Origin of the sequence: Gordonia oryzae (assembly GCF_003797185.1) — a bacterium.
GTDB lineage: Bacteria > Actinomycetota > Actinomycetes > Mycobacteriales > Mycobacteriaceae > Gordonia > Gordonia oryzae.
In genome coordinates this window covers 57,672-115,342 of sequence record NZ_RKMH01000013.1, presented here as the reverse complement: position 1 = coordinate 115,342, position 57,671 = coordinate 57,672, and the positions used below count along the sequence as shown (strand labels likewise).

General features: G+C 65.9%; 52 protein-coding genes and 1 other RNA gene (2 of these 53 cut by a window edge). 38 read left to right on the top strand and 15 right to left on the bottom strand.

The annotated features are described in order from the left end of the window. Positions 1-588 carry the start of an acyl-CoA dehydrogenase family protein gene (locus EF294_RS16825; RefSeq protein WP_123932130.1) on the bottom strand. The gene continues 633 nt to the left of window position 1, outside the view, so 588 of the gene's 1,221 nt are visible here — the first part of the coding sequence; the start codon lies at positions 586-588; its stop codon lies beyond the left edge, outside the window. 27 nt (positions 589-615) lie between these two features. Beyond that, the gene (locus EF294_RS16820) at positions 616-1,986 is read right to left on the bottom strand and encodes an acyl-CoA dehydrogenase family protein (RefSeq protein WP_123932129.1); all 1,371 of its coding nucleotides are present in this window, start codon (positions 1,984-1,986) and stop codon (positions 616-618) included. A 209-nt stretch (positions 1,987-2,195) separates the two neighbouring features. Here EF294_RS16820 and EF294_RS16815 point away from each other — a divergent pair, with 209 nt between their 5' ends. Continuing rightward, positions 2,196-2,855: an MBL fold metallo-hydrolase gene (locus EF294_RS16815; RefSeq protein WP_123932128.1), complete on the top strand. Its 660-nt coding sequence runs from the start codon at positions 2,196-2,198 to the stop codon at positions 2,853-2,855. Positions 2,856-2,884: 29 nt separating this feature from the next. Here the strand turns inward: EF294_RS16815 and hisN are convergent, their stop codons facing one another. Further along, positions 2,885-3,688, bottom strand: coding sequence for a histidinol-phosphatase (gene hisN / locus EF294_RS16810; RefSeq protein ID WP_123932127.1), 804 nt, complete (start codon positions 3,686-3,688; stop codon positions 2,885-2,887). A 45-nt stretch (positions 3,689-3,733) separates the two neighbouring features. Between hisN and EF294_RS16805 the strand changes: the two genes are divergently transcribed. The 9 genes from EF294_RS16805 to ssrA all read left to right on the top strand — a co-directional run bounded on the left by EF294_RS16805 (position 3,734) and on the right by ssrA (position 11,088). Next, the gene (locus tag EF294_RS16805) at positions 3,734-4,132 is read left to right on the top strand and encodes a hypothetical protein (RefSeq protein WP_123932126.1); all 399 of its coding nucleotides are present in this window, start codon (positions 3,734-3,736) and stop codon (positions 4,130-4,132) included. Between the two features lie 31 nt (positions 4,133-4,163). Further along, a complete protein-coding gene (prfB, locus tag EF294_RS16800; RefSeq protein ID WP_123932125.1) occupies positions 4,164-5,279 on the top strand; it encodes a peptide chain release factor 2 in 1,116 nt (371 codons plus the stop codon). After that, the gene (locus tag EF294_RS16795) at positions 5,266-6,276 is read left to right on the top strand and encodes a mechanosensitive ion channel family protein (RefSeq protein WP_123932124.1); all 1,011 of its coding nucleotides are present in this window, start codon (positions 5,266-5,268) and stop codon (positions 6,274-6,276) included. Before prfB ends, EF294_RS16795 begins: the two co-directional genes overlap by 14 nt. Further along, positions 6,276-6,989, top strand: a complete 714-nt coding sequence (locus tag EF294_RS16790; RefSeq protein ID WP_123932123.1) for a hypothetical protein — start codon at positions 6,276-6,278, stop codon at positions 6,987-6,989. The genes EF294_RS16795 and EF294_RS16790 overlap by 1 nt, the downstream gene beginning before the upstream one ends. Positions 6,990-7,080: 91 nt before the next feature. Continuing rightward, entirely contained in the window at positions 7,081-7,767 is a 687-nt protein-coding gene (gene ftsE / locus EF294_RS16785) for a cell division ATP-binding protein FtsE (protein WP_123932122.1), read from the top strand. A gap of 96 nt (positions 7,768-7,863) precedes the next feature. After that, a complete protein-coding gene (gene ftsX, locus EF294_RS16780; protein WP_123932121.1) occupies positions 7,864-8,778 on the top strand; it encodes a permease-like cell division protein FtsX in 915 nt (304 codons plus the stop codon). An 18-nt stretch (positions 8,779-8,796) separates the two neighbouring features. Beyond that, positions 8,797-9,270: an SsrA-binding protein SmpB gene (smpB, locus tag EF294_RS16775; RefSeq protein WP_123932120.1), complete on the top strand. Its 474-nt coding sequence runs from the start codon at positions 8,797-8,799 to the stop codon at positions 9,268-9,270. A 37-nt stretch (positions 9,271-9,307) separates the two neighbouring features. Further along, on the top strand, positions 9,308-10,585 hold the full coding sequence (locus tag EF294_RS16770; protein WP_123932136.1) for a glycoside hydrolase family 27 protein: 1,278 nt from the start codon (positions 9,308-9,310) through the stop codon (positions 10,583-10,585). A gap of 128 nt (positions 10,586-10,713) precedes the next feature. Further along, positions 10,714-11,088: a transfer-messenger RNA gene (gene ssrA, locus EF294_RS16765) on the top strand. A gap of 70 nt (positions 11,089-11,158) precedes the next feature. Here the strand turns inward: ssrA and eccA are convergent. Next, on the bottom strand, positions 11,159-13,018 hold the full coding sequence (gene eccA / locus EF294_RS16760) for a type VII secretion AAA-ATPase EccA (RefSeq protein WP_123932119.1): 1,860 nt from the start codon (positions 13,016-13,018) through the stop codon (positions 11,159-11,161). Continuing rightward, on the bottom strand, positions 13,015-15,603 hold the full coding sequence (locus tag EF294_RS16755; RefSeq protein WP_123932117.1) for a MinD/ParA family ATP-binding protein: 2,589 nt from the start codon (positions 15,601-15,603) through the stop codon (positions 13,015-13,017). The genes eccA and EF294_RS16755 overlap by 4 nt, the downstream gene beginning before the upstream one ends. A gap of 115 nt (positions 15,604-15,718) precedes the next feature. Between EF294_RS16755 and EF294_RS16750 the strand changes: the two genes are divergently transcribed. The 9 genes from EF294_RS16750 to EF294_RS16710 all read left to right on the top strand — a co-directional run bounded on the left by EF294_RS16750 (position 15,719) and on the right by EF294_RS16710 (position 21,425). After that, positions 15,719-16,057: a DUF2694 family protein gene (locus EF294_RS16750; RefSeq protein WP_123932115.1), complete on the top strand. Its 339-nt coding sequence runs from the start codon at positions 15,719-15,721 to the stop codon at positions 16,055-16,057. Beyond that, positions 16,039-16,470, top strand: a complete 432-nt coding sequence (locus EF294_RS16745) for a YbaB/EbfC family nucleoid-associated protein (RefSeq protein ID WP_246007919.1) — start codon at positions 16,039-16,041, stop codon at positions 16,468-16,470. The genes EF294_RS16750 and EF294_RS16745 overlap by 19 nt, the downstream gene beginning before the upstream one ends. A 169-nt stretch (positions 16,471-16,639) precedes the next feature. Next, positions 16,640-16,933, top strand: a complete 294-nt coding sequence (locus EF294_RS16740) for a hypothetical protein (RefSeq protein ID WP_123932113.1) — start codon at positions 16,640-16,642, stop codon at positions 16,931-16,933. A 4-nt stretch (positions 16,934-16,937) separates the two neighbouring features. Continuing rightward, entirely contained in the window at positions 16,938-18,362 is a 1,425-nt protein-coding gene (locus tag EF294_RS16735) for a hypothetical protein (protein ID WP_123932111.1), read from the top strand. A 50-nt stretch (positions 18,363-18,412) separates the two neighbouring features. Then, positions 18,413-18,709, top strand: a complete 297-nt coding sequence (locus tag EF294_RS16730; protein WP_123932109.1) for a PE family protein — start codon at positions 18,413-18,415, stop codon at positions 18,707-18,709. Positions 18,710-18,803: 94 nt separating this feature from the next. Further along, entirely contained in the window at positions 18,804-19,880 is a 1,077-nt protein-coding gene (locus tag EF294_RS16725) for a PPE domain-containing protein (RefSeq protein WP_123932107.1), read from the top strand. After that, positions 19,877-20,680 carry an ESX secretion-associated protein EspG gene (locus tag EF294_RS16720; RefSeq protein ID WP_246007918.1) on the top strand — a complete coding sequence of 268 codons (804 nt, stop codon included), beginning with the start codon at positions 19,877-19,879 and terminating at the stop codon, positions 20,678-20,680. The genes EF294_RS16725 and EF294_RS16720 overlap by 4 nt, the downstream gene beginning before the upstream one ends. Positions 20,681-20,816: 136 nt before the next feature. Next, positions 20,817-21,086 (top strand): hypothetical protein, encoded by a 270-nt coding sequence (locus EF294_RS16715; protein ID WP_123932105.1) that lies wholly within the window; start codon positions 20,817-20,819, stop codon positions 21,084-21,086. A gap of 48 nt (positions 21,087-21,134) precedes the next feature. Beyond that, complete coding sequence (locus EF294_RS16710) at positions 21,135-21,425, top strand: hypothetical protein (protein WP_006372859.1); 291 nt, start codon at positions 21,135-21,137, stop codon at positions 21,423-21,425. A gap of 94 nt (positions 21,426-21,519) precedes the next feature. On the opposite strand, the gene eccE is transcribed toward EF294_RS16710, so the two are convergent. Further along, positions 21,520-23,235: a type VII secretion protein EccE gene (eccE, locus tag EF294_RS16705; RefSeq protein ID WP_246007917.1), complete on the bottom strand. Its 1,716-nt coding sequence runs from the start codon at positions 23,233-23,235 to the stop codon at positions 21,520-21,522. Positions 23,236-23,365: 130 nt separating this feature from the next. Here eccE and eccB point away from each other — a divergent pair, with 130 nt between their 5' ends. Further along, entirely contained in the window at positions 23,366-24,871 is a 1,506-nt protein-coding gene (gene eccB, locus EF294_RS16700; protein ID WP_123932101.1) for a type VII secretion protein EccB, read from the top strand. Between the two features lie 4 nt (positions 24,872-24,875). On the opposite strand, the gene eccD (EF294_RS16695) is transcribed toward eccB, so the two are convergent. Continuing rightward, positions 24,876-26,387: a type VII secretion integral membrane protein EccD gene (eccD, locus tag EF294_RS16695; RefSeq protein WP_123932099.1), complete on the bottom strand. Its 1,512-nt coding sequence runs from the start codon at positions 26,385-26,387 to the stop codon at positions 24,876-24,878. A 123-nt stretch (positions 26,388-26,510) separates the two neighbouring features. Between eccD (EF294_RS16695) and eccCa the strand changes: the two genes are divergently transcribed. From eccCa to EF294_RS16670, 4 genes are read left to right on the top strand one after another with little or no spacing between them, the layout of a single operon-like run. Further along, positions 26,511-30,563: a type VII secretion protein EccCa gene (eccCa, locus tag EF294_RS16690; RefSeq protein ID WP_123932097.1), complete on the top strand. Its 4,053-nt coding sequence runs from the start codon at positions 26,511-26,513 to the stop codon at positions 30,561-30,563. Between the two features lie 18 nt (positions 30,564-30,581). Beyond that, positions 30,582-30,914 carry a hypothetical protein gene (locus EF294_RS16685; protein WP_123932095.1) on the top strand — a complete coding sequence of 111 codons (333 nt, stop codon included), beginning with the start codon at positions 30,582-30,584 and terminating at the stop codon, positions 30,912-30,914. After that, positions 30,907-32,499, top strand: coding sequence for a hypothetical protein (locus EF294_RS21535; RefSeq protein WP_185091129.1), 1,593 nt, complete (start codon positions 30,907-30,909; stop codon positions 32,497-32,499). The genes EF294_RS16685 and EF294_RS21535 overlap by 8 nt, the downstream gene beginning before the upstream one ends. A 20-nt stretch (positions 32,500-32,519) precedes the next feature. After that, positions 32,520-33,221 (top strand): ESX secretion-associated protein EspG, encoded by a 702-nt coding sequence (locus EF294_RS16670; protein WP_246007916.1) that lies wholly within the window; start codon positions 32,520-32,522, stop codon positions 33,219-33,221. A 6-nt stretch (positions 33,222-33,227) separates the two neighbouring features. On the opposite strand, the gene EF294_RS16665 is transcribed toward EF294_RS16670, so the two are convergent. The 6 genes from EF294_RS16665 to EF294_RS16640 form a co-directional block, all read right to left on the bottom strand. Next, positions 33,228-33,557 carry a DUF4333 domain-containing protein gene (locus EF294_RS16665; RefSeq protein WP_246007915.1) on the bottom strand — a complete coding sequence of 110 codons (330 nt, stop codon included), beginning with the start codon at positions 33,555-33,557 and terminating at the stop codon, positions 33,228-33,230. Between the two features lie 316 nt (positions 33,558-33,873). Then, on the bottom strand, positions 33,874-34,917 hold the full coding sequence (locus EF294_RS16660; RefSeq protein WP_123932085.1) for a hypothetical protein: 1,044 nt from the start codon (positions 34,915-34,917) through the stop codon (positions 33,874-33,876). Further along, positions 34,914-35,348 carry a hypothetical protein gene (locus EF294_RS16655; RefSeq protein WP_246007914.1) on the bottom strand — a complete coding sequence of 145 codons (435 nt, stop codon included), beginning with the start codon at positions 35,346-35,348 and terminating at the stop codon, positions 34,914-34,916. Before EF294_RS16655 ends, EF294_RS16660 begins: the two co-directional genes overlap by 4 nt. An 11-nt stretch (positions 35,349-35,359) precedes the next feature. Further along, complete coding sequence (locus EF294_RS16650) at positions 35,360-36,574, bottom strand: hypothetical protein (RefSeq protein ID WP_123932081.1); 1,215 nt, start codon at positions 36,572-36,574, stop codon at positions 35,360-35,362. Further along, the gene (locus tag EF294_RS16645; RefSeq protein WP_123932079.1) at positions 36,571-37,011 is read right to left on the bottom strand and encodes a hypothetical protein; all 441 of its coding nucleotides are present in this window, start codon (positions 37,009-37,011) and stop codon (positions 36,571-36,573) included. Before EF294_RS16645 ends, EF294_RS16650 begins: the two co-directional genes overlap by 4 nt. Positions 37,012-37,053: 42 nt before the next feature. Further along, positions 37,054-38,241 (bottom strand): hypothetical protein, encoded by a 1,188-nt coding sequence (locus tag EF294_RS16640; protein ID WP_123932077.1) that lies wholly within the window; start codon positions 38,239-38,241, stop codon positions 37,054-37,056. Positions 38,242-38,378: 137 nt separating this feature from the next. Here EF294_RS16640 and EF294_RS16635 point away from each other — a divergent pair, with 137 nt between their 5' ends. The 6 genes from EF294_RS16635 (at position 38,379) to mycP (ending at position 47,849) form a co-directional block, all read left to right on the top strand. Further along, entirely contained in the window at positions 38,379-38,840 is a 462-nt protein-coding gene (locus tag EF294_RS16635; RefSeq protein WP_123932075.1) for a YbaB/EbfC family nucleoid-associated protein, read from the top strand. A gap of 78 nt (positions 38,841-38,918) precedes the next feature. Further along, a complete protein-coding gene (locus tag EF294_RS16630) occupies positions 38,919-39,224 on the top strand; it encodes a hypothetical protein (protein WP_006372844.1) in 306 nt (101 codons plus the stop codon). Between the two features lie 55 nt (positions 39,225-39,279). Then, a complete protein-coding gene (locus tag EF294_RS16625; protein WP_246007913.1) occupies positions 39,280-43,914 on the top strand; it encodes a WXG100-like domain-containing protein in 4,635 nt (1,544 codons plus the stop codon). 36 nt (positions 43,915-43,950) lie between these two features. Continuing rightward, a complete protein-coding gene (locus EF294_RS16620) occupies positions 43,951-44,844 on the top strand; it encodes an immunity 49 family protein (protein ID WP_123932073.1) in 894 nt (297 codons plus the stop codon). A 78-nt stretch (positions 44,845-44,922) separates the two neighbouring features. Then, positions 44,923-46,446, top strand: a complete 1,524-nt coding sequence (gene eccD, locus EF294_RS16615) for a type VII secretion integral membrane protein EccD (protein ID WP_246007912.1) — start codon at positions 44,923-44,925, stop codon at positions 46,444-46,446. Then, positions 46,443-47,849, top strand: a complete 1,407-nt coding sequence (mycP, locus tag EF294_RS16610; protein ID WP_123932071.1) for a type VII secretion-associated serine protease mycosin — start codon at positions 46,443-46,445, stop codon at positions 47,847-47,849. Before eccD (EF294_RS16615) ends, mycP begins: the two co-directional genes overlap by 4 nt. Positions 47,850-47,898: 49 nt before the next feature. On the opposite strand, the gene EF294_RS16605 is transcribed toward mycP, so the two are convergent. Both EF294_RS16605 and EF294_RS16600 read right to left on the bottom strand, forming a co-directional pair. Continuing rightward, a complete protein-coding gene (locus EF294_RS16605; protein ID WP_123932070.1) occupies positions 47,899-48,804 on the bottom strand; it encodes a hydroxymethylglutaryl-CoA lyase in 906 nt (301 codons plus the stop codon). Continuing rightward, positions 48,804-50,048, bottom strand: coding sequence for a CaiB/BaiF CoA transferase family protein (locus EF294_RS16600; RefSeq protein WP_123932068.1), 1,245 nt, complete (start codon positions 50,046-50,048; stop codon positions 48,804-48,806). Before EF294_RS16600 ends, EF294_RS16605 begins: the two co-directional genes overlap by 1 nt. Before the next feature lie 163 nt (positions 50,049-50,211). Here EF294_RS16600 and EF294_RS16595 point away from each other — a divergent pair, with 163 nt between their 5' ends. The 8 genes in view from EF294_RS16595 to EF294_RS16560 are tightly spaced (at most 35 nt apart) and all read left to right on the top strand, a layout consistent with a single transcriptional unit that may run on beyond the window. After that, positions 50,212-51,075, top strand: a complete 864-nt coding sequence (locus tag EF294_RS16595) for an ABC transporter permease (protein ID WP_123932066.1) — start codon at positions 50,212-50,214, stop codon at positions 51,073-51,075. 6 nt (positions 51,076-51,081) lie between these two features. Continuing rightward, positions 51,082-51,948: an MlaE family ABC transporter permease gene (locus tag EF294_RS16590; protein WP_123932064.1), complete on the top strand. Its 867-nt coding sequence runs from the start codon at positions 51,082-51,084 to the stop codon at positions 51,946-51,948. Beyond that, on the top strand, positions 51,945-52,997 hold the full coding sequence (locus EF294_RS16585; protein ID WP_123932062.1) for an MlaD family protein: 1,053 nt from the start codon (positions 51,945-51,947) through the stop codon (positions 52,995-52,997). The genes EF294_RS16590 and EF294_RS16585 overlap by 4 nt, the downstream gene beginning before the upstream one ends. Next, the gene (locus EF294_RS16580; protein ID WP_123932060.1) at positions 52,994-54,028 is read left to right on the top strand and encodes an MlaD family protein; all 1,035 of its coding nucleotides are present in this window, start codon (positions 52,994-52,996) and stop codon (positions 54,026-54,028) included. Before EF294_RS16585 ends, EF294_RS16580 begins: the two co-directional genes overlap by 4 nt. After that, positions 54,025-55,059, top strand: coding sequence for an MlaD family protein (locus EF294_RS16575; protein ID WP_123932058.1), 1,035 nt, complete (start codon positions 54,025-54,027; stop codon positions 55,057-55,059). Before EF294_RS16580 ends, EF294_RS16575 begins: the two co-directional genes overlap by 4 nt. A gap of 1 nt (position 55,060) precedes the next feature. Further along, positions 55,061-56,167, top strand: a complete 1,107-nt coding sequence (locus EF294_RS16570; RefSeq protein ID WP_123932056.1) for an MlaD family protein — start codon at positions 55,061-55,063, stop codon at positions 56,165-56,167. Positions 56,168-56,202: 35 nt separating this feature from the next. Continuing rightward, the gene (locus EF294_RS16565; RefSeq protein WP_246007911.1) at positions 56,203-57,219 is read left to right on the top strand and encodes an MlaD family protein; all 1,017 of its coding nucleotides are present in this window, start codon (positions 56,203-56,205) and stop codon (positions 57,217-57,219) included. Continuing rightward, positions 57,216-57,671, top strand: the start of a protein-coding gene (locus EF294_RS16560; RefSeq protein ID WP_123932052.1) for an MlaD family protein. 504 nt of this gene lie beyond the right edge of the window; only the first 456 of its 960 coding nucleotides appear in the window; the start codon lies at positions 57,216-57,218; the stop codon falls past the right edge of the window. Before EF294_RS16565 ends, EF294_RS16560 begins: the two co-directional genes overlap by 4 nt.

Genomic DNA, 57,671 nt, shown 5'->3' with positions numbered 1-57,671 from the left:
GCTTTTGATCGCGGCCCGGCCGAGGCTCCTGTCGACGGTCGCCCACACCACGATGTGGCTCGCGCGTGAGCCCGCGGTGACGAAGATCTTCTCGCCGTTGATGACGTACTCGTCGCCGTCGAGGGTGGCGGTGGTGGTGACTGCGGCCGAGTCCGAGCCGAAGCTGGGTTCGGTGATGGCCATCGCCGCCCACACCTTGCCGAAGCGCTCAAGCTGCTCGTCGGTCGCGACCGCGGCGATCGCCGAATTGCCCAGTCCCTGATAGGGGATCGACAACATGAGCCCCACATCGCCCCAGGAGGTCTCCATCACGTTGACCACCGACTGCATGTTGCCCCCGTTGACCACGACGCCCTCGGGACGCTCCTTGCCCTTGTCCTTACTCCGCCCGGCATCGGCGCCGGCGCCTGCCTGACCGGTCTCGGCCAGACCGTCGTACAGGCTCGCCAGGGTATCGAGCTCGACCGGGTAATCGTGTTCGCGCAGATCGTATTTGCGTGAGATGGGACGGAAGATCTCCGCCGCGGCCTGGTGGGCCTGATCGATGGTGACGCCGAGTTTCTTCGGTAGTTCCAGATTGATGCTCATGACTGTGTCCTCGATTCCCGGGTCGCCTTACAGGACGACGATGCCCTCGCCGATACCTGCGCCACGCAGATCGCGGTACCAACGCTCGACCGGATGTTCCTTGGTGAAGCCGTGGCCGCCGAGTAGCTGGATACCGTCGAGACCGATCTGCAGGCCCTTGTCGATGGTGAGTTTGCGTGCCAGGGCAGCCTCGCGGGCGAACGACAGGCCCTGCTCGGCGCGCGAGGCGCCGCGCAGGGTGACCAGACGGATGCCATCGAGCTCGGTGGCCATGGTGGCGACCATGAAGGCCACCGCCTGACGGTTGGAGATCGGCTCGCCGAACGCCTCACGTTCGTTGACGTAGGGGATGACATAGTCGAGTACGGCCCGACCGGTTCCGGCGGCCAGCGCCGACCAGCCCAGACGCGACAACCGCACCACATCGCGATACGCCGCGAAGGCGGCATCGGGTGAACCTTCGCCGAGTAGCGCCGACTCCGGCACCGCGACGTCCTGCAGTAGTAGTCGACCCATGCCTGCGGCGCGCACGCCCATACCGGGGTCGGCCTCGACGATTAGACCCTTGGAATCGGATTCGACGATGAACAGTGCGGGCCGGCCGTCGAGTTGCGCACCGACGACGAACAGTTCGGACGACCCCGCCGCCGGTACGAACGACTTCACACCGTTGAGCCGGTACCCGCTGGGCACGCGGGTTGCCTTGGTCTGTAACGAGAATGCGTCGAACAGCGGGCGTGGCTCGGCGATCACGACCGCTGACTGCGGGACGTTCTCCCCGGCGAAGTCGGGCAGGTAGGTCTTCTGCTGGCTGTCGCTGCCGAAGTTCGTCAGGGTGGTGGCCACACCGCTCGGGGCGAGCAGCGGCAGCGCGAGACCCATGTCGCCGTAGGCCATCGCCTCGGCGACCAACGCGTTGGTCACGACCCCGCGCTCGGTGGCCGCGCCGTCGAGTTCCTCGGGGACGTTGATCATGGTGATGCCGAGTTCCGCGGAGCGCTTGACGATGCCCTCCGGCGCGGTGGCCGCGGCGTCGGCGTCGTAGGCGGCCGGACGCAGGATTTCGGTGGCGAACTCCTTGACCGTCTCGGCGATCATCTGTTGTTCGTCGTCGGGCGTGAGATCAAAGTAGCCCTTAGGCGTGGTCGTGAGGCGCTTGGCCGGGCCTGACCCGCCCTGCACCTTAGCGAAGGCGCGGTTGGCGGCGCCGAGGGTCTGGAACCCGGTCTTGGTTGCCTGGTACGCGATCCGGTTGAGGGGTTCCCGGATCTGGTACTTCTCGGCGAACTCCGAGCCCGTGACCGTGGTCAGCACGCGCATCGCGGTGCCGATGAAGTTGCGGGGATGACGGGTCTTCCCGACGGCGGAGGTGTCGCGGGGTTCGGTGTGAGTAGACATATTCACCATTTCTCGCAGTGGTTGACTGGGTGGGGCGGTACGGCTCCGGGATACCTTACCCGGCGGTAAGGAATGATCTTACTCATGGGTAAGAAGATTGTCACGTGTTGGTTCGCCGGGGCTCGTCGTCCCGGCCGTGTGTGCTGGGGCGAACAGCGGTTATGACGCGGTTCGCTGACATGTGAGGCCGCCGGGAGCACAGTGGAGGCATGCAACTCACCCACTTCGGTCATTCGTGCCTGCTGGTTGAACTCGATGGGGCGAAGATTCTGTTCGATCCGGGAAATCTTTCGCATGGTTTCGAGGGCATCACCGGACTCGACGCGATTCTGATCACCCACCAACATCCCGATCACTGTGACCCTGCGCGGCTGCCGGATCTCGTCGCGGCCAATCCGCGGGCGTTCCGATACGCCGATCCGCAGACTGCCCGGCAACTTAATGACGCCGACGTGGCGGGGGAGTGGACCCCGGCGCTCCCCGGGCAGCAGGTGGACTTCGGAGCGGTCACCGCCCGGATGACCGGCGGCCGGCACGCGGTGATCCATCCGGAAATCCCGGTCGTCGACAACGTCTCCTATGTCCTCGACTCGTCGCAGGGCGCCGGGCGGTTCATGCATCCGGGCGACTCGTTCTACATCCCGTTCGAGAAGGTCGACGTCCTCGCGTTGCCGGCGGCGGCGCCGTGGATGAAACTCAGCGAGGCGGTGGATTATCTGCGTGCCATGGCGCCACGCGTCGCGGTGCCTATCCATCAAGCCATCCTGTCCGACGCGGGCACTGGTATCCACTACTCACGATTGCGCGAGATGAAGGACGCGGCAACCGAATTCGCCGTACTCGATCAGGAGTCCGCAGCCGAGTTCTGACATGTGCGGCCGAAACGCCCGGGTGTGGCTCAGTCCGCCGCGAGCGCGGTGAGTACCTGTTCGTGCAGCAGTCCGTTAGTGGCCACGGCGTTGCCACCCCGCGGACCGGGCGTCCCGTCGAGGGCGGTGAATCGCCCACCCGCTTCCCGGACGATGATGTCGGGGGCCGCGAGATCCCACAGCGAGACCTCGGGCTCTGCGGCGATGTCGACCGCTCCCTCGGCGACGAGGCAGTAGTTGAAGAAGTCGCCGTATCCGCGCACCCGCCACACCTCGTCGGTGAGTGCGATGAACCTCTCACGGATGCCGGCCTGCGCCCACCCGGACAGACTGGAGAACGCCAGGCTTGCCGAGGCCACGTCGGCGACGCCTGAGACGGACAACGACCGGGTGCGGCCGTCGAACTCCGCGAACGCCCCCTGGCCTTGCGCTGCCCACCACCGCCGACGCAGTGCGGGTGCTGAGACCACCCCGACTGTCGCAACGCCGTCGACGAGCAGCGAGATCAACGTTGCCCACACAGGTACACCGCGCACGAAGTTCTTGGTTCCGTCGATCGGGTCGATCACCCATTGGCGCCCCGATCTCGTCGGCTCGCCGCCGAACTCCTCGCCGAGCACGACGTCGCCTGGCCGTCGGCGCGACAGGTACTCGCGGATCATCTCCTCGCACGCCAGATCGGCATCGGAGACCGGGGTGAGGTCCGGCTTCTGCGACACCTGTAGGTCGAGCGCCCCGAAACGCGCCATGGTGAGGTCGTCGGCGGCGATCGCCAGCTGAAGCGCGATACCGAGGTCGGAATCGTCGGATTCGGGAACGGGGTGAGACGTCACGCGCGAAAGCCTAACGCGGAGGCCGGGCCCGGTAGGGTGGCCGTCATGTGGATCACCGTGTCGATCGCTATCCTCCTGGCAGTCATGGCCGTCGCGATGATCAAGCAGATGCGTGGCCGCCGGGTCGGCGGCATCGGAGGCGGCGCCCGCGGCGCCGCCGGCTTGGTGCAGGGAACGATGACCCTCACCGGGGTCAGCGAGCGTCCCCAGGCCGACAGCGTGGGTGAGGCGTTCTGCACCGTCTCGGGCACCATCGTCGGTCCCGGCACCCGACCGGCCGAGGTGTACGGGACGATGGTGCTCGGTCAGGGCCAACCGTGGCCGCAGATCGGCTCCGAGCTCCCGGTGGTCTACAAGCCGGGGAAGGCTGAGACCAGTTGGCATTTCGGTGAACTCCCGCCGCCGCCGCAGGTCCCGGGCCAGATGCCGCCGTCGACGTCCTGACCGTGCGTCCCAGCCGGTACCCTGAATAATCGTGCATCCCGACGTGACCGCAGATCTCGAATCCCTCGACACCACCCTCACCACCGTGGAGAAGGTGCTCGACGTCGACGAACTGCGCCGTCGGATCGATGAACTCGAGATGCAGGCTTCTGATCCCGAGTTGTGGAACGACCAGGAGCACGCGCAGAAGGTCACCAGCGAGCTCTCCCACGCTCAGTCGGAGTTGCGACGGGTCACCGAATTGCGTCAGCGGCTCGAGGACATGCCGGTGCTCTACGAGCTCGCCGAGTCCGAGGCCGGTGACGAGCGGACCAGCGCGCTGGCCGATGCCGACGCCGAACGGGCCTCGCTACGGACCGACATCGCCGCGATGGAGGTCAAGACCATGCTCGCCGGCGAGTACGACGCGCGTGACGCGCTGGTCAACATCCGATCCGGTGCCGGTGGCGTGGACGCCGCGGACTGGGCCCAGATGTTGATGCGGATGTATGTGCGCTGGGCAGAGCAGCACGGCTACGGCGTCGAGGTCTACGACACGTCCTACGCTGAGGAAGCGGGCCTGAAGTCGGCGACCTTCGCCGTCAAGGCCCCGTACATGTACGGAACCCTCTCGGTTGAGCAGGGCACCCATCGCCTGGTCCGGATCAGCCCCTTCGACAACCAGGGCCGCAGGCAGACCTCCTTCGCCGAGGTCGAGGTGCTGCCCGTGGTGGAGACCACCGACCACATCGACATCGACGAGAACGAACTGAAGGTCGACGTCTACCGCTCCTCGGGCCCAGGCGGCCAGTCGGTCAACACCACCGACTCCGCAGTGCGTCTGACGCACCTGCCCACCGGCATTGTCGTCACCTGCCAGAACGAGAAGAGTCAGCTGCAGAACAAGGCGTCGGCGATGCGGGTGCTGCAGGCCAAACTCCTCGAACGCAAGCGTCAGGAGGAGCGCGCCGAACTCGATGCGCTCAAGGGTGACGGCGGTTCGAGCTGGGGCAACCAGATGCGTTCCTACGTCCTGCACCCGTACCAGATGGTGAAGGACCTGCGGACCAACGTCGAGAGCAACAACCCGACCGCCATTCTGGACGGCGACATCGACCAGTTCATCGAGGCGGGCATCCGCTGGCGAATGGCCGATGTCGAGGGCTGAGTTGCTCGCGGCGGCGAGTCCGCATCACGTCCTTGCTGCGACCAGTCCGCAGAACGTGACCGAGCAGATCATCGGGTCCATCTATGTTTGGCTGGTTACCGACGGGCTGCAGATGGTCACGTGGGTCCTCGGCGGTCTCATCGTTATCCGATTCATCCGATGGTCGGCGGCCAAGTACGCCGCGCGCGTCGACAGCAGCTTCCACAACAGCGACCTGATCGTCCAGACCGAGGACACCAAACATCGTCGGGCCCTGGTCGATGTGGTCGCGTGGGTGCTGATCGTCGTGGTCATCGCGATCGTACTGATCCGCTTTCTGGTGATCCTCGACGTGCCCATCACCGGCTTGACCGGACCGAGTGCGGTGATCGGCGCGGCCCTCGGCTTCGGTGCGCAGCGTGTGGTGCAGGACATCCTGGCGGGGTTCTTCGTGGTCGCCGAGAAGCAGTACGGGTACGGCGACGTGGTCAGTTTGATGGTCACCGGCGGCCAGAACGCCGACGGCACCGTCGAGGACGTCACCCTGCGCGTGACCAAACTGCGCACCAGCGAGGGCGAGGTCATCACCGTGCCCAACGGCCAGATCATCAAGGCCACCAATCTATCCAAGGACTGGGCGCGGGCGGTAGTGGACGTCCCGGTGCCGGCCAAGGCCGACATCGGACTCGTCAACGAAACGCTCGACCGGGTGGGCCGCGAGTTCTACGCAACCGCGCGTTGGCACGACCTGCTCCTCGACACGCCGTCGTCGCTTGGGGTCACCGACCTCGAACTGGACTCGATCACCGTCCGCATCGTCGCGCGGACGCTGCCCGGCAAACAGTTCGAGGTGAGCCGGGCGCTGCGCGTGTCGATCGTGCGCGCGCTCGCCGCCGAGGGCATCACCGTCGCCGCCGGGCACGACGCCCAGTCCGGTGCCGCCCCGCCGGCGACACTCGCTGACACCGTGAGCGCACCCGGCACCGACGGCCGTGCCGACCGGGACAGGGGAGCCTGATGGCCGATCGAGAACTGCCCGGTGACAAGAGCCCCGGTACCCCGATACCCGGTACCCCGACGCCGGGCCAGACGCCTGATGACACGACGGCCGCCCGCGAGGGCGAACTCCGCCACCCATTGCCGCACGACGCGCCGCCCACCGCGACACCGACCACCGCGACACCGACCACAGCGACACCGACCGCGCCGGCTGCGCTCAGAAGCACCCATGCTCGCCTAGACCCCATCGTCGACACCGACCAGATCCCGATCGTCACCGACGACGTCGAGTCCGATACCGGTGCCCGCCCGGCCACCGATCCCACACCCGCGACCGCGCATCGCCGTGGGTGGCGCGACCGGAACTGGAAGCACATCAAGGGCACTCGCGTGCGCACCGGCACGGCGATCCTGGTGGTCCTGTTTGTGGCGTGTTGGGCGATGTACTTCTACACCTCGCAGCGATACGCGCCGCCGGAGCAGCCGTCCACCGACCGGCAGGTGATCCGCACGAGCGAGCCCACCTATCGGGAGCCGACGACCACCTATTCGTCAACGACCTCGTCGTCTGTGTTCTCGTCGGAGTCGGGCGAGTCGTCGGTGCAGTCCGGTGCGTCCGGTGCCCGGGAGGAGCCTTCGACAGGACGATCCTCGGCGCCGAGCGGTGGTCTCATCCCCGGTTTCCGGCTGCCCTCCGAGACGACGACCACCACACCCGTCCCCACGCGCTGAGACGTGCGATCGAGGGCCGCAGGAGCGAGGTCAACGCGCCGCACGTCCGCCTGAACGGGACTCTCAGGCGTCGTCGTTACACTGGGTCCCTGTGATCACGCTGGACAACGTCACGATGAAGTACAAGGCCTCCTCCCGGCCGGCTCTGTCCGAGCTGTCCCTCGAAGTGGACAAGGGTGAGTTCGCGTTCCTCATCGGGCCCTCCGGATCGGGGAAGTCGACCTTCTTCCGGTTGTTACTCAAAGAGGACAAGCCAACCTCCGGTCAGATCTATGTCGGCGACTTCCACGTCAACAACCTCAAGGGCCGTCTGGTACCCAAACTGCGCCAGTCGATCGGCTGCGTGTTCCAGGATTTCCGGCTGCTGCAGCAGAAGTCGGTAGCCGACAATGTCGCCTTCGCCCTGGAGGTGATCGGCAAACCGCCGTCGATGATCCGCAAGGTGGTGCCCGAGGTCCTCGACTACGTGGGTCTGGAGGGCAAACTCGACCGCATGCCCTACGAGCTCTCGGGCGGTGAGATGCAGCGTGTGGCCATCGCCCGAGCGATCGCCAACCGACCGCTGGTGCTGCTGGCCGACGAGCCGACCGGAAACCTCGACCCGGAGACCAGCGAGGAGATCGTTGACGTGCTCGATCGGGTGAACCGGCGCGGCACGACGGTGGTGATGGCCACCCACGACCGGCACATCGTCGACGCGATGCGCCGTCGGGTCCTCGAATTCGACAACGGGCGGCTGGTCCGCAACGACGAGCAAGGCGTCTACGGCATCGGCTGAGCGACAAGTGCCGATCCGGCTCGCGTGCAGGTGATGCCAAGAACCGTCGGCCCATCCGCGCGAGCCCCCACGAACCAGAAGGACATCCGAGCAGCCATGCGAGCTCAATTCATCTTCAGCGAGGTCTTCAACGGCTTCCGCCGCAACCTGACCATGACGGTCGCGATGATCATCACCACCGCGATTACCTTGGGCATGTTCGGCGGGGGGTTGTTGGTGATCCAGATGGCCGACAAGAGCCAGAAGATCTTCCTCGACCGGGTAGAGATGCAGTTCTTCCTCAACGGGGACGTCTCCAAAGCCGACGCCAACTGCCGCAACACCCCGTGCACCACGCTGCGCGCCGAACTCGAAAAGCAGCCCGGTGTCGGATCGGTCACCTACGTCAGCCCCGAAGAGGGGTTTCAGCAGGCCAAGGAGATGTTCGAGGAGACCTCGCCCGAGATCGCCGACCAGATCACCCAGGACACCTTCTCGCAAGCGTCGTTCAAGGTCCGGATGTCGGATCCGGATCGTTTCGACGACGTCTATAACGCCTTCTCGGGACGTCAGGACCTCGGCGTCGAGGGCGCCCTGGATCAACGTGAACTGGTCAAACGGATCTTCGGGGTGCTCGACGGTGTGCGCAACGCTGCGTTCTCGGTGGCTGCGATCCTCGCCGTGGCCGCGATCCTGCTTATCGTCAATACGGTGCAAATCGCGGCGTTCACCCGACGGACCGAGGTGTCGATCATGAGATTGGTCGGCGCGACCCGGTGGTACACCCAGCTGCCTTTCCTCATCGAGGCGATGCTGGCTGCGTTCATTGGCTCGGTGCTCGCGATCGGTGGACTGTTCCTGGCCAAGATCTTCTTCTTCGATAGAGCCCTGGCCGGTTTGTACGGGGTCAACATCGTGCCTCGGGTGACGATCGGCGACGTGTTGTTCGTCTCGCCCTGGCTCGTCATCGGAGGAATTGTGTTGGCAGCGGTGACCGGATATGTCACGCTGCGTGTCTACGTTCGCGAGTGAGGAGGTGAGACGACCGACATGGTCAAGGAGAAGGGGCGCAATCTGATCGCGTCCAATCGCAAGGCGCGACACAATTACACGATCCTCGATACCTACGAGGCCGGCGTCGCCCTGCTCGGCACCGAGGTCAAAAGCCTGCGGGAGGGCAAAGCCTCGTTGGTCGACGCGTTCGCGACCATTGACGACGGCGAGGTCTGGCTGCGCGGACTCCACATCGCCGAGTACGGCAGCGGGTCCTGGACCAATCACGCGCCGCGACGGAATCGCAAGCTGCTGATGCATCGGCGTGAGATCGACAATCTCGTCGGCAAGATCCGCGACGGCAACCTTACCTTGGTGCCGCTGTCGATGTACTTCAGCGATGGGCGGGCCAAGGTCGAACTCGCACTGGCCCGCGGTAAGCAGGCACACGACAAGCGCCAGGACATCGCGCGGCGCACCGCACAACGCGAGGTCGCCCGCGAGATTGGCCGCCGCGTCAAGGGCATGTGATTGCGTGAGGCCGACCCCCACGCGCTCGCGCCGGTGGATGCCGCACCGCTGGCGTCGCGCAGCGGTTGTGCTTGTGACCCTGGTTGTGCTGGCGCTCGGTTGCACGCCTGAGGGAGACGACACCGTGCGCATCGGCGGCGACGGTCCGGCGATCGGCGGATTGCCGGCCACCGCGCCGATGGGGTGGAACAGTTGGAACACCTTCGGCTGCACCATCACCGAGCACACTGTGCGTGCGCAGGCCGATGCCCTGGTGTCCTCGGGCCTGGCGGCCAAGGGATATCGCTACGTCGTCGTCGACGACTGCTGGATGGCGCCCGATCGCAATGGCCGCGGGCAACTCGTCGCCGACCCCGTGCGCTTTCCGTCCGGGATTGCTGCCCTCGCCGACTACGTGCACGCCCGCGGGTTGAAGTTCGGGATCTATACCGGTGCACGCGAGAAGACGTGCGCGCAGTTCGGCGGAACCTATCCGGGGGCCGCAGGCAGTGGGGGTCACGAGTTCACCGACGCGCGCACCTTCGCCTCGTGGGGCGTTGATTTTGTCAAAGACGATTGGTGTTCCGGTGACTCGGCGCACGACGACCAGATCGCCTCGTTCACCGCGATGCGTGACGCGATCCGATCCGCCGGACGCCCCATGGTGTACAGCATCAACCCCAACAGCGGAATCGCCGGATCTGTCCCCGGAGCTCAATTCGATTGGGGCGGTGTGGCAACCATGACACGTGCCACCAACGACGTCTCGCCGGTGTGGACCACTCGGCCGGCCGGTGCCGATGCGACACCGGCATCGGGGGATCAGGGGATCCTCGACATCGTCGACGCCGTGGCCCCGATCGGCGCACGGGTCGGCGGCGGCAGCTTTGTCGACATGGACATGCTCGTCGTCGGTGTCGGCAATGCGTTGACCCCCGCGATGCAGCGCACGCAGATGTCGATGTGGGCAATGATGGCCGCCCCACTGATGGCCGGCAACGACCTCGCCACGATGAATACCCGCACCCGCGACATTCTCGCCAACGAGGCCATCATCGGCATCGATCAGGACGAGCGCGTGCACGCCGGGGCCATGGTCGCCGACAACCCGGAGATATGGAGCCGCGCTCTGGGTTCCAAGGGCCTCGTCGTCTCGTTGACCAACCGCGCCGACCACCCCCGCACACTGAAGGTGAGCTTGTCGAGCCTCGGGCTGGCCGGTGACTCGTCGGTGTCGGGCGTCGACGCATGGACCGGGCGCCGGTATCAGGCGAACGGCGGGGAGTTGTCTGTGCCCGTGGGCGTCGATGACACCGCTGTGCTGTCGATCCAGTGACGGGTTCCCGCGAGGACAATGTGCGGGCGAGTAACTGCCGGGCGAGCGCCGACGGAAATGGGAATGACCCGCGTGCGTCCGGTTGCTACAATGAACTGCTCGCCGAGCAATCGGAGGGCACCTGTCTCGGGGCTGATCGGTTTCGACTCTGTACGCCGAGGCGGGGGAAGCGTGTCGGTGCAGGCCAGAGACCACCGTATAAGCGTCGCGGCAACCAATTAAGCGCCGATAAGAATCAGCGCGACTACGCCCTCGCTGCCTGACAGCGGGCCCGTAGTCTGTCGGCCCGGACTCTGCTCCCCAGTCCGGTGCCGGCATCATCTTGGGGAGCTCACCGTTAGCACCGGTCGCGGGTGCGAAGGGGACAATCAACAGCGACTGGGATCGTCATCCTGGCTTGTTCACGTGACCGGGAGATCCGAGTAGAGACTCAGTGAACTGCACACGGAGAAGCCCCGCCAACCCGACGGAGGACCCGGGTTCAATTCCCGGCAGCTCCACCGGTAGCACAGCGCCCCACCTGCTCGCAGGTGGGGCGCTGCCGTTACTCGACGGTGTTGTCGCCGGGGCGGTTCAGACCTGGGAGCCGGTGTCGACGCGCCCCAGGCCCACGTTGCCCAGCCCCAGGTTGCCCAACACAGTGTTGATGGCCGCACGCATGTCGGTGACCTCCACCCGCATCAGGTGTTCGGTGTCGAGGTCATCGAAGTCGATGCCGGGGTCGGCGGACAGTCGATACTCGCGTTCTTCCTCGGCGGCTTCGACGATGTTGCGTACGAATCTGCCGTTGCCCGCCCGGTCGATAGTGCGGCGGGGTAACCCACTCTGATCGAGAGACTCCGAGTTGAATAGCGGCTCGCATGCGGCGACCAGGTCGTCGAGTGCCTCGTCGGTGATCACCGAGTCCCGATTCTTGGCGATGACCCGGGCGATCTGGCCGAGTTCGGACGGGGTGTAGGACGGGAAGCGAATCCTTTTTGCGAACCGCGATGCGAGGCCGTCGTTTGCTGCGAGAAAGCGATCGATCTCGCCGTCATATCCGGCGATGATGACAACGAGGCGGTCCCTGTCGTTCTCCATCCGTGCCAGCAACGTGTCCACGGCCTCCCGGCCGAACGCGTCGCCGCCGGACAGCCCGCTCTGGATGAGGGTGTACGCCTCATCGATGAACAACACCCCGTCCATCGCGGTGTCGATCAGTGCCGACGTCTTCAGTGCCGTGCTGCCCAGATGCTGACCGACGAAGTCCTCCCGTTTGGCTTCGATGACGGTGGGCGTCCTGAGAATGCCGAGCCCGCAATAGATCTTGGCGACCACACGTGCGATGGTTGTCTTGCCGGTACCGGGTGGACCGGTGAAGGCAAGGTGATTGCTGCGCGAGGTGGCTGCCAAACCCTTCTCTGCGCGAACCTTGGCGATCTTGGCAGAAGACTGCAGCTTGGCGACCTGGACCTTGACCTCATCGAGCCCGATCTGGGCGGCGAGCTCCTCCTGGGCCTCGGCGAGAAGCTTCGCGCCGCGCTCGGCCTGTTCGGCCGACACCCGTAGATTTGGATCGGGCGCGGAGTTGGGGTCCCAACGGTCCGTGCGGGACTCGATCGTTGCGCGGTCGGTGATCACCAGCCGGTACTTGGGGTCGTTGAGCGCAGCGGCATTGGCTTCAAAGTCGGGCTTCTCGGAGTAGATGCGTTCGAAGATGGCGCGGGCGTCCTCTTCGCGACCCATCTCGCGCAACGTCAATCCGCGGCAGAACTCGGCGTCGGTCACGGCGGCGGGGATCGGGCCCTCCGCAGCGGACTCCAGTCGGCGGATACCCTCGCCGAAGAGACCAAGCTGGGCGCAAGCAGAACCAACCATCAGGTCGGCTCCGCATTTGATGTACTCGTCGGCGAAGGAGGCCGACTTATCGAGCGCGGCAAGCACATCGGGCCATCGCTGGGTGGTGAAGTGCAGGATGCCGCGCAGGTAGGCGCAAACTTCGTCAGAATACCGGTCGCGTTCGGGCATGTTCGGCCGGTACCGGGCCAGGGTGTCCAGAGTGCTCTCGGCCTCGCCGTACTCCCCGTCGTCGATCAGCCCGGCGGCGTAGGCCAGCCAGATCTCGGTGAAACCCGCGAGCGGATAGTCGATGTAGAGCCCGGTCTGGAAGCGTCCGCCCAGTTCCCGTGGTGCCAGACCGAGTCGGCGCTGTTCACGGAAAAGCGTGGTGGTGGAGGTCCGATAGAGGTTGTAGCGCACCTCCGATGTGACCTCGCCGCATGCGGCCCGCCCCAGCCATGCATCGCACATGTCGGGGTCCCGTTCGGTGGCGCGGGTGAAGGCCCGAAGGGCGTAGGTCACGTCCCGTTCGGTCTGCAGCCCGTCGATAGGTATCCCCAGGGACAGCACCCCGGCGTCGAAGACCCGCTGCGCATCGCGTGTGTTCTGGCTCATACTTCCATCCGTCGGTATCGGATCTCGGGGTGGCGACGCACCATCCCGAAGCTGTTGGACACATTGGCGGCCAGCTCGAGGAAGGCCTGCTGGGTGGGTGCCCGCAGGTGTGTGAAGTCGATCGCCGCACCCTCGGCGAGGTGCTGGTCGAAGGGGATCATGTGAATCGAATCACAGCGTGCGGCAAAGTGATCGACGATCTTGTCGACCTTGACCTGGCCGGTTTGCGGGCGGGACGAGCTGAGGACGACGTGCGCCTCACGCACCAGGCGCCCGTACCCGTGGGAATTGAGCCAGTCGAGGGTGGCCGAGGCACTGCGCGCGGCGTCCATTGCCGGGGTGGTCACGAGGACGATGGCATGGGCGAGGTCGAGGACCCCGCCCATCACCGAATGCATGATCCCGGTGCCGCAGTCGGTCAGGATGATGTTGTAGTAACGCTGCAGCATGTCGATAGTGCGCCGGTAGTCGGCCTCGTCGTAGGCGGTGGCGGCAGCCGGGTCTTGTTCGGAAGCAAGGACTTCCAGACGACTTGGGGATGTCGAGGTGAGGTTGGACACCGCGGCGTAATGGTCGATGGGGCCCATGTTCAGCAGGTCGCGGACGTTGGCCGAGGTCCGGCCCGGAATCCGGTCTGCGAGTGTGCCGCGGTCGGGGTTGGCGTCCACCGCGATCACCCGATCTCCGCGCACCGCGGCCAACGCCGAGCCGAGACCCACCGTGGTGGTGGTCTTGCCCACCCCACCTTTCATCGACAGCATGGCGATCCGGAAGTCGCCATTGATCGGTCGGCGGATCTGATCGAGTAGCTGTTGACGCCGCCGGGCCGCCCGTGACTCGCCGGGATTGACGTGTCCCGAGGACACCGTGAACACGGCACGGCGCCAACCGGCTTGGGGAGCTTCGCTTCTGCGATCAGGCTGATGCGCCTCGTCCAACGACGGTACCGCGGTCGGCGGGCGCAGCGGATTCGATGGATGCGCAGGTGCAGGCCCCGGGGCAAATGGTGGCGCAGGGGCGTACGGTGACGCCGGGGCATACTGGGGCGCCGGGTCTTGCCCCGAAAAGTGTTGTGCGGGTGGCGGTGCGGGGGCTTGATGAGCGGGTGGACGGTGTCCGGGCCACGGCGATGACGGTGGTTGGTGGGCGGGAGCTGGCGGCGCAGACGGTGCCTGCGGAGTGGGCTCGGAGTGGCGCGGATGAGGCGCGAGGGGATCGGTGATCGGCGGCGCGGGGTGCGGCGCCGAGTGCTGCGGTGCGGAGTGCTGCGGTGGGAATGGTTGTGCGGTAGCGGTTTGTGGCGCAGAGGTTTGTGGCGCTGCGGGATACGGCACCGGGGTGACGGGCATCTGCTCGGCCCGCGGTTCAACCGCCGGAGCACGTGGTGGCGCGGCTGATGTCGGACGCTGGTCCACGGGCTCAGGGTTTGTCGGCCCATTGTTCGCAGGCCCGTACTCCATGGGCACGTGCTGTATCGGCACCTGTGCCTTGAGGCCCGTTGGTATCGAGCCCGAAGCTGTTGGGTCCGAAGGCGGTGCGGCCATTCCCACATGGGGGACTTGCTGCCACGGCGGTCGCGCGGGCCGACGACGACGCCGCGGTTCGGTCGTCGGTGCAGGTACGGGCGTGGGCTGCGGGTGCCGTGACATGGTCGGATGACGCACCGTTATCGCATCGGCGGCATGCGGATCGGTGTCATTTGAATCCTCCGACGAGGCGCCACCCCGCGTGTCCGCGGGCAGTGTCGGCGGCCCGGTGTTGATCGGGGTCGGGCTGTCGGCGGTGGCGGGTATCTCGTCGTCCGTGAGATATGCACTGTCTGTGGAGGCTTCGTCGTACTCGGGGATCGCGCCGTCTCTGATGTCGTTGTCTGTGGGGAACGGCGGGTCGTCGGCGACGATCGGGACATCGTGTGACAACTCGTCGATCGGCTCGTGGGACAGCGTCGGGATGGTGAACTCCGGGTGGGGTGCCGGCTCGGGCTGGGTACGTCCGAGTCGTGAGAGGAGTTGTGCTGCACGGGCTTCGATCTCGTCGAGATCATCCGAATCGGCCGCGGCCTCACCTGGGCCGCCCGCCGCATCATGCGGGCCGTCGGTGTGGGCATCGGTTTGCGGCTCATCGGGCTCTGTAGTTTCGCCTTCGGGCGAGGCCAACGGCATCCACATAGCACCCAAGCCGAGGTCGTCCTCGGACGGCAGTAGGGTCTGGCGCGGCGAACTCTTGGAGGGTGCGGTCTCCTCGGTGACCGCAGTGACACCCGAGCGGGCACCGAACGCCGCCAGCAGCGGGTTGTCGTCGTCGACGTCGCCGGTGTAACCCAGACCTGTCGACCTCAGCGGGCTCGCGCCACCGAGAATGCCCGCGAAGGGATTGAAGTCGGCGCTGGCGGGGTTGTCTCGGGGGCTGGCGGCGGCGGCCGTCGGACTAGCGTTCGCGCCGGGCGTGGAATCGGTCTCGGACGCCGCGTCCCCGGTGGCCGATTTTGTGTGGTATCGCTTGTTGCCAACAGTATTTGCGTCGTCTTCCGGGGACCCCGACAGCCACGCAGGGGTCTGTGACTCCTCGTGATCGTCTGCAAACATCTGTACCCCGTTCGACGCATCGCACCCTCGGAGGCGCGTGTGCTGACCTCAGCCGACTGTATCGTGAGCCGTGCGCAAGAGTGTCGTTGCGTCATACTAGTGAATGGGAGGATTAATGGCTCTTCCACCGCCGATGATGTCGGCAGCACAATCCCGATCGGGTGCCGTGGCGGTACGGACGACTCAGGTGGGACTGCCGGTCGCGCTCCGCATCGATCCGCGTAGGCTCCAGGGCGACCCGCAGGCACTCGCCGATGAGATCTTGCGCCTGAGCAGGCTAGCGGCGATGCGCGCGCAGGTTGACATTAGGCGGCAACTCGTCGAGCAGGGGACTGATCCACAGGTGATCCGGTATGCGCAGTTGCCCACCGAGGACGATTTGCGAGATTTCGAAGAACTTAACGAGCGTGCCCAGGATGAGCAGTCCGGTGACGGATGGCTGAGGTCGGTATGAGAACGCTGGCGAATTCGGTGCTTGCGCGGATCGAGAAACAACGTGACCTGATGGAGTCGCTCCAGGCACAGACCACTGGCATCCGCGTCAGGGTGTCGAGCCCGGACAAGGTGGTTACCGTCGAGGTCGACGGCGTCGGCGCGATGACGGGGCTGTGGCTGGGGCCCGGCATCACACGTCACACCGATTCGTCGCTTTCTATGTTGATCGTCGAGACCGCACAGCACGCCGCGCGCGCTTCACTACATCGTCGTAACAATCTGATAAAAGAGTTCACCGATCAATTCGGTCGCCAGCAAAACGAGGCACTCGAGCGATGGGACGGGACTGTGACGACCCCTCGGCGCCCTTTGTCGGAATTGTCCGAACATCAATCACGTGACTATCCCGAACGCTTGCGCGACAACGGCTAAGGATGCATTCTCATCGGCGGCGAACTCGCAGTAGTATGCGATAAGGGATGAGCCGGTGTCATCTATGGCGATGACATAGCCGCGTAGGGGTTGCACGTGCGGTGATCCACTGATTGACTTGGTTCAAGGTGCTAACAATCGGGTTTACAGGGGTGGGGGTCCACGAAACATGTCTAATGGAATTCTGGCGGTGACGCCGGGAGTGATCGAGTCCTTCGCGGCTGCCAACATGTCGGCGAGTGAGCTGATCGCGCTGGCCTCGAGTGCGGACGCCGAGGCCATGGTCGCCGCAGTCGCGCTGGCGGTGGGTCCGATTGGCGTCGAATACCTCCTCGGCTATGCGCCCGCGCAGGCATCTAATCTGGCAGCCTCCTTCCTGGTGTCGGCGGGGCACGCAATGATGTCGGCGGGAGCCACGGGCGCGGCCGCCGGTACGTACTTCGCCGACGGTATGCAGGCCTGAGGGCGTGACGAGCCCAACCGAGGCGGTCGCCGCTGCTGCGACGCAGATGCCGGGGTACGACCCCGGCCCGGTGATCGGTGCCATCGAAAGCCGCCTCGATGAGTATCTGAACACGCCGACCGGTGAGATACTGAGTCGCCTGGGTCTGCCCGTGCCACCCGGAATCCCCACGCCCGGACCGATTCCCGGGCTCCCGGCGTTGCCCGGTGTGCCCGGCACCCCTGGCGGACCCCCTGCCGGCGGTGGCAACACCCTGGCCTCGATCGACGGCGGTGCACTGATCCAGCCGGTGCTCGATGCGCTCGGCACGTTGGGTAGTGGGGTGTTCGAGGCTCTCGACCCGACAAAGATCTTCGAATCGATCACCAGCGCCTTCTCCTCGGTGGCGTCGTCGCTGCCGACGGTGATTTCCGCGATGCAACAGGGCTGGCAGGGCGAAGGCGCCGACGCGGCGGCGATGAAGACGGCCCAACTGGGCAAGGACGGCACCGAGGTCGGAGTCCAGTCCGGCAAGATCAAAGGCAACGTGGTGCAGGCCGGGGTGGACACCAAGACCACCGAAGCGCATCTGCTGGAGATCATCTCGCAGTTCGAGGCCACCATGGCGGTCGCGCTGCCACAAATCGTCACGCCGTGGGGACAGGCGATGGCCGTGGCGGCCGCCACCGACGCGATCACCCGTACCACCGCGGTCATGGGCGTCCACAAGGGCCTGATGGCCGTCAACACCGCCGAAGTGGCCGCCGACGGTGCGCCGGTGTCGGTGACCAACGCCCCGCAGGTCCCCACCGAGATGCTCTCATCGATGGTGCAGATCGGAACCGGTTTGATACAACCCGCATTTGGCGTCGTCGAGCAGGTGTTCTCCGCCGGGGAGAAGATCGTGCAGTCATCGGTGCAGGCCGGGACCAAGATCGGCGAGGCGATCGATAAGGCCCAGCACAAGACGTCCACCGACACCGATACCGACGCGTCGACCACGGCCGCCCCCGCCGGGCTCGGTGCCGCCGGCCCGGCCGGAATGGGCGGCGGCGGTGGTGGTTCGAGGCCGACCGGTGCCGGCGGCGGGGGCGGAGGTGTGGGGGTTTCGTCGGTCTCCGCGCCACCGAGCAGCCGCACCACCCCGTCGGGCACCCCACCGACCGAAGAATCAACGACCTCGGGTCAGCAGCGCACCGCCGCGACGACCACCGCGTCAGCCACGACCGCCAGTAACGGTGGTTACGCGCCGATGAGCGGAATGGGTTCGGCCGGAGCGGGAGCCGGGGCAGGCAAGGGTGCGGGCAGTGGCCACACCGCCGCCGACTTCCTCCACACCTCTGAATCCGGGAGCGAGATCGTCGGGGACTTCGCCGATGTGGCGCCGGCCGTGATCGGCGAAAAGGACCACGACACCGAGGCCCGCCCAGACATCGACCTGAGAATCTGACGTCTTGCGAGGCGTCATCTCACCAGAACACCTACAACACAGGAGGATTCATGACCGAACTGAGTGCAGACACCGCCAATATCTCCGAGGTCGCCGGGCAACTGGGTAAACTCGCCGATCGACTGAATGGGGTGCTCAACACCGCCGATGCCGCACTGTCGCCGCAGCCTGCGGGCAGTGACGAGGTGTCGGTACGCGCGGCCGCCACCATGGGGCAGGTGCACCAGGCGTTCCGGAAGGCCGGTGACGGTGGCGTCGCCGAACTTCGAGAGATCTCCGACGCTGTCGCCACAGTGTCCTCCTCGCTCGCCGATACCGACACCGATCAGGGGTTCATCACCACCTGATCGCTTGTGCTGTGGACGAATAGTCCTCGGCCACAACACTGTTCATTCACTATTCGCACATTGTTCATGGACCGACCGACGGGGAGGGGACGACGTGGGCTTCACGGGGGTTGTCTGGGCCTCGCGTGACCTGAGACGGCTGGCGCATGACCTGGTCAACGGTGCCGGTGCGGGTCCGATGGGGGAGGCGGGTGAGACCTGGTCACGGCTTGCCCGCGAGCTCGCCGACATCGCCAAGGACTACCGCGCGTTGCTCGCGAAGCTCGACGAGGCCTGGCGCTCGGAGCAATCGGATGCCGTCCACGCCAAACTCGAGGAGTTCGCCCACTGGCTCGACACCGTCGCGCTCGACGCCGCTGCCAACGCGCGGCATGCTGAATCCGCCGCGGTGGCGCACGGCGTCGCGGTGCTGGCCATGCCCACGGTGCCCGAAGCGGTCAAACTGCAGGAGGCAGTCGCGATCGGGAGTTCCCTGCAGGGCTACCCGAACGGGCTCGTGGTAGGCGCACTCGGAGCCGGTGACGCCGCCGTACAGGCGGCCACCGCGAACGCGGTCGCGATCATGAACAGCTACGAGCACACCGTCACCCCGCTGGCTGCGCCGTGGGACACCCAGGCCACACCGAATATCGCCAAGTCCGCCGCCGAGCGAGCCGCCGGAGACGGTGACACCACCCAGGGCGCGGGTGCCGGCGCCCCGGCCGGTGGTGTGGGTGGCGGCGTCGGGGCCGGTGGCGGGATCCCCTCGATGCCCCTGGGTGCCTTCAGCACGCCGACGATCAATTCCGATACCTCGCAACGTGGTTCGCGGGTTGTCGCCGCGTCCGCAACCTCGGCGGGCGCCATGACATCCGGGCCGATGGGGCCGATGGGGGCGATGGGCCGCGCCGGCGGGGACGACAAGGAGTTCGACTCCGCCCGACCCGCGGCCTCGCTCTCCGATGCTGGCGAGGCGCGGCCCGCGAGCTGGTCGCCGGTCGTGGCGTCGAGCTCGGGCGGATTCTCGGTCGACAGTGTCAGCTGGGGTCCGGACGCCTCGACCTTCGGAGGTACGGCGGCACCGCCGATCCCGGACGACGAGGCCGACATCGACGGAAGCCGACTCGAACAGGCCTCGTCCAACGACTGGGTGTCGCCGTCGGTCATCGGTGAACGGGGAGGACGTCGATGAGTATGGCAACCCTCGACGTCGATGACGCACTGAGCGTCGACGAGATCCTCACCCTGACCGATCGGCTCGGCATCGACACACTGCCGGATACGCTGGCGCTGTGGCCGACCCAGCCGACGGTGGGCGAGCTGCAACGTGTCCGGGATCGGTGCGTCGGGCAGTTGTCGGATCGAGAGCTCATCGTTGATGGCGAAATCGATCCCGACCTCGCCCACGTCCTGACCACGATGCGCCGCCCTGACCGGGAACTTTCGATCCGGATCATCACCTCCGACGGATTACTTCGCGCATCGGTACTGCGGGTCAAGCGATGTCACGTGGTCGCCACCCGCCGTGGTGACACCCTCCGTGTGCGCGGTTTCGAGGCGGAGGGCAGCGAGCGGGTGGTTGCCGAGGTCGCCCGATTGTTACCTGAGGCGATCGATGTCGACTGCGGCTCGGTCAGCGCGCCGGCGCTCGACGTCGCCGAGAATCTCGCCGGCCTACGTGCCGCGACTCCGATCGCCGACGAGCTGCATGCGCTCGGCGCGGATTCGCGGACCGCGCTCGCCCTCGGCGCCGTGCTCGCCGATTATCGTGTGGCCGTGGAGATGCGGGTCGCGGCACTCGATCCGCACGTGGATCGCAGCATCGTCGCCGACGGCGCCCTCGCGGTTTTTTACGCGGCGCGCGGCTGTGTGCTGAGTGCGCCGAGTGTTTCACCGGACGGGCAACTGTGGTGCAGTCTCAAAGGTGGTTCCGACCACCGGATCGCACAGGCGGTTGCGCAACTGATGTCCCTGCTGCCGGAGGGGTGGTGAGGGACGACCAGCCGAACAGTCATAGATGTGGGGAGTCGGGACACCAACGTCGCGACGCCGAACACGACACACGGAGACCGCAACAGGGGTGGCCCGCCTGGGCACCCATCGACGTACACCATCGAAGGGAAATGACATGGGACTTAAGATTTCTCCGCAAGAGGCCAAGGCCAAGCTGTCTGACATCAAGGACAAGCGCGATCACGCCAAGCAACTCCTACAGAAGTTTGCCGACGCCGACGTCGAGATGACCGGCGGTGCATGGCAGGGTGATGCCTCGCACGTGCATCTCCAGAAGACCCACGCCAATCAAGAAGAGTTCGGCCAGATCATCGCGCTGCTCGATCGCACCGTCGATGCCGCAGAGACCGGTATCAACAACGCCGTCGCCGGCGACTCGCACTGAGCCGCATCTGTATTCCCATTCGCAGGCACTCACGACCAGGAGACCATCATGGCACAACAGATCACCTACAATCACGGCTCGATCGACACCACGCTCGGCGATCAGGCGTCGTACCTGAAGGCGGCCAACGAAGTTCGTGACGACATCAATGCGGTGTTCAACTCGCTCCTCGAGATCTACGAAGGCGAGGCTGCCACCACTCTGCAGCACGTCAAGTCGCAGATCGACCAGCAGCTCATCGACGCCTTCAACAATATGAACGACTCGACCAAGCATGCGGGTGAGCAGAACCAGATGATGCAGGCGCTCGACGCGAAGAACGCCTCGTTATTTAGCTGAGACCCACACATCGACGAATCCGGGCGTCCGACACTACGGTGTCGGGCGCCCGTGTCTGCTGTGTCACCATGCGTCTGGAGACTGCGTGCGGTGCTCAGTCCAGATCGTAAGAGGCGCCGACGTAGGCCATTTCGTTATCACTGGCCACCATCTCCACCACGACCGCTCCACTGCGGGTGGTGACACGAACTGTGTCGGATTCCCGATAAAGTTGGGCCAGTGTGACATCGGCCGAGTCCGACAACGGCGTCCCGATCGGATGCACGACCAGTGAGGTGACACCGGTGTTTACCGGCCGCGTGCGGATGCCGTCGAAGACGATCACCGAGTAGTTGGCCTCGGCCCCGGCATGCATCGCGCCACGGTCGAATTCGGCGACCCACAGTAAGTGGTTGTCGCCCACCGCAGCTACCATCTGCTGCCAGTGCGCCGGGCGTCCCGACGAGACGAGCACCCGCGCGCCGAGCGCGATGGCGCGCAAGACCACTTGTTGCACCAGGTGCAGGCTCCCCGCGATCTCGACGCGATCGATGGTCGGACCGAACATCGGCAGGGCGACGGCTCGTCCGCGTGGGTCGGCGCCGATGAGTTGGCCGCACCCCGATGCCGGGAGCCGTAGCTCATCGAAATCGGCAGGGCTGCCGTAGGTTGGGCGGACACCAACCGAGCGCGGGCGCGGGAGTGGCAGTGACCCGATCAGCGCGTCGTACTGATGTCCGCCCAACGGTGAGAGCCCGTCGAGATCGATACGGGTGGGCTGTGTGATCGTGTCGAAGCGGACCAGGCCCGTGGCCTCGATGAGGTCGTCCTCGGTGGTACGCAACGACAGAGCGAGAGTCGTGGTATGGGTGGGAACCGTCCACAGCCGATCAAGACCGGCGGAGGTTAGGATCGGTTGCTCGAGACCGTAACTGCGTAGATAAATCTGGCCGGACCGGCAGTTCTCCCAGGTCTCCTCGACCGTCTCCGGTGCGATGCCGTCGGACAGATGTGTGATGGATCGGGTGATCTCAGCCGCGGTCAGCGATCGCACGTCGAATCCGTCCTCGCGCAGGCGATTGGCCACCCGTCGCGTGCCGGTGACTGTGGTCTTGAGGATGCCCGTCGATCCGCCGCCGCGTCGTGCGACGGCCTCAGGACACAGTGTGGGATCCAGGCGGACGGTGAGCCACACCGACCGATGCGCGATGGCAGGCAGCGGGCCGAGTACCTCGTCGTAGACCGCCGCCACCGGACTGTTGCCGCGGGACCGGGAGCCGTTGATGTGGATATCGATGGCCGCCAACGTGATGTCGAACTGTCGAAGGCTCTCGGCGAGAACCCGGACCGGGATGCACACCGCATCGACGGTCGCGCCCGGTTCCAGAATGGTCAGTGCTTCCGGGGATTCGGCGATCTCGAGCATCGATACTAGAGCGTCACCGTCCCAGCGCATGCCGAACTGTGAGCCGTCGGAGGTGGTGATGTCGAAGGGATCGGAGACGGCCTGTGCGCGGCGTCGCCTGCGATCGTGCGACATTCGGAAGGACGCGCGCTCGCGCACCCGCTGCGCCATCGGGTGCCCGGACACCGGGATGAACCACACCGCGGTCAGCACCACCACGAGAGCGGCGATCCACCAGGGGATGCCGGTAGTTGCGATGACGACGAGCGCAACCAGCGCGATAAGCTCGACGACCAGGACGCACCAGGTCGGTGCGATGCGCCGCATCGCGCTCTGCGACGACGACCGCAACCTGGAGTCGCTGTGCGCGATCTGAGAGTGCGGGCCTGCCTGTACGACGGACGCGGTTGTCGATGACGTTGTCACCACGAGATCCTCCCCCCAACGACGGCAAGCGGTCGACGGCCCACGACACCAGACTTCGGGCTACGGTACCCTGGCCACTCGATTGTGGGTGCATCGTGTACGCCAATACGGTTGTTCGGATGGGGGTCTCATGCCGGCTCGCTTGACGACGCGGGCGCAGGTCAACGGATACCGTTTCCTGCTTCGGCGGCTCGAACACGCATTGATCCGTCGGGATTCACGGATGATCCACGACCCCATGCGCAGTCAGGTACGGGCCATGCTCGTCGGATTTGTGATCTGCGTGCTGCTGGTGGGCGCCTGCGCCGCGTTGGCGATTTTCAAACCGTCACCGTCACTGGGCAATTCCACGATCATCGCCTCACAGTCCTCGGGAGCGCTGTATGTCCGGTTCAACAACGAGTTGCATCCTGTGCTCAACCTCGCCTCCGCCCGCCTGATCGCGGGCAAACCCGACAATCCCGCCAAGGTCAAGGATTCCGATCTCGGATCGCTGCCCGCGGGCCCTACCCTAGGGATCATCGGTGCGCCGGCCTCAATCGCCAAGGCCGACGATCTGAGTCGTTCGGACTGGTCGGTGTGTGATTCGCAGACTCGATCCGGTGACGACGCCGCACCGTTCCGCACCGAGACCGTCGTGCTGTCCTCGGTGCCGGCCCTCAACGCCGACATTGGCGTCGCCCCGGCCGGTTCGGCTGCGATCACCGAAGACTCCGACGGTCACCACTTCCTGCTCTACGACGGCAAGCGTGCGCCGATCGATCCGACCGATCCGGTACTGATCAACGCTCTCAAGATCACCGACGCGTCGATGATCCGCGCCTCGGCGGGCCTGCTGAAATCCTTCCGCCCGGTGGCGCCGATCAGGCCAATCGTCATTCCCGACGCCGGTCGCCGGTCGTCGTTGTCGTTTCCCGAGCCCGTCGAGATCGGGTCGATCGTCAAGTCGGTCGAATCCGGCGGCACACGACAGTACGTGGTGCTCTCCGATGGTTTGGCCCCCGTCTCCGACGCCACGGCCGACATCATCCGTTACAGCAACGCAGGCCTGCTCGGCGATGCCATCGAGATGCCGCCCGCCGCACTGAATTCGCTACCGCAATCCGCTGCGCTGCCCGTCGACACCACCGACTATCCGTCTCAGGTGCCCCGATACACGTTGGGCGGATACTCGACGATCTGCACCCACTGGTCCGCGCCGAGCCTCTCCCAGAGCCCCACGGTGGAGATACTGGTCGGCAACCGGTTGCCCATCGGAGAGAACGCGCAGCCCAGTGCGCTCGTCAGCGCCGACGGCGACGGTCCGGCCGTCGACGCCGCCTACATTCCCCCGGGTACCGGCGAATACGTGCAGGCCGCGGGTGAGGGACGGGTCGCCGGCCAATTGTTCTACATCTCCGACACCGGATTGCGATACCCGATCCCGGACCCGAAAACCGCCGACGCACTCGGCGTTTCCGGCGTCCGCAGCGCCGACGGCAAGCAGACGCTGCCGCAGCTCGCGCCGTGGAATGTGGTGTCGCTCCTGCCCGCCGGACCTACTCTGTCGACCGACGCGGCACTCATCGCGCACGGCGGATATGACGGGAACACCGGCGCGGTACCGACGAGCCCGTCGGCGGCTGCCGGCGGGTGAGTACTCAGATGTCGAGTCCGCGCACCCAGCCGTAGATGCCCATGATCCAGGCGGCGAACGGGATGATCAGCCCGATCAGCAGATACTCCAGTAGTTCGACGTAGCGCCGGGCGATCGGTGAGAACTCGAATCGAGGGGCGACGACGCCGGCCGCGAAGACCAGTATCCCCAGCCCGACGGTCAGCAGGAACCCGTACTCGGCCCAATCATCCAGCAGCAGTGCGGATTTGACGATGATCGTCAGCGCGGCGAGTAGGCCGAGACCGATCATCGTCGCAGCCTGGCGCAGATCGTGATGGGTGCGTCCGCGCAAGCACAGGACTGCTGCCGCAAGGGCTGCGAACGCCGTTGCCTGCCAATAGAAGTGACCCGTGGAGGTGTCCACGCTGAGATACACCCCGACGACCACGGTGATCGCCGAGCCGACGAGGATTCCGGTCAGATAGGCATTGGCCCGATCGATCCGTTCGTTGAGGCCGTCGGCGGTCGGTACCGATCGCGAGGTTACCGCGTCGACTCCATGTACCGTGGGCTCGCCCCGGGTGTCGATGTCGTCGATGGGTTCGCCGGCGGTGGGGACAGGGGGTACTGGCAGCTTGGCCAGCGTGATGGTCAGTCTGGGCGCGATCGACACCGCGATCACCGCGACCACCGTCAGTACCGCACCGACCTGACGCTGTGTGACGTCGAAGCGGTTCCAGCACACCGAGGCGATGCCGAGGAACACGGTTAGCGTGATCACCGTGGCGTGTAGCGAGCGATTAAACCCGCTGATCTGGAAGGCCAGGAACGAGATCAATGCCGTGATTCCTACCGCCATCGGTAAGGTTACCGACCCCACCGCACCGGGTAACAGCCGCAACGAGCCGGCGAACACCAGCGGCAGTGCGCATGCGGCGGTAGCGCCGGTGGCGTACTGGTCGGACAGTCCGCGCCCGGCGTAGGCGGAGAAGATGATAAGCCCCGCGGCGAACGCCGTGGCCGCAATGGGCACACACACCGGCGGGTTCCCACTGGCGAGAAGCAGTACCAACAGGCCGATGGTCGCGATGCCCGCGACGCCGAAGGCGGCGAACCGTCGTCGTGCGGTGCCCCATTCGGGCATTCGTGAGCGCCGGTGTGTTGCGTTGGCTTCGTCCTCGACGTCGTCGAAAAGCATCGTAGGCGGATGTTCGCCGACTCTGCGGACTGATAGGACATCGCCCTCTCGGAACCCGGCCTCGTCTAGCGAGCGTGTGTCGTCCACGCCGGGACGCCCGAGAGCCGCCAGGGTACACAGGCCAGGCGTGTCGTCGAAGAGTTCGAGGCGTTCACCGTCGATGGGGGCGGCGGCGATGAGACGATCGTTGATCAGTCGTAGGACATCGGGCATGAATGCCCGGATGTCGACATTTCCCGGAACGCCGACATCTAGGGTCAACGACCCCAAAAGCAAGGTCACCCGGGTCAGTTCCGGTTCACTCGCGGACTCCGCTTCGAGGTCGTCGAGTGGCTGCAGCGACGGGGGAAGTGTCATCTGGACGGGTGGTCCTTTCGGCTGATGGCCCTGAGCTTCGCTAACGTCATAGAGTACTGGCAAGCACCGAAGGGGAGGACCTCAGTTCGGTCAGTGAATCGACACCTGGGTAGCGAGGGGTACGTGGGAACTGAAGGATTTGTGCGGCGGCCGCGGATCGCCGCGCCCAAGACACCGGGCGGCGAGGTCGATCTGCAGGCGCCCCCGGAAGTCCCGCGTGTCATCCCGGGCAGTCTGCTGATGAAGCTGTTGCCGGTGGTGATGGTCGTCGCGGTGGTGGGGATGATTGCGATGATGTTCACCGTTGGCGGCCGCAGCCTTGCGACCAACCCGATGATGATGATGTTTCCGATGATGATGGTCATGTCGATGGTGGGCATGTTCGTCGGCGGCGGCAGCCAACGGGCCGGAAAAGCGGCCGCGGAACTCGACGAGGAACGCAAAGACTACTTCCGATACCTGGGCAATCTTCGTGAGGACGTCGACGCCACCGGCGAGGAGCAGCGCGCGGCACTCGAGTGGACACACCCGGACCCGCGCATTCTGATCGACGTGGCCGGATCGCGACGCATGTGGGAACGGCGTCCCGACGACGCCGACTTCTGTCATGCCCGGGTTGGGGTGGGCACCCAGCGACTCGCCACCCGATTGCTGGCACCCGAGACCGGCCCCACCGAGGACCTCGAGCCGGTCTCGACGGTGGCGTTGCGTAGGTTCGTTCGGACGCATGCGGTGGTGCATTCGTTGCCGACCGCGGTCAGTCTGCGACGATTCCCTGCGGTCAACATCGAGGGTGACAGGATGTTGACGCGGTCGTTGGTGCGCGCGATGATGCTGGAACTGTGTCTGTTCCACAGTCCTGATCACGTGCAGATCGCAGTGGTCACCGCCAATCCCGATGGCGCGGTGTGGCAATGGCTCAAATGGCTGCCCCACGCGCAGAATGCCGCCCACGTCGACGGCATCGGTCCGATGCGCATGGTGTTCTCGTCACTGTCGAAGTTCGAGGCGGTGATGGGTACCGAGCTCAGCGAGCGGGGACGATTTTCGCGCAACGCGTCTCCGAATCAAACGGTCAAACAGATGATCGTGGTTCTCGATGACGGTTATGTCTCCGGTGACGAGCGCCTGGTCACCGAGGCCGGCCTTGAATCGGTGACCGTGCTTGATCTCAACGCACCCAAGGACGGGCTCGCGGCACGGCGCGGCCTGCAGTTGCTCGTCGGCGCCGGCACGATCGCAGCGCGCGGGCCTGCCGGAGTGGAGAGGTTCGGGGTTCCTGATTCGCTCAGCGTCGCCGAGGCCGAGGCGGCCGCCCGGCGGATCGGGCGGTACCGGCCCGCCAACGCCGCCCAGCACGTTGTCAGCCTGGAGGCCGAAGTCCGTGGCAACGCGATCGATCCCGGCTTGATGGCGATGCTCAAGATCCCCGACGCCGCCCAGATCATCCCCGAAGAGATCTGGCGGCCTCGCTCGCCGCGCGAACGCCTGCGCGTTCCGATCGGTATTACCCCAAACGGTCAGCCCATGGAACTCGACATCAAGGAGGCCGCAGAATACGGCATGGGCCCGCACGGCCTGTGTATCGGCGCAACGGGTTCGGGCAAATCGGAATTCTTACGTACGCTGGTGTTGTCGATGATCACCTCGCATTCACCGGAGGCGCTCAACCTGGTTCTCGTCGACTTCAAGGGTGGCGCCACCTTCCTCGGATTGGACCAGGCGCCGCACGTTGCGGCAGTGATTACCAACCTCGAAGAAGAGATCACCATGGTCGACCGCATGCGTGATGCGCTTTCCGGAGAGATGAATCGGCGTCAAGAACTGCTGCGTCGCGCCGGAAACTACGCCAACGTGGGCGATTACGAACGGGCCCGGGCCAACGGAGCCTCTTTGGATCCGCTACCCGCGTTGTTCATCGTGGTCGACGAGTTCTCCGAGCTTCTGTCCCAAAAGCCGGATTTTGCCGAGTTGTTCGTGATGATCGGCCGATTGGGGCGGTCGCTGCACATGCATCTACTGCTGGCCTCCCAGCGCCTCGAAGAGGGCAAGCTCCGTGGGCTGGACTCACATCTGTCATATCGGATTGGCTTGAAGACATTCTCTGCCGGCGAGTCCCGCCAGGTACTCGGGGTGCCCGACGCTTACCACCTGCCGTCGGTACCGGGGTCGGCATTCCTCAAGTCCGATGCCGACGAGCCTAAGCGTTTCAACGCCTCGTACGTGTCGGGGCCTTATGTGAAGCCTCGCGCCCAGCTCGGCGGTGCGCGGCACTCGGAGTTGGGAGCGCTTGCGCCCAAACTGTTCACCGTCGGTCACGTGGACAAACCGACAGTGCCAGAGGCTTCGTCGACGCTCACCGCCGCCGAGCAGGCCGACCTCGACCGCTACGAGTCCGAACTCAAGGCAGCCGAATCCGGCAACACGCCCTCGCTGCTCGATGTGGTGGTCGCGCGGCTGAAGGGACATGGACGGCCCGCACACGAGGTCTGGTTGCCGCCGCTGGACGACAGTCCGGCGGTCAACGAGTTGCTGCCGGGCCCCGATTGGCGCGATCCGGCGAACATCAACGGGGCACTGTGGATGCCGATCGGCATCCTCGACCGCCCCTACGATCAGCGCCGCGACGTGTTGAGTATCGATTTGTCCGGTGCTGCGGGCAATGTGGCGATCGTGGGCGGACCGCAGTCCGGCAAGTCCACCGCACTGCGCACCATGATCGTCGCAGGCGCACTGACCCACACACCCGAGCAACTCCAGTTCTACTGCCTGGACTTCGGTGGTGGCACGTTGGTGAGTTTGCAGAATCTCCCGCACGTCGGCGGTGTCGCCGGGCGAATGGACCGCGACAAGGTCAACCGCACGGTCGCCGAGGTCTCCACGGTGCTGCGCGAGCGCGAAGAACGTTTCCGCGAGTTGGGTATCGAATCGATGCGCGACTTCCGGCAACGCAAGGCGCGCCTGGCCGCCCTGTCGCCGGCCGAGCGCGCCGCGGACCCGCTCAGCGCCGATCTGCACGGCGACGTCGTCCTCGTCGTCGACGGATGGGCGTCGATCCGCAGCGACTTCGAGGCGCTGGAATCCCAACTCGTCGACATCGCTCTGCAGGGCCTGTCCTACGGTGTGCACCTCGCCGTGTCGGCGTCGCGGTGGATGGAGGTCCGGGCGAACGTGAAAGACATGCTCGGTACCCGCATCGAGCTGAAACTCGGTGATTCGTCCGACTCGGAGATGGGACGTAAAGCACAAGAGGCCATTCCGGAGAGTCGGCCTGGCCGGGGGATCGGGCGTGAGCGTCTGCACCTGCTGATCGGCCTGCCGCGCATCGACTCCGACTCTTCGGTGGACTCCCTTCCCGAGGGGGTGCAGACGATGGTCGCCCAGATGACGGAATTCTACGGCGCCCGGCGCGCGCCGCAGGTGCGCACGCTACCCGATCGACTCGACCCGGTGCCGGTGCTGTCGCGCGCGGAGCGGGAGGGCTCGCTCTCCAAGTCGCGCATCGCGATCGGCATCGACGAGGCGGCACTCGCACCGGTCGTCGTGGACTTCGAGGCGCAGGCGCACCTCGTCGTGTTCGCCGAGGCCGAGGCGGGTAAGACAACCCTGTTGCGCAATATCGCCGAAGGTGTCATGCGCAACGCCACGCCAGACGAGGCGAAGGTCATCATGATCGACTACCGCCGCGGACTGCTCGGTGTCATCGAAGGTGAACAACTCGGCGGTTACGCCACCGCCGAGGACTCGGCGACCACGATGATGGCCAACCTCGCCGGCCTGCTCAAACTCCGCCTCCCACCCGACGACGTCACCCAGCAGCAACTCAAGGAGCGCTCATGGTGGTCGGGCCCCGATGTCTACCTGCTCATCGACGACTACGACCTGATTGTCACCGCCACCAACAACCCGTTGGCGCCCGTGGTGCCCTACCTGCCGCAGGCCCGCGACATCGGCCTGCGGGTGGTGGTGACGCGCCGGGTCGGCGGAGCCGGCCGCGCCCTGTACGACCCGTTTGTCGGACGCCTGAAGGACTTGTCCTGCAACGGCCTGATCATGGGTGGTACAAAAGACGAAGGTCCGTTACTGGGCAACTTCCGGCCGCATCCCATGCCGCCGGGACGAGGAATGTTCATCTCGCGGACGCAGAGTTCGGGGATGATCCAGTTGATGATGTGATGACGGGGAGGAATCTCGATGGGTAATGGAGATCTGCCGGACGACGCTTTCGGGCCGGCGCTGCGGGACAAGTCGCTGACGCTTCATATTGATCCCGGAGTGCGGAACGCGGTGACCGCGGCCCGAACGTCGCTGGAGAGCTTCTTGCAGGCCGGTCTGGATCCCAACGTGCCCTTCCTCAACGATGCACTCGGTGACTCCGACGAAGCCAAGGCCGTCAAGACCTTTCTCCAAGACAAGCGGAAAGAACTGAGCGATGAGATGTCGGCGCAGGCGCATTCGGTCGACGAGATTCATACGTTGATGCAGTACTCGTTGGGAACATTGGCCCGTCAAGATTCCGATGGGTAATCTTGGTCGCGATAGTCTTCTTGCTAAGGCGATAGCCGAACTGCAAAGCAGCCGCAACGCACTGGCCAATCCGCCCGCGAACGCCGCCGATCCGGTCGGTTGGCGGCGTATGGACGCCAACATGAATCGACTTAACCGAGAAGCGCGACCGGAGGGCAAACAGTTCTCGCCATCACCGGTGTCTGCGACGGATTGGCGTAGCAAGTCCTACGACGAGATGAAGAAAGTCAAAGATTCGTTCGACGGCAAACAAGGTCAGTTGGATGCCATCTCGATTGCGTGGCGCAGTTTTGGCGAGAAGTGGGCTTCCGAAATGGAGCAGTACAACACCGCCGTGTCAAATATCACTGCGAGTAGCTGGGTGGGTGACACCGCTGAATTGGCAAGCGCTGCGGTCAGCGGCTTTGTGGGAGGCTTTCCGGAGAGTATTCGGGATTACGCCAACGAGATGTCGGACCGCATCGCCGGGCTCGCGGCCAACTTCAGATTCGCTGCCAACAATTTTCCCACGATTGATGGCGACACCAAATATCGTAACCATGAGTTCACCGGAGAGACCTGGTTCGGACTGAGTGACTATTACCAACACAACGAGTCGGTCGACCGATACAACCGTGGTTGGACGTGGGGCGAGTTTTTGTGGGGCAGCGGTGGGGAGAGTGGGTTCGACACGGTGAAAGCGATGGTCGACAAGGTTTTCAAGGCCACCTCGCAAGCATCCTACCTGTTGGCAAACAACTACTCCACCCCGCTTCAGGAATCAGTGCAGAACTTGAGGCACTTTCAGTCGGCAGGGGCAGCCCCAACAGGGGCGCCCGGCGGATCTGGCCCCGGCGGCGTGCCGCAGTCCGGCGGTGGGGGCACCGCCGGTGGGGGCACCGCCGGTGGGGGCACCGGTGCTGGTGGTGGTGGACAATCGGTGTCCGCGCCAGACCTCGAGAAGTCACTCGACGCCATGATGAAGAAGACGGCGGCCCAGAACGTCGGTAGTCCCTCGTCGGATAATCCGCTGTCGCAGGTCGGCAACACTGCTTCATCAATGCTGAGTTCACTTGGGTCCCAAGCCTCGCAGTCGGCACAACAGGCGATTTCGCAAGCTCAGCAGACCGCGGAACAACTTGCGCAGAAGACCGCAGGCGAAGTGCCCAACATCGCTGAGCCGACGGGATTTCCTAATGGAGTCACCCCGGTGTCGTCGGCGACCCCTGCCGGAGGAGGTGGAGGTCAAGGCCGTGGCACGGGCGGAGGTGGTGGCGGTTCCGGTGCGCCGAGCGCCACCAATCCGCCGTCGGAGCGCACGACGAAGACCGGGACCACGAAGTCCACCTCCACTGGTGCTCGTCCGTCGGCAGGAATCGCACAGACCGCACAGGGCACCACCGGGCCGGGCGCCGGTGCCCCCGGAGCGGGTGGTCGTGGTGCTGGAGGCGGCGGCGACAAAGTTCACAAGGTACTCAAGGCATTGCGCACGCGCGTCAACGGCGAGGAGATTGCGGGTCCGGAGATCAGTTCTGTCTCTGCGGAGTCGGCAATCGAGGGGGATGTCAACGCTGCGCCCGGAGGCGACGACGGAACCCGCGCCTGATGGTGTCACCGATATGGCGGATGAGACCATTCGCCTTCAAAATGATGTGGCAGCACGTCAACGAGGAGTACTTGCCCTACCCACTCGGCGTGCGGCCTACCTCGGCAACGACTGCTGAGCATCGACACGAACAGATCGAAGCGATCGATGAAGCGATCACGACCCTGTCCGAATGGTACGAGCCGGCGCTTGTGGCCTTGACGAGTCCGGAAGTCCGGGTCGAGATCTTCGGACCTCGGAATGGCGAGTTGTTTCGCGCACATGTCGGAGTGCGAGGTGGCATCGCTTGTCTCGCAACGCAGGAGCCCGGCCGCGATCCCGACATCGGCGGTGAGATAACCCTGCGTGCGCTCCATACGGGAGATGTGGGCAGAGCGCTGGCGAAGACGTTGGGCACTTCTGTGGTCGGGACTCCGCAGGAGTGGCGATTCACCGGTTCTTCGGCAGGTCCCGACGAACTCGCGATGGAGCGAGAACTCGATGCGGTCATGGCCAAGGGAATCCTGGCAGTTCTCCCTGTGGGTGTGCTTCCCGGTCCGATGGTCGACTGGAGTGCCGACGAGGGCGCCCACACCTTCGACATCGTGAGTGTTCGAGACCATGGCGACCTGATCGTCAACAGGGCTGCCAGGCAAGTGGTCTCAGCGACTCCGGAGCGCACGGCGAGGGCATTCGACACCTACGTCGCCGCCGTCAGGAAGATCTACGAAGGTCGCCGTTGAGGTGACTCAGTTCGACGGCAACGTCATGCTGGGGTAGGTGATGTGAGGGGGTAGCGGCCGCATGGACACGGTCCACCCGCCGTCGGTGACATGAACCTTGATCGTTTGCGCGGCTTCACCGACCACCTCGGCGGTGCAAGTGAAGTTCGCCCCGACCGTGGTGGGTGGTTGTTGCGGGCAGGTGATGGAGCTGACGTTGCCGGCGCCGTAGACGGACTTCGCATCCATCGTGACCTCGCTCATCAACTCAGTGCGATCGTGACTGCTGGAGTGGTCGGTGGCACTTCCGATCAGCAGCACCACCACCGTCACCACCACTGCGGTGATCACTGCCACCGCAACCACGATGCCTCCGATGATGAGCGGCTTCCGGTTCTTCTTAGGATGTTGCGGCGCAGGCCACGCAGAACCACCCGGCCCGGTGTGAGGTCCCCAGCCCGGACCGCCCTGTAGAGACTGGGGAGCGGGCCCGAATCCGGTCGACGGTCCTGCGGCGTGACCTTGTTCGTGGTACGGACCCGTCATGATGTTCCCCCAAGCCTTCGACATTGTGTGGTCTCCGGTGTCCAACGCCCCGCCGACCGGCACCGAGATTACCAGCGTCCCAAGCATTCAGCGCCGCGATCTCCACAAGCCGCTGCGGACCCGACATCTACGGCATTTCCGACGTCTCGCCGGTATCGGTGACGTGAACGACGTGACTGTTGTGCCCGGTGCGGGCGTACACGCGATATCCGGCGGCCACCCGCTCGATCATCAGCCGTCGGGGGTCGACCTCGATGTTCCGGCAGGCCAACCAGATCAGGGCCGCATCGGTCGCGGCGGCCGGTGCGAGTACGGGTGCGGTGGCGGGAGGAACGACGCCGGTGGCGCAGAACCGGACTGCCCAGGGTGGCAAGTCGATTCCGTTGACTTCTGCTTCGGCGCGATAATCGCTGGGGCGCATCAGGTCCACCGGAGGTGGTGCTATATCCGGTGATGTCGGGAGGAATGCGCCGCCTTCGTCGGTGATGACGATTTCGGCTCGCCACCAGGGCATTGCGTTGCGGGCATCGAGAGTGCGTAGCCGGTGTAGCGCGGGTATCCGTACCGGAGCGCAGATCCCCACGTCACCGTCGCCGCGCGTGACCCGTAACGTGGCGCGGGCTGCTCCGGCTGCGGCGCACAAGGTTCCGGTAATCGACGTCCAGCCGGGCGGTGCGGCGAGGATGAGGCTGTCGAGTACCGCTTGTCGAAGTGTCTCCACAGACTCGGTGGTGTCGACGCGCTGGGTGCGTAGCCAGTCGGCGACGAAACTTCCTCGGAGCGTTTCGGGATCGGCCGGCATCCCGATGGTGGCCATTAGCCACGGAAGACGTTGGGCGTCAAGGGTTCCTATGGTGTGATCGGCTCCGGGAAGGCAGCCGGCGAGAAGTGATCCGGTACGTGTCGGGTCGTCGAGACCGACCCGATTCATGCTCATGGCCGCGATACCCAGAACGCCCTCGACGGTGGGCCGGCCATCGAGTAGTTCGTCGATGCGCACGCGCACCGCGCGGATCGCGACGTGCAGCATCTCGTCGATATCTTTGGGGGAGTGGCGGTCTCGGATGGTGTTCCACCGCGCGTTGCGCTTGTCCGGGGCGCAGCCCGCCGCCAGAACGGCCAACTCTCGCAACCATCGGTCGGCGACCACCGGATCGATGACGGCACTCACCGCACGTGGTCTTCGACCGCGGCAGACCATGCCGGCTCGGCGCGGAGCCGGAAGTCGAGGAAGTCGGCGTCGTCGACGGGGGCGAGGAATCCGCAGAAGAACATCATCGTCTGTGCGCGAGAAGCCCATTCGGGACAATCACGCAGACGCAGACCGGTCCGGATGAGGTCGGCGGCGTGCTCGGGTTCGAGGGTGGGCGCGCCGAGAAAGCGCCGCAGATGCGGGGCGAGGGTCGCTGACGCGCCGGCCAGCGTCGCCGCCGCCGGGTCGTCACCGAGCGCGACGCGCAGCAGTGTCTCACCGATCATCGTCACCTGCACCGCCACTTCGGGGTCGAGGCGTTGCGAGAGTGCGCCGAAGCCGTCGGCATCGTCGGCGTTGACCGCAGACCGAATGCGGTACACCGCATCCCATCCTCGCTCGGAGAACACACCGACCCCGCTCACCTCAGTCCGGCTTTCCGGGGGCCGATGATCGCGGCGGGCCTAACCCACGGGTCGCCGGTGGTGGAGTCGTAGCCATGACGCTGTTCAAAGGCAACGCGGAACTCTTCGTCGGAATGCGCCGGGAACCCTGCGCGCGTGGGATAGATCCGACAGTCGTCGCCGACGTAGAACCGTGGTGAACCCACGATCAATTGATCGAACGGGGTGTCCGGTGGCTGGTACATGAACACCCGATAGCCGACCGGCAGCCGCACCGCGACGAGCATGCGGGTGTTGAACCGGGGCCCGAGACCTCGTTCGGCTGCCTTGCGCCGAACGATGTCGAGTGCCTCGGCGGGCCCGGCGACCGGCCGTTGCCCCGAGCCGTAATCGATGGTGCCCTCGGTCAGATAGCTGCGGAGCCAGCCGGGGGTGTCCTCGGCCAACGGTCCAGGTGGTAGCTCTGCATAGAAGTCGCTGATACGCAACAACTGTGAGGGGTGCGGCGTCGTGTTGCGGTTCATCACTGCCAACTCGGCACCGGTGTCGGAGGCTTCAATGTGCCCAAGCCATGACAGTCCATGCGCCTCGCGGTATCCGATGAGGTCGGGCATGAGGATGAGTGTGGTGAAAACCGCCTCGGATTCGGCCGGCGTCGTGACGGACAAGTTGGCCAATAGCTGACCCGTCGCCATGGTCACCGTGCCCTCGAAGCTGATCCAGTCCTCGGGGCATGCCCGGTCCAGGGAGCCGAGGATCAGCATCACGAAGTCTTCGCCGGTGAAGTCCGCGCCGGAAGTGATGTTGTCGTGGCGCCACCTACGCAGTGACTGTTCTCGGGCTCCTTCCGGGTCGGCCGGGAGTGTGAGCCCCCACACCAGCTCGAGGAGCGCGACGACATCCGGGCTGGTCACGGCGGCCTCGTCGTGCGAGGCGATCGCCGTGAGCAGTCGGTAGAGGTGTGCGCGCGTGTAGCCCTGCGGTAGGAGCAGTTGGTGCTCGAGCAACCCGGCGATGAGCCACAGCTGGTTCTCCGTCGGGTTGCCGTCGCACATGCGTTGCAGGCGGACCTGCAGAGCGGTCATCGCGACGGCAATCATCACCTCGCCGTCCTCGTCGGGCAGGGTCAGCAAGTCCTCTTCGATCGGCCACCGATCTCGTTGCCCCCGAGCCGAACTCACGAGCGTCAAGACCGACCATGCCCTGTCGAAGCTCAGTGGTGTGGGAATCATGGCTTCATCGCCCTGGCCCACACCGGCTCGAGGTCGTCGCGTAGCCGGTCCTCGGCGGCGCCGTCGGGCATCAGGAATCCGACCAGCGTCGCGAGGATCACCGGTCGGTTCACCCAGTCGGGTAACGGATTTCCGGCCATCAGGGGCGAGAGAATGTCGACGACGTGATTGACGGTCAACGCATGACGGGTGTCGAAGCGCGCGAGGTGACGGTGCAGGGTGCGCGCAGTCAGTCGTATCGTCTCGGGCGACGGATGGGTACCGGTGTACTGCGCAAGCAGGGTGGGTGCCATCATGCCCAACTGTCGAGCCTGCTCGACGTCGACCTGCCCGACCAGCGCGGAGACCGCGTCAACGTCACCGTCCCGGACGGCGGCGCGCAGGTCGTAGACCATCTCCCATCCCGCGTGCGGGAATACCGAGTGGGCGGTGCTCATGCGCTCACCCTATCCAGTTCTGCTGATGTGTGGCGCACCGCGTCACCATGATTGGGCGAGGTCCAGGACGGTGAATCCCTCCGCCGGCGAGGCGGGAGGATGGGGCAACGAGGTCAGCAGCTCGGGGCGGATGTCGCCGGAGCCGACCTGCCCGACGTAGTCGGTTGCGGCGTGCGCGCTCACCTCGATGCCGGCCTGGGCCAAGGTCTGCCGGACCAACTCGGCGGTCGTCGTGGAGGTCCAGACCCCGGGGACGGCAGGCGTGAGCTCGGCGATCGGGGTCCATTCCGGTGGGCCGGTCAGGTGTGCTCGGGACCACTGGCCATCGGACCACCAGTAGCAGAAGGTCAGCATCCCGGCGGCCGCGCGCTCGTCGAGGACGATGTTGCTGACCCAGGCGGGCGCGCCGCGATAGAAGTCCGGTGGTTCGAGCTGTCCGAGGTACGCGGCGGTCATCAGCGCCGAATGATCGGAGCCGCCGGAGAGCACGGCTCGACCGCGGGGCAGTCGGGTGAGCGTGCAACCGCCGAGTTCGCCGCGGAAGATCCCGACTGAGCTCGTCATGCGCGGCCCGTCGAAGGCATCGACCGAGGCGAAGATCGCCGACAGCGCTGCAAACCGCGGCCACAGCAGGGGCAGAGGCGGCAGTTCATCGGCAGAGTACACGCACTGTGCCGGCGGTGCTTCGGCGGCCACCGACGCCGCACGCAGCTGGGCGCCGGTGGCGTGGATATGTGCGAGTAACCACAACGGGGTGGCAACCCCGGCGGACATGCTGACGTCGGTCAGGTAGCTGGCCGGTGGGAACAGCAGATGGTCGGGCGGGGCGCCGACGAAGCCGTCGAATGCCGCGATCTGTGGTTGCTGTCCGCGATGCTCGGTGATCCGCAGCCACATCCACGGCGCGCCGCCTGCGGTGAGTTCGCGGTGTGCCGCGGCGGCACGCAGCACCGCCGGATCAACGGCGAGCGGCAGCAGTCGTCCGTCGGGTAATTCGACGGCCGCGCGGGTGCGGTGTTCGTTGGCGGCGATGGCGATCTCGGCGATATAGAACGACCAGGCCGGCGGCAGCGTGTCATGCATTCCACCGACAACCTCACCGAGGAGCATCTCGGGGCTACGGTCGGCCCCCGCGCGGGTGGCCGGTTGCTCGGTGTCGCCGCCCATGTCACGGAAACCCCAGTCCAGCGATACGTCGTCGGCGGATTCGGGGGTCGGCGATGAGGTCATGGGTCTCCCTCGGGAGGCGTGTTTGGTGGTGGTCGGACGTCGTGATCGTAGGGTCTGGCGTCTCGGGAGGCTAGCGGCGGTCATTCGCCTGTGGAAGTATTGCGGTCAACTGTGCAGAGCACCTACTTGGGGGACGTGTGACGACGGCGGACGACGGACTCGGATTCGATTTCCACGAACTGATGGCCAGCGCACAAGAGCAACTCACCGCGATTCGGGAGGTGCAGCGGCGTCGGGCCCAGCTGATGGCACATGCCACCGTCGCCGACCGGACGGTCACGGTGCACGTCAACGCCCAAGGCGTGGTGATCAAGACCGAGATCGACCCCGACTTCCTCGACGATCACGATCTCGAGGATCTGTCGGGGTTTGTCACCCAGGCGGCCCAACAGGCCGCCGCGAAGGTCGCCCGTGAGGGTGAAGCCCTGATGGAATCGGTGCGCCGAGCGGGCGCGACACTTCCGTCGCTGTCCGAAGTCATCGACGGTGCACCCGATTTGCGTGATTTCGCGATCACTCCCGAACAGATCTCGACGGCGCCACCGGGCTCGGCCGAGCGGTCGACGGCCCGTCATCCGGGCGCCGGTCGCTGGACGTGACCCGACGACGAACACCCCATCTGCCCGCGGCCGGCGCACAGTGATGTCCACCGGCATCGACACCCCGAAGGAACGACCATGGCTGACCTAGGAGTCACACCCGCGGCATTGCGTGCCGCTGCTGCGCATCTCGCCGCCACGAGCAGTAATCTCGGCGAGGTGTTGTCGAGTCTCGAGTCCAGTCTGGCCGGCGAAGGCGCGCCGTGGGGCGACGATGAACCCGGCACCCAGTTCGCCACCGGCGGTGCGGGCGGCGGCTATCTGGGGCAGAAGCAGAGTGTGTCCGAAGCGATCTCGGCGAAGGTCGACCTGCTCACCACCTACTCCGAGGGATTGCGGAACACCGCTGACAACCTCGAGGGCGGCGACACGGCCGGGACGTGAACCTCAGCGCTGACCACCGCCGCGAGACCGGGACCGCCCTACCGGTGAGCGCACCGTGACCATCGGGATTCCCGGATGGTTGCAATGGGTGTCGTATCTGGCCGGTGAGAAGTGGCCCCAGGGCGACGAGGACGCCATGTGGCGTATCGCCGACACCTGGCGCACCCACGCCGATCAATTGCGGGATCTGATTCCCGATCTCGACTCCGTCACCCAGGAGACGCTGTCGGTCATCGAGGGCGCCTCTGCGCAGGCGATCGCAGACGAGTTCACGAAGATGTTCTCCGGCGACTACGCCGTGGACAAACTGGCCGAGGGTATGGACGGTTTGGGAGATCTGGCCTCGACCACGGGAACCCAGATCCAGTACACCAAGCTCAACATCCTGGCCTCCCTGGGCATTGCGGCTATCCAGATTGCCATCGCGCTCGCCAACGCCTGGGAGACGTTCGGCGGGTCGCTGGCCGGGATCCCGATCATCGAGGCCATCACCCGCGCTGCGATCGCCGTCATGGAGCGCACGCTCCTCAAAGAGATCGTGGAGAAGATCGGCGAGACCGTTGCGGCGACCACGATCAAGAAGCTGGTCGAAACCACGGTAGGGCGTATCGCATTCGAGACCCTCAAGTGGACCGCCCTCGGGGCGGCACAAGAACTCGGTATTCAGGGCTATCAGATCTCGCAGGGCCACCGGTCGGGAATCGACGTGCGACAACTCGGCTCGGTGGTCGAGTCCTACGCACTCGGCGGTGCGATCGGTGGTGCCTCGAGTGTGGGGATGAGCAAGTTCGCCGACCGGGCGTTCGGGCAGGTCACCGAGAGCACCTCGAAGGGTGCCATCCTCGCTCGCGGCGGGGTGATCGGTTACGTCAGTGGTGCAGCGGGCAACAGTGGCGCGATGCTGTTGACCGGTGGTCATTTCAATGCCGCAGGCTTTTTCGGGTCGTCGCTGATGGGGGCGCTGCCCGGGAAATCCGAGGGTGCCGGACTCGCCGCGGATGGTGCCGGGCGCGAAACGATCACCGGTACGGTCGGCGGTTCTCCGACGCCCGGCGCCGCAGACGGACTGGGTGAGCACGGAACTGCCGGACACCCCGACGGCGCGATCGCCGACGCCACCACCACCGAGGCGACAGCGGGGCAGGGTGCCCCGGTGGTCGCCGACACCTCGCATCCCGGCGGAGGCGACACTTCTGCAGGATCGACGGCGCCGCAGGCAAACACACCTGTCGACGGATTCTCCCCACCCGCCGACAGAGTTGCTGGCTCAGCCGATCGCTCTCACGACGGCTCGGGAAGTGTTGGGCTGCAACCGGAGCCGAGTGTCGTGGCCGATGTCGGGGGAGCACCCGTCGGCGGCGCGCACCCGGAGTCGGCGTCACCCTCGACGGCTGCCGATGCGCCCGCGACGACCGCGGCCACCGCAGCGGGACCCTCGGCAGCGGCCTCGGCGACGGGTAGTCCCGTTGCCGCAGCGGGACATTCGGCGACACCGACGACGGGCACGAGTTCGTCGACGGGCGCCGCAACCGCGGCCACGGCCGGTATCAGGCCGACGGTCTCTGCGATCGCCCAGCACCCCGCCGCGTCGGGTGCGTCGGTGACCGCGCGACCCGAAGGCGCGGGTACACCAAGGATATTGACCGCGGCCACTGCGGTGCGCGCAGACGCCGCGGCACCGGTCGGGGGAGCCGAGCGCAACGGTGCGGAGCGCGGTGTCACCGAGCGGGCTTTGGTGAGCACCGCGGACGCGCCCCGGTCGGCTGGGCCCGCCGGAGTATCGCGGCCTGCCGCCGACGCCGGATCGTTGGGTCGTTCCGCCGGCGGCCGCGAGGGCGAGTCCGGTGAGCGTGGCGGACCGCCGCCGGCCCAGCGTCCCACGACCGACGCCTCCCGATCCGGGGATTCGGCGCGCACGGCTGAACCCGCGCGCGCAACGGATTCGAGCCCTGCCGGTCGAGAGGGCGGGTCCACCCGCGCGGCAGACGGGGATGCTCACACGCGAGAGTCCGCAACGCATCAGCACGGTGGCGGGGACGAGCCGCGGCGGTTCACCGCACACGATGGCGGCGACGAGCAGATTGGCGGGCGTCACGGTCGCGAGCCCGCCGACCCCGAGGTCTCCCACGTGCCGGATTCGGCAGCCGACATTGCCTCGGCACAAGCCGCGCGAGTGGTGACCGCACGGTTCGGCGATCTGCCGGTCCGGATGGAAATCGTTGCCGTTGAGGGACTTTCGCATGACGCTGCGCACCTGCCGCATCTGATCGACCGTGACGGTACCGGTCACATCGCGTCGGAGCCTCCGGCGGAGAGCTCGCGCCCGGTGCGTACCGAGGGTGACGGCGACGGGGACGTGGTGCCCGATCGCGACCCCGATGATGCGGCACAGCCGCCCACGTCGCACGACGGCGGCCGCACAGAGAAGACCGAAGAACTCGCCACCACGCGCAGGGTGGCTGATGACGCGGCTACCCAGCGGATGGAACGGGAGTCGCGTGAGGCCCCTGCGCGGGTGCTGAAGAGCTTCGATGACGCGGCGCAGAAGGTGATGTCGTCAATGACGACGCGCGCGGAGGGGCTGCCGGCCGGCGTCGGCGGTGACGTGCACCCGGCGCCGGACGCGGTCACGATGCTGGCGGTGTCGGGGTCGTTGTTGGGTGCGGTGTCGGTGAAGGCGGCCTTTCACGGCGCGGCGCGGCTGACCGATGCGGTGCGAGCACGTCTGGGAGGCGCACGCACCGAACATCCTGCTGTCGCTCACGATCCCGAACCGAATGCACCCGAGGGCATTCGGCCCGACGGGATCGATGACGCCGCGGAGGTCGGCGTCATCGACGCCGCTACCGGGGTGTCGGACCGGGTGGCGCTGTCATCGTCGATGACGCGGGAAGAAGCCGACCGCGCTCTCGGGGTTCTGGACCAATCCAATGTGTCCGGTCAGCAATGCGGCGACCAGGCGATCGCGGTGCGTGATGGGTTGCTCTCGGGCGAGGCGGTGGCACCGGAAAACCGAGGCACTGACTTCGCGGGGCTCAGTACCTCCGAGTTGGCAGATCGGTTGGGGGTGGACGGATTCGACCGCGCATCGGTCGATTCGGTCGCCGGTTCGCTACACGGCTTGGGCGAGCACGCATCGGCCACAGTGGTGGGGCGCACGGAGGCCGGTGGCGATCTGCATGCGGTGACCGTGGCACGTCTCGACGGCGAGCACGTGGTCTTCGATCCCTCGGCGCCCGCCGGTGAGCGGGTGATGAGCTTGGCCGACGGACTGGGTCATTTCACGGAATTCGGCGCCGCCTACCACGACGGTCGTGCGCCCGTCGGAACCGCTGATGCGCGACTGACGCATCCGAGAGCCGAGTTGGGCGGCCGCAAGGTATTCGGCGATCACGAGTTGGTCGGGACCAGGCGCGGGGGGCCGCGGCAGGGCGAATTCCGGGACGAGCGCACTGAACACGATGAACGCACTGAACACGACGACGGCGAGCGGAGTGGGGCTCGTCGGGCAGGAGACGACGGCGGCGGGTCGGGCACGAGGCGAGCACCAGCGGATGAGGCCGGCGCCGACCGCAACGATCATGCGGGGCGTTCTCGCGAGCGCGATGTGGCAGGCCTGCCACTCTCGCCGGAGAGGCTCGTGCGTGATGGCGAGTCGGACATACCGACGGAGCGTGTGGACGGAGATCGATCTGCGGAGAATGCGCGGGCGGGAGATGTAGACGGTCCGCACCGCGATACCGGTCAGCCTCGCGCGCCTGGTCAGTCTCGTGACGGAGAGCACGACCCGCGCACGGAGCAACTGGACTCGGATGATGCGCCGGGCATAGGAAAGATAGATCCCAGGGAGCCGATCGACGGTCTGGAACACTCGGGTAAGTCGATGGTCGAGAAAGTTGCCGATCGTCGGTATTTGGAGAAGTACTACCATCGGACCCGCCACGGCGGGAGGCTGCGGTGGGATCGGAACATCAAGGGGGCGTTGGATGCGGACGGTGATCGGATTCCGTTGCTTGATGAGCATGGTGAGATTCAGACGGAGAATGTTGTTGACGTTCGGCGGGCCGCTTACGGGGCCTATGACGAGAGTGTGACCTATGGGTCTCACCGGGTGGCGGATGAGTTGCGTCGTTTGCGGGATTGGGCGCGGGCTCAATTGAAGCACGTGCTGAACAAGCTGGATGCGACAGATGCTGAGCGAAAGAGCGCCTACCGGTTGATGACAGACGCCGGCGAAAGAGCGGGTCTTCATGCGACGGCGGAAGCAATCCCACATCGATACCGCGCCAGTCAGTTCGAGGTCGAGACCTTGCTGCCTCTCAGTTCCCGGGGCGCCGGGGGTTTCGATGGAGTGTTCAGGGTCACCCCGCGGGAAGGTGTGAGGAACAAGGAAGGAATCACCGGCCCGATCCTGGTGGTGGTGGAGGCAAAGGGAGCGCACGCAGCGCTGGGAAGTAGGCGCGGGTTGGATGGCCTGCATTATCAGCAGGGGCGAAGGGAGTATCTGGAGGCGGTAGCTACCGCTATGCGTGATAGCAAAGACATAGCGGTTGTACGGCTTGGCCGCCAAATCGAAATCGCTCTATTGGGGAGCTCGATACGCTACGAATTGGTGCAGGCGACAGTAGACAGGGGCGGATCGTATTCGGGTTACAGGCACCGTGAATTCAAATTGGAATACCTAGCCTGAAATAGTTGTCGGATCGAGCGAAGGAGATTTTGGCTGATGGTGAATATCGTGGATATTGAGCGGTGGCATGAGTGGATTCCCGAAGATCATGTGGAGCGGCGCTGGAATGAGGCGCGAGAGGATGTTGAGGACCTGTTGGGTCTTGGGCTTCCGTGGAATAGTGATCGTATTCATTATCTTCAGGTCTACTTGCTTGATTTGTGTGTGTGGTCGTTGGTGGGTTCGGGTGGGGTGGTGGGTGAGGAGGTGTGGTCTGCGTTGGATGCGGCGTGTGAGGTTGCTCGGGTGCAGTTTGTGCGGGCGTCGTTGCCGGAGGGTGAGCACTGGTTGTCGTTTGAGGTGTTGGGGCGGTCGTTGACGACGAAGTCGTCGGGTCCCAATCCACGGACGATGGCGCCGCATTGGTTGGGGGCGTTGTGGTTGGGGTTGGTGGCTCGGGATCGGGGGTTGTTGGATGCGTTGCGGGATTTCAAACCGGAGTGGCGGGAGGCTTCGAGGGAGGAGGGGGTGTGGTTTGATCCGTATCAGGAGCAGTGGGCGCGGGCGTGGCAGATGTTGTTGCGGGGTGAGCGGGGTGAGCCGGTGGCGCGCCAGGTGGTGGAGGTGATGCGGTTGACGGATCCGGGGTTGGCGCCGTACGCGGGTGCGGAGAGTGTGTTGCAGCGGGTGTTTCCGGCGGTGCGGTTGTTGTGGGATGTGGTGTCGGGGAGTCGGAGTGAGTTTCCGGGGGATGTGCGGGTGGCGTTGGAGGCGAATAAGGAGTATTTCACGCGGCCGGTGGAGAATCGGGTGCGTATGCGTGAGGGGTTTGTGCCGTGGCAGATTGTGGGGCCGGTGTGTGCGGCGGTGGATTCGGATTTTGAGGTGGGGGTAGCGTCGCAGTATTTGCCGGCGGCGTTTCTGTATGACCGGCGTGACCGGCTGCGGTAGCGAGATGGCCCTGTACATCGGGTAGATGGATCACTGCGGGTCCCACCTGGGGTGCTTGGCCGGTTAGATTGGAGAGCTGTGACGGGGATAGGGGAGCTTCGGCAGACAGTGGTGGTCGCGGCCGCGCCGCGGACCATACGAGTATCGGTGTTCGGCGGACGTACCCAACTCGATATCGAACTACCGATTGATGTTCCCGTTGTTAACATCGTCCCTGAACTCGCCGAGCTGATCGCCTCGCGGGATGTCAGGCGTGAGGATGATCCCCACGGGATTCCCAACAAGCGGGACCGATGGGTGCTGACGCGGCTCGCGAGTGGTCGTGAGGTGCGCGGAGACCAGACCCTGGCCATGGCAGGGTCGCAAGACGGCGACCAGTTCAGTCTGAGTGCCGAACGAGCGCTGACCCCGCCCGAACTGTTCGATGACGTCGTCGATGCGGTGGCCCGACTTAATCGGGAGGGATACCCGGCGTGGAGTTCCCGCGCCGCCCGCGTGATGGCATTTGTCGGGTTGGCAATGGCCGTTGCGGTGTGTGACCTGCTCTTGCTCGGCGACTTCGGCTTGTCCCGGCGCACCGCGCTCGCCTATCAGACTGTCGGCGTGATCGTGGCCCTCGTGCTCGGCGCCGTCGTCGCGCGCAGGTACTACGCCGAGCCGCCGATCGCCGCCGCACTGGGATGGGCGGCCCTGCCACTGGTATTCGGGGTGGCATGGGTGGGCGTCGCGCACCTGCCCGTCGGCGTGAACGCCTGGGCGCCGGCCATCGTGTGCGCCGTCATGGTTCTCGCCGCGATAGGTGCGCAGGTCATCGTCCGCGCCGGACACGTCGGATTCGTCGGGGTGGCGGTCGGGTTCACCGTCTGCGCGGCGGTGGCCGTGGCGCACGCGGCTTTCCACTGGACCGACCAGCTGTCGGGTACCGTACTGGCCACTTGCGGTCTGTTTCTCGCGGTGGGAGCCGACCCACTCATCATGAGCCGTCGTCGGCTCCGCTCACGCACCAATCGTCGCGAATCCTCCCGCGACGCGCAGGCAGCCGCCGCCGAGCTGTTCACCAACCCGTTCGACCGTGCCGAGCGCCGCGAGCGGCAGCGCCGGACGGTGGCCGGTGCCCGCGCACAGGTCCCATCTGCCCAGGCGGTGGCCGAATCCGTGGAGCGTGCCCGCGCCACGCGGTCAGCGGTCTATCTGGCAGCCGCGGCAACCGTGATCGCCGGTACGGCGATCACGGCCCTCGACACCGATCCCACACAGTGGGCGGTCATCGCGTTCAACTCCGTCGTCGCGGCCGCGATGATGCTGCGCAGCGCACGCAAGCTGCCGTTCGTGCCGTCGGCGTCACTGCTGTTCGGTGGTGTCGCGATTCTGGTGATCACCGCCGTGGCGCTCCGGACGGCGCCGTCGGCGATGTATTCGGTCGCCGCTCTCGCCCTCCTCGCACTGGTGGTCGTCGGAGTGGGCATCGCGGTGTTCGCCACCGGCCTTAGGTCGCCAGGGTGGGCGAGACTCGCCGACCACCTGGACTACCTCGCCCTCGCGGCGGTCCTCCCCGTGCTGGCGTGGACAGCAGGCCTGTACGCCCAGGTCGTGGGGGGATGACACTCCCGATCAGGGTGCGACGCACGATTGTCGCTATCGCCCATCTGGCCACGGTGCTGGTATTGGTACTCATCGGCACTGGGCCCGCCGCAGCCCTGACCCCACCGCTGATCGCTGCGGGCGGTGCGCCGAGCGGTCCGGTGGGGCCCACCGACAAGACCAAACAGCAACAGCAGTGCGCCACACCGGTACTCGCCGTGGGCACCGATCTTTCCCAGGTCGACCCGACAGGCTTCGCCGTGAACTATCGAGCTGCCTGGACATACAGCACGGGGGCCGGGCAAACGGTCGCGGTCATCGACACCGGTGTGCATCGGCAACCCCGGCTCCGCAAGGTGATCGGTGGTGGCGATTACGTCGGCAGCGGAGACGGACTCACCGACTGCGACTCACACGGCACGCTGGTCGCGGGGCTCATCGCCGCGCGTCCCTCTACCGCCGACAGCTTCAGTGGCATCGCCCCCGACGCGACGATCCTGTCGATCCGGCAGAACAGCGACTCCTACCAGGTCGACGGCAACAACGGCGACGGCAGCGATGCCGTCTCCTCCGGATACGGCAACACCACCACGTTGGCATATGCGATCACCCGTGCGGTGTCCCTGGGCGCCACGGTCATCAATATCTCTGCCGCAGCCTGCGGCACAACGGGATCCCCGGTCGACGACGCTCTACTCGGCCGCGCCGTGCGCGCCGCTTACCAACGCAACGTGGTGGTGGTGGCAGCCGCAGGCAACGCCGACAAGGATCGCTGCCCTCAGAATCCCGGCGTCGACCCGAACGTACCCCGCGCCACCGAATGGTCGAGGATGACCACCTACGCCAGTCCCGCGTGGTTCTCCGACTACGTGCTGTCGGTGGGAAATGTGACCGCCGATGACGAGCCGGCGTCGTCCTCACTGACCGGTCCGTGGGTCTCGGTCGCCGCCCCCGGCGACAACGTCGTCTCATTGAGCAGCACCGGCTCCGGGCTGGTTAACCGGCAGGTCATCAAGGGCGCCCAATCATCGTTCAACGGAACGAGCTTCGCCGCCGCAGTGGTGTCCGGGGTGGTCGCCCTCGTCCGCGCCGAGCACCCCACCATGTCTGCCGGTGAGGTGATCGAACTGATCAAGCGCACCGCTCACACAGGTGGACGGGGGCCCGACATGGCGACCGGGTACGGTCTGGTCGACCCGATTGCCGCCGTCGACCCCGACCAGCCTCGCGCGTCGAACCTTGTGCTGCAGAAGCAGATCGCCGGGCCGGTACCGCCCGACCAGGCCGCCACCCGGACACGCGATATCGCGCTCGTCGTCGGCGGGGTCAGTGTCTTCCTCATCGCTGCCGCGTGGGCGTTGTTCACACCGCTGCGGCGCACGCGCGACGAGAAGACCGCCTACCGCGATATCGACGAGCACTGACCGTAGGCACCCCACCGCGCACCGAATGCTGCGGCGAGATGTGGCCGGTCTAGCGTGGCTCGCCGGTGGCGAGCTTCCGATCGCCCGCGCGCATCAGCGCGCTCCCGTCACCGCCACCGACCGCACCGATGGCGACGCGTCCGGCGCGGATGGCGGCATCGAGATCGACGCCGGTCTCGATGCCGCAGTCGCGCAACAGATAGACGAGATCCTCGGTGGCGATATTGCCGCTCGCACCGGGTGCAAAGGGGCATCCGCCGAGTCCGCCGACCGAGGCATCGAGCCGCGTGATGCCGGCCTGTACGGCGGCGTAAGCACTCGCCAACCCGGTACCCCGCGTGTTGTGGAAGTGTGCGCCCAGCGGTAGATCACCGATCAACGGGAACACCTGTGCGGCAAGATCAGTCACCCGTCTCGGGGTCGTCGTGCCGATGGTGTCGGCGATACTGATGCGGTCGGCGCCCGCCGCCACCGCGTGGGTGACGATCGCGGTGACCCGCTCCGGTGGCGTCGGGCCGTCGAACGGGCAGTCCCAGGCGGTCGCAATGATCACCTCGAGTGTGGCTCCCGCGTCGTGGGCGATACCAACGATATCGTCGATCAGTGCTGTCGACGCGTCGGTGTTGCGTCCGACATTGGCCCGGCTGTGTGAATCAGAGGCCGAGACAACATATTCCAGATTGCTCACACCGGAGTCGAGCGCACGACGGGTGCCGTTGACCGAGGCGACCAACGCCGAGAACCGCACGTCGGGAAAATCGCCGAGTTGCGTGCAGAGCTCGGCGGCATCGGCGAGTGCGGGTACCTTGCTGGGCGAGACGAACGCGGTCACCTCGACCTCGGTCACCCCGGTGGCGCAGATGGATTGCAACAGTTCCACTTTGGCGTCGAGTGAGATCGGCTCCTCGATTTGCAATCCGTCTCGCATGGCGACGTCGCGGAGGGTGACGTCCATCAGATCACGCCTTGTTCGTGGAGTTCGTCGATCTCGGAGTCCGTCAATCCCAACAGATCGGCGAACACCGCGTGGTTGTCGTGACCGGGCACCGGTGGCCCGGCATTGCGGATTCGACCAGGGGTGTCGCCGAAGCGGGGCACCACACCGGGGCCGTGGACCACCCGGCCCACGCGGGCGTCGTAATGCTCGGCAATCATCCCGCGCGCCTGCAGATGAGGGTCGGCGACGACCTGTTCGATCGTGTTCACCGGCCCGACCACGACTCCCGCCGCCGAGAGCACCTCGGTGAGCTTGTCGGCCCCGTGCTGCGCCGACCACTCGCCGATGAGGGCGTCGAGCTCATCCTGATTGCGTCCGCGGGCAGCGTGGTCGGCGAAACGCGGGTCGGTGGCGAGTTCGGGCTGTCCCATCGCCTCGCACAGCCGGGCGAACACCGAATCCTGGTTGGCGGCGATGATCACGTGGGTTCCGTCGGCGGTCGGATACAGATTCGATGGGGCAATGCCGTCGAGACGGGTGCCCGATGGCCCCCGCACGATGCCGCCCATGTCGTAGTCGGCCATCGTCGACTCCTGCACCGCCACACATGATTCCAGCAGTGAGGTGTCGACGACCTGCCCTTTGCCGGTGACGGTCCGGCGGTAGAGGGCTGCGAGTGCACCCTGCGCGGCGTACATTCCGGCGAGGGTGTCGCCCAGCGACAGCGACAGTCTCGGCGGGAGTTGGCCGGGGTAGCCGTTGATGTGGCGCAGCCCGCTGGCGGCCTCGGCGACCGAGGCATATCCCGCGCGCGCCGCGTCGGGCCCGGTCTGGCCGTACCCCGACACCCGCACCACGACCAGTCCCGCGTTGTGCTGCCACAGCACCTCGGGCCCGATCCCGAGTCGTTCGAGAGTTCCGGGCCGAAAATTCTCGACGACGATGTCGGCGCGCTGGGCCAATCGCAGGAACAAACCGCGTCCGCGGTCGTCGCGCAGATCGAGGGTGATCGCCCGCTTGTTGCGGGCATGCACCGTCCAGTAGAAGCGCTGGCCCTCGACCTCGGCCTGCCCCCAGGTGCGGATCGGGTCCGGCCGATCGGGTGGCTCGATCTTGATGACCTCGGCGCCCATGTCGCCGAGCAGGCGAGCGGCATGGGGGCCCGCGATCAGGGTGCCCAGTTCGAGCACGGTGATGCCCTCGAGTGGTCCCTTCGGTTCCGTGTCCGGGGTGATGGTCGGCGGGGAGTCGGGGTCGTCCATACCACCAGTGTGTAACCAGTCGCGGTCCAGAAGCAATCCCGGTCGAGTCGATCACAGGCCTTTGACGTGCCGTGATGCCCCGAAAATCGCAAAAAACTGAAAATGAACCCAGAATTGGATTTCCGTGTCACACTGGCATGACGCGCCCCCATGGGTGGCGTGAGTGTCGGGAGCGGACGAGGACCCGGATCGGGTCGGCGGGGACACCGGAGTGGCGATGCGTGTGAGCGAGCGGGGCCGAGTGACGGGCATGTGGGGCTCGTCGGTGTCGACCCTCGGGCGTCTGCTCGATCTCTTCGCGACCTCGGTGGGGTTCGGTGTCGCAGATGTGGTTCGGGGCCGGTTCCCGGTGCGAGAGGCCTACCGGCAGATGGTGTTCTTCGCTGGGGTCGCCGCGATCCCCGCCGCGTTGGTGGCGATCCCGTTCGGAGTGATCATCTCGGTGCAGGTGGGCAGCCTGACCTCCCAGATCGGCGCGTCCTCGATGGCCGGTGCGGCCGGTGCGCTCGGGGTGCTGCGACAGGGTGCCCCCATCGCCACCGCGCTGCTTCTGGGCGGTGCCGTCGGCTCGGCCGTTGCCGCCGACCTGGGTTCGCGGACGGTTCGTGAGGAGATCGACGCACTGCGCACCATGGGTATCGACCCGGCGCGGAGGGTGATCGCCCCGCGCCTTGCGGCTGCGGCCGTGATTGCACCCCTGATCTGTGTGGAGATCGTCTTCGTCGGTGTGGCCACCGGATATTTCGTCAACGTCGCGTTCCAGGGCGGTGCGGCCGGCAGCTATCTCGGGTCGTTCGGCGAGTTCGCGGGGCTCGTCGATCTGTGGGCGGCGCTGGGCAAGGCCGAGATCTTCGGTCTGGTCGTCGTTGCCATCGCCTGTCAGCGTGGGATGGAGGCGCGCGGCGGTCCGCGTGGGGTCGCCGACGCGGTCAACGCTGCCGTAGTACTCAGCGTGGTCGCCAGCTTTGTGCTGAATCTCCTTGCTACCCAGATGCTGTCGATGTTCGTGCAGACGAAGGTCGGGTGATTGCCCATGCTGGGACTCGAGGTGTACCTCGCCGCGCACCCGAGGGTGCGTCGGGTTGGCGCGATCGCCGGCGCGCCGGCGCGACTGCTGGCGCAGCTCGGCCATCAGTTGCGCTTCACCGCACAGGTGCTCGGTGCCACGCCGCACGCGCTGCGCCACTACCGTCGCCAGACGGTGGCCGTCCTCGGCGACATGATGTGGGGCAACGGCACAGTCATCGTCGGTGGTGGGACCGTCGCGGTGCTGGTCGTCCTCGGGGCGTCGGTGGGTGGCTCCATCGGGGTCGAGGCCTTCGGTTCACTGGACATGTTCGGCATGGGTCCGCTCACCGGCTTTCTCTCCGCGTATGCCACCACCCGCGAGATCGCACCCATCGTCGTGGCGATCGGGTTTGCCGCGCAGGCCGGTTGCCGGATGACCGCCGAGATCGGGTCGATGCGGATCGCCGAAGAGATCGACGCACTCGAAGCGCAAGCCGTGCAACCGATCCCGTTTGTGGTCAGCACACGTGCCATCGCCGGGGTCATCACCATCATCCCGTTGTTCCTGATCACCCTGATCCTGGCCTACCTCACCTGTGCGCTGGTGGTCACCGGCATGCACGGTCAATCTAGCGGCACTTACGACCACTACTTCACTGCCTTCCTGCGTCCGGTGGATGTCACCTACGCGCTGATCAAGGCGGTGGTGTTCATCGTCGCCGTTGTCCTCGTCCACGGATATCAGGGCTACTACGCCCGCGGCGGACCCGAAGGGGTCGGGACCGCCACCGGACGCGCCATCAAATTCAGCTTCATCCTCATCGTGGTGCTGGACATGATCCTGACCCTCGTGTTCTGGGGCTCCGATGTCGGATTCAGGTTCTCCGGATGATCGGACCACCGATTGACGTGTCTGGGCGTGGTCCGTCCACCGGTGTGCTGACCCGGTGGGGCCTTGCGGCGATCGCGGTGCTCGCCGCCATCGCCCTTCCCGTGACCCTCTACGCGCGCGGAGTCTTTGACGACACCGTCGAAGTGACCGTGACCTCCGATCGCATCTCCGAAGGACTTTCGGTAGGAGCCGACGTCAAATACCAGGGATTGCTCGTCGGGCACGTCGAGTCGATCACCATCGACGATCAGGGGCATCAGCGGATGCGCCTGGCCGTCGACGCCACCCAGGCCGACCACATCGGCGGCCATCTCACCGCGACATTCGTGCCGTCGAACATCTTCGGTGTGACCGGGATCGAATTGACCCCCAGTGCACCGGGGTCGGCACTACGCAACGGTCAAATCATTGCGGCGCAGGTTGATTCGTCGGACGTCTCGGCGGTGAGCGTCTTGCGTGACATCGGATCGATCAGCTCCACCCTCACCGGCTCCGAGGTCACCGCGATGATCAACCGACTCGACGAGGTCGTGACCCAGATTTCGCCGCTGATGCGGTCGGGCTTCGATTTGTTCGCACTCGCGCATCAGCACCAACAGATGCCGTTCGCCCAGATGCTGCGTATCGCCGACGACACTCTGCGCGGTGCGGCTGGGTTGTCGGACCCCTTCGTCAATCTCTTCACGACCCTGGTGGAGAAGACCGCGATGTATGCCGACCCGCAGGAGACGGCCAAGGTCACCGGTGCGCTGACCGGTCTCGTGCAGACCTTCATCACCCTGGGCCAGGTGGTCGGCGCCGATCCGGGTGACTTGGCCACCGTTCTCGACGCCTCACTCACTCTCGGGGCCCCGCTCGGCTACACCCTGTCCACCGTGCCCGCAGCAGCCGATGATGCACACGAGCTGATCGGCCGGCTCGACAAGATGCTGCCGCGCGTGGACGGCACCGTGCGGTTGCGCCTGGGGCTCACGCTGGAGTCGTTGCCCGCGATCACCTCGGCCTTGCCGCCCGCAGGTGCCGTCCGTACCGGGGGTGGCGGCCGATGAACCAGGTGCGACCCACGGCCACTGCGGGTTTCGTCGTGTTCGTCGTCGCCATGTTGCTCGCCGGGTGGGTGATCGTCCAGGCGCTCGATCCCTCGGTGCCCGGCGCCGGGCGGACGTTCACCGCCCGCTTCACCGACGTGTCGGGATTGACCGTCGGCAACGACGTCCGTGAACTCGGTGTACGGGTGGGCAAGGTCGAATCCATCTCTTTGCTCGACGACTCCGGCGACCAGGCCCAGGCGCAGGTGCGCTTCACCGTGAACACCACCACCACGGTCTACGACGACACCCAGATCGCCATCCGCTACCAAAATCTCGTCGGACAGCGGTACCTGGACCTGCAGACCCCCACAGGTGACGACACTGTTCCGAAACACGAGCTCGCCGCGACCGCGGTCATCCCGGCCTCGCGGACGATCGGTTCGTTCGACATCACCGAGATGTTCAACGGGCTCCGGCCGTTGTTCGGCACGCTGCAACCCGACCAACTCAATTCGCTGATGAACAACATTCTGGCGGTGATCGAGGGCCGCGGCCCCGACGTGCGCTCGGTGCTAAACGAGCTGCGTCAGCTCGCCGATGTCGTCTCCGATCGTTCGACACTCATCGCGACCGTCATCACCCAATTAGGCCGTGTCGCCGGTGAGATCAGGTACAAGTCGCCGCAACTGAACGATCTCATCTCCCGGATGGGAGACGCCTTCGGGGTGCTTGCGGCGTCGGCAGACAAGACCCAGGAGTCGATGCGATTGGCAGCGCGCAGTCTCGGGCCCGTACGGCAACTCCTCGAGAGCCTCGATGAGAGTTACTACGGCAACTACGCCACCGTCGATCACCTCTTGCGCACCTGGGTGCCCGGTGTCACCACCGCGACCGCCGCTCTGGGACGGCTGCCCGCGCTGATCGACGCTCTCGACGCCACGGCGCACGCCGCGGGTCAGGGTGGCTATCAGTGCGGCTCGGGACAGGCGATCCCCACGCCGCTGACGCGGGTTCTGCTCGCAGGTGTCCCGGTGGTGGTGTGCCGATGACCCGCCGACGCGACGAAGCATCGATGCGGCGCAGGCAATTCCGGCTGGGCATGCTCGGTCTCGGGGTGGCGGTCGCGCTCGCCGCAGTGTGCGGGGTCATCTACCTCGACCCGTTCGGCCACCGCGATGTCCTCGTGGCCTTGAGCACCAGCGGCGGCCTGCGAGCCGGTGATGAGGTCCGCGTCGCGGGAGTGCCGGTTGGTGAGGTGTCGGCGATCGTCCTGCATCCCGATCGCGTCGAGGTCACCTTGCGCGTGGATTCCGATGTCGCACTGGGTGATCAGACCTCGGCCGATGTCCGGCTGACCACAGCCATCGGGGGTCATTATGTCGCGTTGGCACCGGCCGGTCGGGCAACGCTGGGCCACAACGTCATCCCGATGCAACGTACGTCGGTGCCGTACACGCTCAGCGACGTTCTCGCCGATTCCGGGGCGGTCGTGTCGAAGGTGAACGGACAGACCATCGCCGATACGCTGCGCAAGGTCGATGCCGCGCTGGCCGGACAACCCGACGCGATCCGGCAGATCATCGCCGATACCGAACAGCTGACCACCGCGGTCGGGGCGCGGTCCGACGACCTCGACGCCGCGGTAGCCCTGAGCGACGAGTACATTTCCGGACTCAACAGCGGGCGCGCCGATCTGGTGGAACTGTTGCGTCTGATCGGCTACGTCGGGGCCAAGGCCTATCAGGTCAAGGCCGAAGGGGTGGAGACCGTGCGGTCGATCGGCGCGTTGTTCGCCTTCATCGCCAAGCCGGTCGATGCCTTCACCGGAACCATCGAGCCACCGTTCCGGCAGGTTCTTGACGTGCTCGACACTCTGCGCGCCCAGCCCGCCCGCATCGACGACCTCCTCGGAAAGTTGACCGCGATCGTCGATCACATCGGAGATGCCATGGGCGTCAACAACTCTTCGGGTCGGGTGGATCTGTCGTCAGTGGTCGTCGACGCACCTCACGTGCAGATCACCGCCGATCAGGTGACGGCCGCTGGGCTGTGCGTCCCTAGTCCGGATCGGCGGTGCTGAGATGTCTCGGTTACCGAAGAGATGGCGGCGGATCATCGCGGGGGTGCTCGCGATCGCGGTGATTGTCGGTGTGACGCTGGTCATCGTGGAACGGCGAGCCGGCCACGTGTCGGGGTGCGCGGACATGGCCGACGCCGTCGGCCTTTATCCGGGCAATGACGTCACGATGCGCGGGGTAAGGATCGGCTCCGTCACCGCGGTGTCCCCGCAGTCCGGGCATGTGGTCGTACGGTTCACCCTCGACGCGCCGGTCGACTTCCCGGCCGATGTGTCGGCGGTGACCACCTCGGATTCGATCGTGACCGACCGGCATCTGGAGATCCCGTCGGGTCGGACCACCGGCGCTACGTGGGACATGAGGCGATGTATCCCGTTGGCACGCACGCATACCCCGACCAGCGTCAGTGCCGCCTACGCCGCCTTCGACAAGCTCGCCTCCCAGGTCACCGCTGCCGCATCGGAGTCCGGCGAGCGCCGTGAACTGGTGCGCGACAGTATGAATCGCATCGATGCCACCTTGCGCGGCACCGGTGCGGATTTCAACGCGGCGATCGCCGGACTCGCCGCGGCACTCGGCGACCCGGGGCTACGGGATCAACAGTTGCGTTCGCTGCTGACCAACGTGGGGGAGCTGACCGAGTTCTTCGTTCAGCGCTGGCCGGATCTTCAACTCGGACTGACCAAACTCGGTGAATTCGCCGAGACCTTCGATGCCTGGTTCTCGGTGCTCAATCCGGCCGTCGTCCAGACCACCCAACTAACCCCGTCACTGTTGCGTCTCATCCGTACCTACTCGCCTCCGGTGTTCGCCGTCCTCGACGCTCTCATGCCGTTGCTCGATCGCGTCCCGATGGATCAGATCCTCGCCCTGCTGCGGCGGTTGCCCGTGGTGTCGACAGGAGTCCAACGCATCCTCGCCCGTGGCGCGGCAGTCGGTGGAATCGAGACGGCTCCGCCGGCGGTGCGGGTCACCGCGACGTCGAGCTCGGCGGTCTGCGCTGCGGTCAACGCGGTCATGGCACAGGCCTGCCGGCCGTCGCCCGGTGCCGCCGGACACGTCGACCTCGCGCTGGTCCAACTCGTACTCGCGTCCGCAGGGGGCCGGTGATGATCCGATCCCGATGGTGCGCAGTGTGGGCGGCAGTGCTGGCAAGTCTCACGGTCCTCGTGGGCGCGTGCGGGGTCGAGCCGACCGATCTGCCGTTACCCGGTACCCGTGTCGCCGGCGACAGCTACCCGCTGCACATCGAATTCGCCTCGGTACTGAACCTTCCCGCGCGCAGCAAGGTGGTCTACAACGGCTCACGTATCGGGGTGCTGCGCGGGGTGGGTCTGGCCGAACACGACGGTCGCCGGGTAGCGGTTGCGACCGTCGATCTTTCCGCCGGCGTCCGGCTACCCGTCGGCACGACCGCCGAGCTCGTACAGGCCACCCTGCTCGGCGACTTCTTCATCGCGCTGTCACCACCCGCCGGCACGACCACCGCGACCATCGCCGCCGGCCAGACGATCCCGCTGTCGCGAACCTCGGTGTCACCACAGGTCGAAGACCTTCTCGGAGGGGTGGCCGCACTTGCCAACGGAGGCACGATCGCCACGCTTCAACGCATCATCACCAACGCCAACAAGGCGTTTCCATCCGACACCACCGAACGTGACGTCGGCATCGAGGTGCTGCGCGCACTGATCGCGCGCAGTGCCGATCAGGAGGCCGATATCCGGTCGATGATCGATTCTATCGGGACGATCTCGCACACCCTCGACGCCAACCGGTCCCGATTGGCGTTCGCCTTTCAATTCGGGCCGCGACGGGTCAGCGGTGCGGTCTCGGCGTTCCTCGGACTGTCGAACGTCTTGAATGCTTTGGGGCCCAACGTCGTCCCCATCGGCAATCTGATCATCCCGCGCTATGCGACCCTGCAGGGCCTCATCGGGGTCGTCGACCCATTGGTCGCCACGGCCGTACGGCTCGATAGCCAGGCGCCCGCCGACATCCGCCGTCTCGATGACCTACTCGGCGATCGGCTCGTTGCCTGGGCACGTGACCCGTCGATCGACATCGTCGACGTCACCGAATCCGATGGCCGCGGAATCGGCGGGTCGGCGACCGACACCCGGACCGTCGCTGCGATTCTCCGGATGATTGGGGCTATGCGATGACTGCACGCCGCACGATCGGGAGCCTGGTGATGCTGGTGGTGGTGTCGATCGCACTCAGCGCCTATCTCGTCGTCGGTATCCTGCATCTGCACCCATTCACCCGATATGACACCGTGTCGCTTGACCTCACCGAATCCGGTGGCCTGCAGAATAATTCGTCAGTGCTCTATAACGGCATCCAGGTGGGTACGGTGACCGATCTGCGGACCGGACCCGACGGGTTGCGGGCCACCCTCCGGATCAGGCCCGGTGCGGATGTGCCGGCCGATGCGACGGTCAGCGTCGCGAATCTGTCCATGGTCGGCGAGCAGTACGTCGAATTCACCTCGACGACCGGATCGGGTCCGTACCTCACCGACGGTGCCGTGATCGCCAACGGCATCGATCCGGGCGTCTCGGTGGCCGACATGCTGACCTCCATGCACGGACTCACCAGTCAATTCGATCCGGCC

Excerpts from the sequence above, each read along its gene's own strand:
- EF294_RS16570 (WP_123932056.1), top strand. The coding sequence starts at position 55,061 with ATGTCTCGGTTACCGAAGAGATGGCGGCGGATCATCGCGGGGGTGCTC.
- EF294_RS16790 (WP_123932123.1), top strand. The coding sequence starts at position 6,276 with ATGGCCGATCGAGAACTGCCCGGTGACAAGAGCCCCGGTACCCCGATA.
- EF294_RS21535 (WP_185091129.1), top strand. The coding sequence starts at position 30,907 with ATGGGTAATCTTGGTCGCGATAGTCTTCTTGCTAAGGCGATAGCCGAA.
- EF294_RS16630 (WP_006372844.1), top strand. The coding sequence starts at position 38,919 with ATGGCTGACCTAGGAGTCACACCCGCGGCATTGCGTGCCGCTGCTGCG.
- EF294_RS16750 (WP_123932115.1), top strand. The coding sequence starts at position 15,719 with ATGGCTCTTCCACCGCCGATGATGTCGGCAGCACAATCCCGATCGGGT.
- EF294_RS16805 (WP_123932126.1), top strand. The coding sequence starts at position 3,734 with ATGTGGATCACCGTGTCGATCGCTATCCTCCTGGCAGTCATGGCCGTC.
- EF294_RS16620 (WP_123932073.1), top strand. The coding sequence starts at position 43,951 with ATGGTGAATATCGTGGATATTGAGCGGTGGCATGAGTGGATTCCCGAA.
- EF294_RS16575 (WP_123932058.1), top strand. The coding sequence starts at position 54,025 with ATGACCCGCCGACGCGACGAAGCATCGATGCGGCGCAGGCAATTCCGG.
- EF294_RS16670 (WP_246007916.1), top strand. The coding sequence starts at position 32,520 with ATGAGACCATTCGCCTTCAAAATGATGTGGCAGCACGTCAACGAGGAG.
- EF294_RS16640 (WP_123932077.1), bottom strand. The coding sequence starts at position 38,241 with ATGACCTCATCGCCGACCCCCGAATCCGCCGACGACGTATCGCTGGAC.
- EF294_RS16730 (WP_123932109.1), top strand. The coding sequence starts at position 18,413 with ATGACCGAACTGAGTGCAGACACCGCCAATATCTCCGAGGTCGCCGGG.
- EF294_RS16740 (WP_123932113.1), top strand. The coding sequence starts at position 16,640 with ATGTCTAATGGAATTCTGGCGGTGACGCCGGGAGTGATCGAGTCCTTC.
- EF294_RS16720 (WP_246007918.1), top strand. The coding sequence starts at position 19,877 with ATGAGTATGGCAACCCTCGACGTCGATGACGCACTGAGCGTCGACGAG.
- eccB (WP_123932101.1), top strand. The coding sequence starts at position 23,366 with ATGCCGGCTCGCTTGACGACGCGGGCGCAGGTCAACGGATACCGTTTC.
- EF294_RS16755 (WP_123932117.1), bottom strand. The coding sequence starts at position 15,603 with ATGTTTGCAGACGATCACGAGGAGTCACAGACCCCTGCGTGGCTGTCG.
- EF294_RS16580 (WP_123932060.1), top strand. The coding sequence starts at position 52,994 with ATGAACCAGGTGCGACCCACGGCCACTGCGGGTTTCGTCGTGTTCGTC.
- mycP (WP_123932071.1), top strand. The coding sequence starts at position 46,443 with ATGACACTCCCGATCAGGGTGCGACGCACGATTGTCGCTATCGCCCAT.
- EF294_RS16745 (WP_246007919.1), top strand. The coding sequence starts at position 16,039 with ATGGCTGAGGTCGGTATGAGAACGCTGGCGAATTCGGTGCTTGCGCGG.
- EF294_RS16645 (WP_123932079.1), bottom strand. The coding sequence starts at position 37,011 with ATGAGCACCGCCCACTCGGTATTCCCGCACGCGGGATGGGAGATGGTC.
- EF294_RS16605 (WP_123932070.1), bottom strand. The coding sequence starts at position 48,804 with ATGGACGTCACCCTCCGCGACGTCGCCATGCGAGACGGATTGCAAATC.
- smpB (WP_123932120.1), top strand. The coding sequence starts at position 8,797 with ATGGTCAAGGAGAAGGGGCGCAATCTGATCGCGTCCAATCGCAAGGCG.
- EF294_RS16795 (WP_123932124.1), top strand. The coding sequence starts at position 5,266 with ATGTCGAGGGCTGAGTTGCTCGCGGCGGCGAGTCCGCATCACGTCCTT.
- EF294_RS16650 (WP_123932081.1), bottom strand. The coding sequence starts at position 36,574 with ATGATTCCCACACCACTGAGCTTCGACAGGGCATGGTCGGTCTTGACG.
- EF294_RS16815 (WP_123932128.1), top strand. The coding sequence starts at position 2,196 with ATGCAACTCACCCACTTCGGTCATTCGTGCCTGCTGGTTGAACTCGAT.
- ftsX (WP_123932121.1), top strand. The coding sequence starts at position 7,864 with ATGCGAGCTCAATTCATCTTCAGCGAGGTCTTCAACGGCTTCCGCCGC.
- eccD (WP_123932099.1), bottom strand. The coding sequence starts at position 26,387 with ATGACACTTCCCCCGTCGCTGCAGCCACTCGACGACCTCGAAGCGGAG.
- EF294_RS16820 (WP_123932129.1), bottom strand. The coding sequence starts at position 1,986 with ATGTCTACTCACACCGAACCCCGCGACACCTCCGCCGTCGGGAAGACC.
- EF294_RS16590 (WP_123932064.1), top strand. The coding sequence starts at position 51,082 with ATGCTGGGACTCGAGGTGTACCTCGCCGCGCACCCGAGGGTGCGTCGG.
- EF294_RS16710 (WP_006372859.1), top strand. The coding sequence starts at position 21,135 with ATGGCACAACAGATCACCTACAATCACGGCTCGATCGACACCACGCTC.
- EF294_RS16585 (WP_123932062.1), top strand. The coding sequence starts at position 51,945 with ATGATCGGACCACCGATTGACGTGTCTGGGCGTGGTCCGTCCACCGGT.
- EF294_RS16715 (WP_123932105.1), top strand. The coding sequence starts at position 20,817 with ATGGGACTTAAGATTTCTCCGCAAGAGGCCAAGGCCAAGCTGTCTGAC.
- EF294_RS16600 (WP_123932068.1), bottom strand. The coding sequence starts at position 50,048 with ATGGACGACCCCGACTCCCCGCCGACCATCACCCCGGACACGGAACCG.
- EF294_RS16685 (WP_123932095.1), top strand. The coding sequence starts at position 30,582 with ATGGGTAATGGAGATCTGCCGGACGACGCTTTCGGGCCGGCGCTGCGG.
- EF294_RS16770 (WP_123932136.1), top strand. The coding sequence starts at position 9,308 with ATGCCGCACCGCTGGCGTCGCGCAGCGGTTGTGCTTGTGACCCTGGTT.
- eccA (WP_123932119.1), bottom strand. The coding sequence starts at position 13,018 with ATGAGCCAGAACACACGCGATGCGCAGCGGGTCTTCGACGCCGGGGTG.